This window comes from Ancylomarina sp. YFZ004 (assembly GCF_054254355.1).
Genome location: NZ_JBTCHQ010000001.1, coordinates 461,370 through 519,040, shown reverse-complemented (window position 1 = coordinate 519,040; position 57,671 = coordinate 461,370). Strand labels below are relative to the sequence as shown.

The window sequence follows — 57,671 nt, the reverse complement described above, 5'->3', positions numbered from 1 at the left end:
AAGAAATAAGGTTACAACACTTGAGTACGGAATATCTCTTGTATTTTATGTGTTTTTTTGCCAAAAGTCATATTGTGAATATTGGTTTTAATAAAGAAATGATATGGCTTTCGTTCTTATTTGAACATTTGGGGATGAACCTGACTTAAAAAATAATAACTGGATTTAATAGGCTGTTTGATTCTGAAGTGTTTAAGATAATTATAAATGTGAATTTTATAGTATCCGAATATGCTTATTGTATGTTATTTGATGATTAAAAGGATATTAAGGTATTGTAATAGCTATAAATAAAGGAATATTTCTCTATTAGTTGAAATGGTTGTCATTTTGCTTTTCATATTAAGCGTTTTATTATGTTGTATTTATTCACAACATATTAAATTATAGATAAATAATTATAGTCAGCAGGCTTCTTAATTGGTTGAGTGGTAAGGTTTTGTAAGGTAATAAATATTTTTAAAGTTTGAATTTATTAGTTAAATTATATCTTCATTGAGCACATGTTTATATTAACTAAAAAATCATTTTATGAAAAAACTGACCTTAGTTGTTTGTGTTTTCATGTTAACATTTCAAATTGTTAATGCACAAACAAAGCCCATCACTGGTACGATTACCAGTGCAGATGATGGGTTGGGAATGCCTGGAGTATCTGTTGTTGTTAAAGGTACTACAGTGGGTGCCAGTAGCGATATTAATGGAAAGTATGTTTTGGAAGCTAAAGCATCAGACATCTTGGTGTTTAGCTTTGTAGGTATGGTTTCGCAGGAAATTGCTGTTGGCGATAAAGCTGTAATTAATGTTGTACTCGAAATTGAATCATTTGGTATGGATGAAGTTATTGTAACTGCACTCGGTATTAAAAGATCTAAGAAAGCTCTTGGATACTCTGTTCAAGAGGTAAAATCGGAAGAGTTGATGAAGACAGGTTCGCCTGATCTTGCGAAAGCTCTTCAAGGTAAAGTTTCTGGTATTGATATTAAGCTTTCTAGTGGTATGCCAGGGGCTTCTTCTCAAATAGTTATTAGAGGATCACGTTCATTTACTGGTAATAATACACCTCTGTATGTTGTTGATGGAATGCCAATTGCAAGTACAGCTGCATATGATACCGAAGAGAGTGTTACGGGGGCGGATATCTCCAATAGAGCATTAGATTTAAATCCTAATGATATTGAAAGCATCAATGTTCTGAAGGGACAGGCCGCTGCCGCCTTATATGGGCTTCGCGCTTCAAATGGTGTTGTTATTATTACAACTAAAAGTGGTAAAGGTGGGGCTATAGGGGTACCTGTTGTTTCGTTAAATCAAACGACTAGTTTTGATTGGGTTTCAAGAACCCCTGATTATCAGAAAATTTGGGCTCAAGGTAATTCTGGTGTTTATGGACCAACGACATCATTATCCTGGGGATCTAAAATTTCTGAATTACCAAACGATCCTACTAATGGTGGCAATGCCAATGACCATCCTGGAATGTATAGAGTTCCTCAATTGGAAGATGGTGGTTTTGATCCATGGGTAAGTCCTAAAGTTTATAATAACTGGGATGATTATTTTGAAACGGGATCCACTTCTACTACCGGAATCAATGTTAGTCAAGCTACTGAGAAAGGACATTTTTCAATTGGAATTGGTTATACAGAGCAAGAAGGTATAGCTTTAAATAGTGGCATGGAGCGTTGGAATGGAAAAGCTATGGCTGAAAGTAAGCTGAATGAAAATTTCACTATTGGATTTTCAGCTAACTATGCAAAAACAGAAGTTGATAAACTATCCGGAGGTAACGATGCTTCATTGGCAGGTGTCTTGTCGGCTCCAAGTAGTTATAATTTAAAAGGATACCCAACTCATGTAGTTGGAGATCCATATGATCAGACTTATTATCGATCTCTTACTTTTGATAACCCCTATTGGTTACAGAACAATAATACTTTTAATGAGAAAACAGATCGCTTTTTTGGTAACGCCTATGTGACCTATGAAAAAGCACTAGGAACCGGCCTTGATTTAAGAGTTAAATATCAGCTGGGAATTGATTCTTATACGACCCATTATCAAGACATTTTCGGTTTTGGTAGTAAAGGGGGAGCAGGCTCTATTAATAATTATGGTGTCACTGATCAAACATATAACTCTTTAGTAACAGCCAATCTAGACTGGAAGATAAATGATGATCTTCAGTTTAATATCATTTTGGGTAATGAGTTAAATCATAACGAGATTAAAACCTATGATCAATTTGGTCAGGAGTTTAATTTTGGTGGATGGAATCACGTTGATAATGCAAACATTGTCACAGCTACTGAGGAACAGTTTAAAGATAGAACACTTGGTTTATTTGCAAGTATGTCTTTATCATGGAAGAGTATGTTATTCTTAAATATGACAGGACGTAATGATATAGCTTCCTCGATGCCACGAGATAATCGTTCCTTCTTTTATCCATCTGTATCCTTAGGCTTTGTTGCTTCCGAATTGCAGTTTGTTAAAGATGTAACATGGATCACCTTTGCTAAGATCAGAGGATCTTATGCTGAGGTAGGCCAGGCAGGTGAATTTCTTCAGAACTATTATACAAAGCCAATCTACGAAGGTGGTTTCTGGACAGATGAACCCATAACTTATCCATTGGATGGTGTTAATTCATATATTCCCTTTGATGAATTGTATGATCCTAATTTAAAGCCTCAGAATACAAAGTCGTATGAGATAGGTATAAATTTAAAATTCAAAAATAATCGATTTGGGATTGATTATACTTATTCCAGGCAGAATGTTGAGAATCAAATATTCGAGATTCCTTTGGCAGGTTCAACAGGAGCAGAAAGTCTGACTGCTAATGGTGGTGAAGTTCATACAGATGGACACGAAGTTGTCTTGTACCTAACTCCAATTTCGCTAAAAGATTTTACCTGGGATATGAGTTTCAATTATTCGAGGATTGAAAATGTTGTTGATAAACTGGCACCTGGAGTTGAGAGTATTTTCTTAGGTGGTTTTACAACTCCTCAAGTAAGAGCAGGTATAGGTGCAACTTATCCTGTAATTTATGGTTCTCAATACAGTAAAAATGATTTAGGACAGATCTTAGTTAATGAAGATCCTAACGCTGCTGATTATGGTATGCCAATGTCAGGTGAACCAGGTGTGATTGGATCTGTATCTCCTGATTTCATAGTGGGTGGATCAACTAATTTTATTTATAAAAATTGGTCACTAAGTGCCACTTTTGAATGGAAAGATGGTGGACAGATGTATTCAGGATCTAATGGTTTATTAGATTTATATGGTATGTCTGAACGAACAGAGGATCGTGAATCGACCTTTATTTTTGATGGTTATAAAGCTGATGGATCTAAAAATGATATAGCAAGAGGAGGCGCTGGTGATTCGAATGCTACTCAAACCTTATTTTCAGATGTATTGTCAAATATTGATGAATATTATATTCATGGGAACTCCTTTATTAAACTTAGAGAATTATCATTAAAGTATAATCTACCTAAAACAATGATTCCTAAAGTAGACGTTACTGTTACAACTTTTGTTCGGAATATTTTACTATGGACTGAGTTGGATAATTTTGATCCAGAGTCTTCTCAAGGTAATAACAATATGGCTGGTGGTTTCGAGCGTTTTTCACTACCTCAAACGACAAGTTTTGGATTTAGTGTCGATGTTAAATTCTAATCATTAATTTATGAACAGTATGAAAAAATATATTTATAGTATTGTGATTGCTTTAATTGCAATTACATTTAGTTCTTGTTCTGAAGATCTGATGGATGATATCAACAAGAACGTTAATGATCCTGCAAATGTGGCTTCAAATCTGATCATTACTGATGTGATGACAAGTTCTGCATTTAGCGTAACAGGTAGTGATCTATCTTTTTATTCTTCGTGTTATATTGAGCATAATGTTGGTTCGTTTAATCAAATGTACAATGCCGAGATTAGAAACAATGAGCCTACTAGCAGTACATCCTATAATAATTCTTGGATCTCGATGTATACAAATCTATTGAATCTTAGGGATATCATTAATAAATGTTCTGAAGGAGGAAGTGAGGAAGGAAATTTCTACAATTTGGGTATTGCCCAAATATTATCAGCCTATAATCTAGCTATTCTTACGGATTTGATGGGTGATGTGCCATGGACAGAGGCTCTCCAGCCTGGCGTTATTTTTACTCCGGTAGTGGATTCTCAAGAATCTATATATGCGGCTATCTTTAAGTTTTTGGATGATGCGATTGTAAATTTGGGAAAAGAATCAACCTTCCCTTTTTTAGGAGGTCAGGACTTTATTTATGATGGCGATGAGGATAGTATTGATAGTTGGATCAAATTTGGCTATGGATTAAAAGCAAGATATACGATGAGATTATCTTTACGATCTCCAAATTATGACAATGTTATCTCCTTTGCTGACAATTCCTTTAGCAACGCGTCTGAACAAAGTCAATTTAATTACAATGGAACTTCATCTAAAAGTCCATTTCAGCAATTCTTTTTGGATAGAGACTATTTTGGTGCAAGTACAAGTTTGCATAACAAATTGGTAGCGCGAAATGATCCGAGGGATGCTGTTTTCTTCAAGCCATACGATGAAGGGGGAACCCTGGAGTTTGCACCGAATGGAACGCCTAGTCAGGAGCAGGGTAAATATGGAATTTCAGCGATTAGTTCTCTCACTGCTCCAACTTATTTCTTAAGTTATCATGAGATTGAATTCCTTAAAGCTGAAGCATATGCTAGAAAAAATGATCTACCAAATGCTAAAATAGCTTTAAAAGCTGCAATTACAGCTGCATTCGCCAAATCCAATATCGATCTTTCTGCTGCAGAAGCCGATACCTATTACGCTGATAATGTTGAGCCAATTCTTCTTGATCAAGCTTCTACCCTGAAAGAAATTATGGTTCAGAAATACCTAGCCTTCTTCGAGGAAGAATCTGTTGAAGCGTATAACGATATCCGCAGATTAAAAGCAATGGGTGAAGATTTTATTCAATTGGACAATCCATTGAATAACTCTAGGTTTCCATTGCGTTTTACATATGGATCTGATGATGTTACTACAAATGTTAATGTTCGTGACGTTTATGGTGATGGAAGTTATGTGTATACCGAAAATGTATGGTGGGCAGGTGGTTCACGATAGTTTGAATTTATAATGAAAAATAAAATCAATGAAACGAACTATGTGTCATACTTCTTTAAACAAGAATATGATTATTTGGCGACTTCCATATGACAAATCCATAAAATTTGAATCTCATGAAAATATATAAAATTATAAGACTAATCGTCGTGTTTGGTCTGTTCTTTGGGGCTTGCGATGATATAAATGATAACTTAGTTGTTCAAAGAGGGGTTGCTGTCAGCCCAATAATTGAGTCTATAACATCTTCTTTCTTTGAGTTGTCTGATTTGGATAATGCTTTTGTGGAATTTAAGGTTACGGCTGAATTTCCAACGGAAGTGAGTAAGATTTTTGTTAAAGTTGGTTATAATGACAATACGGCTATTCTCCCCCCTTATACCAGCATTCCTGTAACTGTAAAATTAACTGTTTCAGAGGTAGCTGCTGTTTTGGGTGTTAATATTAATGATCTTGTGTTGGGTGATGTTTTTAGTTTTCAACTAATAGTTGAAAATATGGACGGTATTACAACTTTCTCTAATAAAATTCTAAATGCAACTGTTGCGTGTGCTTCTAGTCTCGATGGAGCATATACTTGCGTGGCAAATGGTACTTCCACTGATCCTGGACCAAGTCCTGAAGAGAATCCAGCTGTTGATTTCACTACCACCGTTACTTTTGCAGCTACAGCTGTAAATGGTGAATATATTATATCTGATTTTTCAGGCGGCTTGGATACTTATTGGTATGATATGTATGGGTTAAGTGGAGATCAGCCGGGTATGATAAAAGATGTTTGTGGAGATTTATCTTACATAAATACTAGTGGACCTTATGGTTCACCTATTTCTGGAACTGGTTCTGTAGATGAAGTTACTGGTGTTATTACACTTCACGGAGTGGCCGATGCTTGGGGTGATGAATGGGATCTTGTGTTAACTCCTCAATAGTCTTGACAGTTATATAATTATACGAAATAAATAATCATTAGTATTTCTTCGTATTAATAAGTTATTAAGAGGGTGTCCCCAAAATGGGCACTCTCTTTTTTGTGTTCTGGTTTAGGCCAATATCCATACGGAGCAAGCCCGTAGGTGGATGTAGTTATTAATCATTAACTCAAACTAATGCCGTTCATTGTGTGAAGAATGCCAGAAAGGCTTGATAGCGTTAATATGAAGGAAGCTGGTGGCAAATTTAATATCTGTCAACATGTCCTGAGATGAAAAAAGACGAAACGGAAATACATCCAGTTTCGTCTTTATTAATTCGTTTAGAGTTTGTTGTTAAAACCCATTCAACTCCATGGTAACTGTAGGAATTAAAAGTAGGAATCCTAAAAGAATAAGGACTATCATAAATTTCCCAAGCCACTTTACCCACTTGTCGTAAGGGATTTTAGCAACACCAAGTACACCGATAAGAACACCTGAAGTTGGGGTAATCATATTCGTGAAACCATCACCAAACTGGAAAGCCATTACTGTAGCCTGACGTGATACACCAATTAGATCGGAGAATTGTGACATCATTGGCATGGTTAAAGCTGCTTTTGCAGATCCTGATGGAATAATAACATTGATGATATTTTGAATAATGTACATCATACCAACAGAAGCTATCTTACCAAAATCATTCATCGATTGAGAGATATAGTAAAGAATGGAATCAATAATTTGTCCTTCTTCCAATACGATTAGAATACCTCCAGCCAAACCAACAATCATTGCAGCTGAAAGAATATCACTAACACCCTCAAGGAACAATTTGGTGATATCGTTAGCCGAACTACTATAAGCGATACCTGAGAAAATACCCATGGCAAAAAATAGAGTAGAGATCTCCATGATATACCAACCGTACCCCATAACACCAACAATTAGGTAAATGATGGTGAATAGTAGAAGGTTGAGGATAAAGAAATGAACAGATTTACGTAAAGACATAAACCCAAATAGAGCAAATAAGGCAGTAACGAAAGGAAGGACGTAAGTAGTCGTTTCCGAGTTACCAATTTTTAAGGTGCTTTGTGGGTAATAGAATGAGAAAGTTAGCATTGTAACTAAAAGAATAATATAGGTTACCCAAGCAGAAAGAGGCGTATGGTATTCAATATTTTCAACATCTGAAGCATGATGCTTTCTCCAATAGTGATCATCTGTATAAACCAATGAACTTTCAGGATTCTTACGAACTTTAGCTGCGTAACGCAAGATAAATGTGAAGCCAATGATATTAATCACAAACCAACAGAATAGTCGATACTCAATACCTGAGAACAAAGGAAGATTTGATAAGCCTTGTGCAATACCAATGGTAAACGGATTCAATAGTGCTCCAGCAAAACCTAAACCAGCAGCAACAAAACAAATAGCAACACCCACAATTGAATCGTATCCCATTTTAATAGCCATGGGTACAAAAATGATGGTAAAGGCAATGGTTTCTTCACTCATACCGAAGGTGGCTCCAAAGACGGAGAATATGAGCATAATTAAGGTCAGTATAATGTTGTTGACGCCTATTTTCCGAATGAACTTGTTCTTTTCGAGCTTTTTAGTAAACTCCAAAAAGGAATAGATCCCCACATCGATTGATTTACTGGCATTCATAATCCAAAAGGCACCACCAATTATCAGAATAAACATGATGATATCGGCTTTATCGACAAAGCCTTTGAAAAATGAAGAGAATACTTCCCAGCTTTGTCCACTATTATCCACTTGATGGTAGGAATCTTGAACAATGACTGAGCGATCGGTGCCGTTAACATTTACGACTGTTCTATCGTATTCACCTCCTGGAATAATCCAAGTTAAGATGGCTGATAGAATCACAATAGCAAACACTATGACATAAGTGTGAGGTACTTTTTTAAACATATTCTATAAAGATTTGAGATTAGAGATGTGAAAAGTGAGCTTGATTAAGCCCGTTGATAATTCCACATTTCAGGTCTAATAAATTTGAGCTGTAAAAATAGAAACATTCCATGGAATACCGCCAATATTGACTAGATAATCAGTACGCTTTTGTATGTTATCGAAAAGGTTTGCATTCTCATGATTTTTAGTTCTATTAGGGGGGTGATATTGTTTCATTTTTCCTAATTTTGCAAAGCAATTTACAATTAACAATTGTCGATTTGTAACTTATCGTTGCCAGTCGTTAATCACTAATTAATAATTGAATACTATTAGAATGAAACTACTTATTAAGAATATAAAACAACTGGTTCAGGTTGAAGAAGAACCAAGAAAGTGGGTAGCTGGAGCTGATATGGCTAAGCTAAACTGTATTGACAATGCCTTTTTATTAATTAACGAAGGTAAGATTGAAGACTTCGGTGCTATGTCTACTTTGCCAAATTTTGATGAGGTAGAAGGTGCTGATGTGATGCAAGAAATCGATGCGACAGGTCGTATGGTCTTCCCATCTTTCTGTGATTCACATACGCATTTGGTTTATGCCGGATCTCGTGAGATTGAGTACACCGATAAGATCAAAGGTTTATCATACGAGGAGATTGCTAAACGTGGTGGAGGAATTTTGAATTCCGCTAAGCGTATGCACGAGGCTACTGAAGAGGAGCTTTACGAATCTGCAATGGAGCGTCTTCACGAGATTATCGGAATGGGAACAGGAGCTGTAGAGATTAAATCTGGATACGGTTTAACTGTAGAGGATGAATTGAAAATGCTTCGTGTCATCAAGCGATTAAAGGAAACAACGCCGCTTATAATTAAATCAAGCTTCTTGGGTGCTCACGCCGTTCCTGCTGATTACAAAGGCCGTCAGGCTGAGTATGTCGATATGGTGATCAGTGAAATGATTCCTATGGTAGCAGCTGAAGATTTGGCTGATTATATCGATGTATTCTGCGATAAAGGATTCTTTACAGTTGAAGAGACTGATCGTATTTTGAATGCAGGTATGAAACACGGTATGCGTGCAAAAATTCATGCAAATGAATTGGATTATTCAGGCGGTATTCAAGTGGGAGTGAAGTATAATGCGCTTTCAGTTGATCACCTTGAGTTTGTAGGCGATGCTGAAATTGAAGCTTTAAAAGGATCGGAGACTATGCCAACGGTATTGCCAGGTGCAGCTTTCTTCCTAAATATGGTGTGTTCACCAGTTCGTAAAATGATGGATGCAGGTCTACCAGTTGCTTTGGCTTCTGACTTTAACCCAGGATCATCTCCATCAGGAAACATGAAATTCGTTTTGTCATTGGCTTGTATTAATTACAAAATGTTGCCACAGGAAGCGATTAATGCGACTACTATTAACTCGGCTTACGCAATGGGTGTAGAAGATGAGGTAGGAAGTATTGCTCGTGGTAAAATTGCCAACGTATTTATCACAAAGGAAATTCCTTCAATCGAATTTATGCCATATGCATATGGTAGCAACTTGGTCGATACGGTTATCCTTAATGGACAAGTACTTTAAGAATTATAGAATATTTAAATACAATATACAATGAAACAATTAATCGAATGTGTTCCTAATTTCTCTGAAGGGAACGACATGACTATCATTAAGCAGATTACTGACGAAATTGAATCTGTAGAAGGTGTAAGCCTTGTTGATGTTGATCCAGGTAAAGCGACTAACCGTACAGTTGTAACTATGGTTGGAACACCTAATGAGGTTTTGGAAGCAGCTTGTCGTGCTATCAAAAAGGCATCTGAGTTAATCGATATGAGTAAGCATTCTGGTGCTCACCCACGTTTCGGTGCAACTGACGTTTGTCCATTGGTTCCTGTTGCGAACATCACAATGGAAGAAACAGTTAAGTATGCACACAAATTGGCTGAGCGTATCGGTACTGAGTTGAACATTCCTGTATATTGCTACGAGAATGCTGCACGTATCGAAGAGCGTAAGAATTTAGCTGTATGTCGTGCCGGTGAGTACGAAGCAGTAAAAGATCGTATTGGAACTGAGCGTTGGAAACCAGATTTCGGACCAGCTGAGTTTACTGAAGCTGTTGCTAAATCAGGAGTTACTGCAGTAAGTGCTCGTAACTTCTTAGTAGCTTATAACTTCAACCTAAATACAACTTCTACACGTCGTGCCAATGCAATTGCATTCGACGTTCGCGAAAGAGGTCGTACTGTGCGTGAAGGAAATCCATCAACAGGTAAAATCGTAAAAGATGAGAACGGTAAGCCAGTAATGGAGCCAGGAACATTAAAAGCGACTAAAGCAATTGGTTGGTTCATCGAGGAGTTTGGCGTAGCTCAAATTTCTATGAATATGACTGATATATCTATCACTTCTATTCACAAAGCATTCGACGAAGTTTGTGCTAAGGCTCAAGCTCGTGGTATCCGTGTTACGGGTTCTGAATTAGTAGGTGTTGTGCCATTGCAAGCTATGTTAGATGCTGGTAAGCATTACTTACGTATGCAAGGCCGTTCTACTGGTATTGCTGATCGTGAAATCATCAAAATCGCCGTTAAATCTTTAGGATTAGACGAGCTTTACCCATTCGAGGCTGACAAGAAAATCATCGAGTATATTCTTGAGAACGAAGCTGCGAAAGGTGCTAAGAAATTAGTTGACATGAGCCTAACTGCTTTTGTTGAAGAAACTGCTTCAGAATCTATGGCTCCAGGTGGAGGATCTATCTCTGCTTATATGGGTGCTATGGGTGCTGCTCTTGGTTCAATGGTTGCTAACCTTTCGGCTCACAAGCCAGGATGGGACGATCGTTGGGAAGAGTTTTCTGATTGGGCTGAGAAAGGTAAATTCTACCATACTAAGCTAAATTGGTTAGTTGACGAAGATACCAATGCCTTCAACAAAATTATGGATGCTATCCGTTTACCTAAAGCTACCGATGCTGAAAAAGCGGCACGTACTGAGGCAATGGAAGAAGCAACGAAATTTGCGACTATGGTTCCTTTCCAAACTATGGAATTGTGTTTGGGTTGCATGGACGTATGTAAAGCTATGGCTGAAGTCGGAAACCCGAATTCAATTACAGATGCTGGCGTAGGTGCATTAGCTGCTCGTTCGGGCGTATTAGGTGCTTTCATGAATGTGAAGATTAACGCCGCCGATCTAGCTGATAAAGCTTGGGCTGCTGACACCCTTGCAAAAGGACAAGCTATTGTTGACAAGGCTGTAGCTCTTGAAAACGAGATTGTTGCTATGGTAAACGCTAAGATCTAAAGCAAACCACACTATATTTTATTAGCCCCGATAGGTTCAAGCCTATCGGGGCTTTTTGTTTTGTCAAGCATGTAGTTAATAATTTCTCCTCTTGGTCCCAGAGCGGAGTCGAAGGGTAGGAGAAGTACCCAAGCGGGTGAGGGTGAGGTGGTTTTAATATTTATTTGGGCGTTATTACGCTCCTTGAGCGGAGTCTAAAGGCAGGCTTTCCGCTCATAGTCCTCGCAAATAAATTGCTGTGGGCTAACCGCTGCAATCCTTAACGCAAGCCTCGCATCAGACTTAACACGTCATGCTCTGAATCTAAACAAGCCGTGCATCTCAGGGTATGACTAATATTACTATTTATTGGTCCCGAGTATTCGGGATCACAAAAAGAGTGAGACCCTCAATCTCCTGCTCTTGTAGATATCTTATCTGCAGGTTTCGAGTTAGGGATTTATAATCCCCTTTTCAGCTTAGGCGATTGAAAATCGCCAACTCCTTAACTCCAGATTGAAAATCTGGAGCAGCAGCGGTTTAAATAAATTTTCACCCGTCATGTTCTGCCTCTAAGCAAGACCAGCTCCTGTAGATATCTTATCTGCAGGTTTCAGTTGGGGATCTATGATCCCCCCTTTTGCAATTTAGGCGATTACAAATCGCCAATTCCTCAATACCAGATTACAAGTCTGGGGCAGCTGTTGTTATATTACAATTTCATCTTGTCATATTTCGATAACTATAAGCCATGCATGTAAAGATATGATTAAGCGTGAAAAGCTATTGATCCCAAATGATCGGGAACAATAAAAGGGGGATATTTAAGGGGGTTGGTTATTGTTCAATTGTTTATGAGCTAATCAAGAGTATTCGTGATCTGTACATGTAGAGATAACGGCTTGCTGTTTTGTTTACATATAATACGCGTTTTGTTTATTAAAGTCATTATATTAGAAGACCCTAATTTAATAATTCTAAAAAATCATTAAATGAAACTAAATCTAAGCCTAAAAGCAGTTGTATTAATCATCTTTGGAATTTTAACTGTTCAGTCCTCTTTTAGTCAAGAGAATTATTTACCTGGTCATATCATTACACTCAATGGAGATACGATCCAAGGCTTTATTGATTATCGTAATTGGGAGAAAAATCCGAAACATATAGGTTTTAAAGAAAGTATGAATAGAGAGAAGATGATTCATACCGCTACCAATATTAATTCATTCAGCGTAAATAAAGAGATTTATGTTGGTGCAGTAGTTAAAACAGAGATTAGTCCATATCAAGCAAATGCTTTAGAATATGATACAAAACTTAAATTCTCTACTGATACATGCTTTCTACAAACTATGATTCAGGGAGAGAAAAGTTTGTATTTTTATAAAAATAAAGCTGGAAGAGAGTATTTCTATATTAAAGAAGCTTCTGATTTCAATTTATTAGTTCAGAAAAAGTATCTGAAAATGGATAAGCTGAAGGGAAAAAGAATTGTATATGAGAATAAGAAATACATTGGACAATTGTCTATTTACTTTAAAGACTGTACATCGATTCAATCAAAACTAAAGCATACTGAATATTCAAAGAAGAGTTTGGAAAATTTATTTGTTGATTACTATACATCTACTAATCATTCTTTCAATTTTGAGCATAAGTCAGAAAAAATAACAACTCAAATTGGCATTTTATTGGGAGTATCATCTAGCACTTTAGATTTTGGAGGTACAGGGGTGCCTTATTTAGTAAAAACGAAGTATGATAAATCCACAACTCCTTCAGTAGCTTTTTTCTTTGATTTTATATTGCCAAGGAATAAAGGTAAATTTTCGATCTATAACGAGTTAATGTTGTCTTCTTATAAAGTAAATGGAACTTATAGTGATTTTGAAAGTGATAATAGATATACAATTTACAATAGCGAAATTGGAGCTACTTATTTTAAACTGAATAATATGTTTCGATACAAGCATCCAGTAGGTGATGCATTCATTTATGCTAATGCAGGAGTTTCAAATGGATTTGCCTTAAATGAAACTAATAAACTGAAGAAAAAAACGATTCTTTCAACGTTTGAAAATATTGATTATAAGAAAGCTTTACCTAAAACAAAAAAACATGAAATAGGATTCATTGCAGGTTTAGGAATCATATATAAAAAATATTCTTTTGAGGTTAGATTTGAAAACGCTAATGGAATGTCAGATTTCATGACTTTGAGCTCTACAACAAAACGGTTTAGTTTTTTATTAGGATATCGTTTCTAGAATATTTTATTGAGTTTCTCAAAAAACGGAAATTTATCTTAGCTCTGATGCCGCACGATTGTATCGTGTGGCTTTATTTTAGGCTAAATAAATTTGCTTAATCCCTTATACTTCGACTATAGATGAGTTATTCATTTCAGGGTAACACTATAAGGTACAATTGTATAATCTATTGAGAGCATCACAAAAGAGTGAGACCCTCAATATAATATTTACACCATTTCTGTAGTTTCAAACTATCGCAACGTTTAAGGATAATTAAAAAGAAAGGCCAGGACCTCAATTGAGTTCTGGCCTTATGTTTTGACTTAGGAAAATGAAAATTTATTGAATGGGTTTAAAGCCATTACCATAAACGTCATTTGTATTAAGAGTTGCTACAAAAGCATTGGTGTCAATACTTTTTACGAAGGTTTCTAGTAAACCAAGTTCTTTCCTGTTTAGTGCAGTGAAAATGATTTTTTTCTGATTCTTATAGAAAAGGCCTTCACCTTTTAGATATGTTCCTCCGCGATCCATCTCTAGAATCTTATCTCGAATTTCTTCGTGTTTATCAGAAATGATTAGAGCTGCTTTCTTAGCGTCCATCCCCATTAATACAGCATCAACCGTTTTTGATATACTCAAAATGGCAATAATACAGTAAGGAGCTAGTTCTATATCGTTAAAAACGATAATACTCGTTAGAACAATTAAGCCATCAATAATGATGAACATCTGACCTAATGAAACTTTTAACCACTTCGAAAGTATACGAGCGATAATATCAGTACCACCAGTTGTGGCTCCGCTGTAGATTACAAGTCCAATACCAAGACCAATAATGGCACCACCAAACATAGAAGACACTAAAAGGTCTTTGGTTAATATTGGGTTACCACATAGGTAAGTTAATCCATCGATAAAGACAGAGCATAGCACCATGGACAGGATGGTTTTGACCCCAAATTTACCCCCAAGTACTTTAATTCCCCAAGCAAGTAATGGTATGTTAATACATAAAGCGATCGTTCCAACTGGAAAGTCGATGAGTTGATTTAAGATGATACTAAAGCCAAAAACGCCACCAGGAACAAGTTTGTGTGGCATAATGAAAAAGGTGTAACCAAGGGCTACAAGTAAGGATCCAAAAATAATCAGTGAATAGTTACGGAACCAAAGTGCTGAGAATAGCTCTTCCTGTGGGAATGACTTCTTTTTAAATTGAGGCATGATTGTAGGATTTTAGCACCAAAGGATTAGGTGATGAATTATAAGTTCGCGTACACAATTAGTTTTAGGTAAATACATACCTAACTCGTGTAACAATTATTATTATTAAAATGAAAAGTAATTGGTTACAGACACAGGGACGTGCCTAGTCAGGAATGTTTAAGCTTACATTCCTTTCAAGTATTCAGGGGTAGCGTTTTCTTAATTCTCTCTTGAATCGCATTGTAAATGATGATCTTATATTCGGCGCGAATGTATAGAATATTTATGGATTTGAGTTAATTATCTATTTTAAATTCTTTTATTATATAATAAGGGAACCAGTTTTATATAATATGAGTGCATTGTTAATTAGGAATAATTATCTTGCACTACTTTGAATTAGTAATAACATCTCTATTTATCACTGAATGAAAACCTTATTATCTTTTATATTGTTAGTTTGTATCCTATTAGGAGCAGAAATTGATGCTTTTTCTCAAAATTCTGATGTTGAGATTACTTATCAGAAAAATAGTGATAATAGCGTTGACTTTAATTTTCGGAAAAATGTTCCAGGACGTTTTTGGGTAAATATTAAATTTGATAGACTTGAGAATACAAGTCAACGTTCATATAGGGGATGTGTTGAGGGATCTTCAGGTAAGGTGTTTACATTAAAACCAAAAGATCCCAATAGAGGAATTGGTTTTTCCTATTCATGTCGTTATCACAGAGGTAAGGCTTTGAATAGGTTGAAGAATGATATTATATATTTATTACCCTTTAAGAATCAGACTAAGGTGAGCGTTCAAAAGCTGGGGTACATGGCAAAGCAAATAGGTAAAGGAGCACCAGACTCCTGGACTGCTTTTCAATTCAGTTCAGAGAATGAGGAACTTGTTTTGGCAGCTAGAAAAGGACTTGTTGTTGAAGTCACTGATGAATACTCTGCAGACACAATTCAAAACTTCTCTTTTATTAGTTCTGTAAATGAAGTGTTGGTAGAGCATAGCGATGGGACTTTAGCACGATATTCAGGTTTTAAAAGAGGAAGTATTAAAGTTAAACCAGGTCAGAATGTATACCCTCAAGAAGAATTGGGTTTATTAGGAAGATACGACTCAGATACAGATCATAAGTTACATTTTTGTCTGTATTATTTAAATACTCCTCATATTGATAATTTTAATACAGAGGAAAAGAAAATGAATAGATTTACCTACGTTAATCCACGCTTTCATTGGAAAGGTGGAGAGTCTATCATATTACCTCGGAATGATTACGTTGCAGAATCCACTGAAAAGTTGATCATGCAGGAATTTAGTCGAAGGGAAAAGAAGAAATATCTCAAAGGTGAATTGAACTAACAGACAAGGCCAGAATCTCAAATGAGTTCTGGCCTTTTATCTTGATACATATATTTTTAGATTCCTAAGAGTAGGCTATCAGGATCTTGTCCCATTGTGATCATGCGATGAGGGTTTTCTATCAGTTCCTTAATCTTCACAAGGAAACCAACGGAGTCTTTTCCGTCAATCACACGGTGATCGTAAGATAAAGCGATATACATCATTGGACGAATTTCAACCTTCCCATTAAGGGCAATTGGTCGCTCAACAATATTGTGCATACCCAGAATTCCCGATTGTGGAGGATTGATGATAGGTGTGCTTAAAAGTGATCCGAAAACCCCGCCATTGGTAATGGTAAAGGTACCGCCAGTCATTTCATCCAAACTGATTTTTCCAGAACGAGCTTTATTGGCAAGTCGCATCAATTCTCTTTCAATATCAGCTAGGCTTAGGTTTTGCGTATCTCTAATAACAGGAACCATCAAACCTTTAGGCGTTTGTACAGCCATGGCCACATCCATATAGTTTGGTGTAACAATTTCATCACCATCCATCATAGAGTTAACTGAAGGATGTGCTTTTAAAGCAATACTTACCGCTTTAGTGAAGAATGACATGAATCCTAATTTGATATCATGAGTCTCTACAAATTGCTTTTGATATTTCTTTCTCAATTGCATAACAGCTGACATATCAACTTCGTTGAATGTTGTTAGCATAGCTGTTTCATTCTTAACCGAAACCAAACGAGCACTTAACTTCTTACGAAGATTACTCATTTTCTTACGGTCGATATTGCGTTCAACAGGCTCTGGCTGCGCCATGGGTGCTGGAGCATGTCCTTTGTTTTCAATAACTTGCTCAATATCTTTCTTCGACAATCTTTGAAGACCAGCAATCACATCATCAACTGATAGCTGGTTTTCTTCCATCAGCTTTTTAGCAACAGGAGAAATCTTAACATCCTTAAATTCATCAGAAGTTTTGACAGGAGCAACCTCAGAAGGCTTTACGTCTTCTTTTGGAGTTTCCTCTTTAGCTTCTGCCTTAGGACTTGAAGATGGAGCTTCACCAGCAAAACTTGTATCAATGGTACAAGCTACAGAACCTACAGCTACCGTATCACCTTCGTTTGCCTTGATAGATATTTTACCACCTTCATCAGCAACAAGTGTTAGGGTTGCTTTGTCAGATTCGATCTCAGCAATTTCTTGTTCCTTTTCAACAATAGCACCATCGGCAACAAACCAATTAGCAATTTCAACTTCGGATATGGATTCTCCCGGGCTGGGAATCTTTATTTCAAGCATGTTTTGATATAATTAGTTGTTGGTGTTTTTTTGTTTTTAGTCAACCTTTTGATTCTTCAAACTACATCAGTAGTTTACTTTTTTTGTCTTGGAAATACTCATGTTGTCTGTGGATATCTTCTTTTGAACTTCCTGCCACACATTGCAAACCGCAATATTTTAATTTACGATCACAATCACATCTTCTAAAGACCTTATTGATGATTTCGTTTTGACCAATATTGTGAATTTTTGAAAGTCCAGTAGCAGTACTGCCACTAGGCATACGAGCAATAGGTGTCAATTCAATATTTTTAATATTGTAATTTATGAATTGCCATGCACCCATATTCTCAGGCTCTTCTTGTACCCAAAGGTGAAGAATTGCATTAGGGTATTTCTCTAAAATACAGTCAACTTGTTTTTGAGGGAATGGGTAAATTTGCTCGATACGAATTAAAGCTACATCCTGAGCGTTCAATTCATTTTTCTTAGCTAGTAAATCGTAATAGATTTTTCCAGAACAGAATACGATTCGACTAACTTCTTTGGCATTTACATTTGTATCATCAATCACTTCCTGGAATCTACCTTCAGCCAATTCATCCATTGTAGACACACAGCTAGCATGTCTAAGTAAACTCTTAGGCGTAAAGCAGATTAATGGAATTCTAATATCTCGCTTAACCTGACGACGTAGTGCATGGTAATGATTTGCAGGAGTCGTTGGGTTAATAACTTGCATGTTGTTATTCGCACAAAGCGTTAAGAAACGCTCCATTCTTGCACTTGAATGCTCAGCTCCTTGTCCTTCGTAACCATGAGGTAAGAACAGAACCAGTCCATTTTTAACACCCCATTTATCTTCACCAGAACTGATGTACTGGTCGATAACGGCTTGTGCTACATTATGGAAATCACCAAACTGAGCTTCCCAAATGGTCAAGCCAGATGGATGTGCCAAAGCGTATCCATATTCGAAAGCAAGAACAGCATATTCACTCAAATGAGAGTTGTAAATATGGCAAGGTGCTTGTGTTTCACTAATGTTTTTTAAAGGGAAATACTTACGTGCTGAATCGCTAACTGTCAATGAAGCGTGTCGGTGAGAGAATGTCCCACGTTCAGAATCCTGACCACTAATTCTAACAGCATGTCCTTCGTCTAATAAGCTTGCATAAGCCAAAAGCTCACCCATAGCCCAATCCAAACGATCTTCGGAAATCATCTTCTTACGATCAGCCATTAGCTTACCGATTTTCTTGAAAAAATGAATGTCCTCAGGTAAACTTGTAATCTTATCAGCTATAGCTAGCAGTTGCTTTTTATCTTTTTTGAAAACTGGAGTAATATCAAAATCGGCCTCAGTAGAATAACGAATATCATCATAGTACTCCCCAAGGAAAGGTTGGATGTATAGTTTCTTTATATTCTTTGAAACCTCAAACTTATCGTTTAGGAAGTTGTTATATTCTGTAATGAGTTCCTTTAAATTATCTTGTTTGTATACACCTTTGCTTATCAGGTAATCACCATAAATATCTCTGGGATTTTTGTGCTTAGCAATCTCGTTATACAGTAAAGGCTGAGTGAAACGAGGCTCGTCACCTTCGTTATGTCCATACTTTCTGTACGATAGAATATCAATAAATACGTCTGTCTTAAATTCTTGACGGTACTCCATTGCTAAACCGATGGTGTAAATCAAAGCCTCAACATCGTCACCATTAATATGGAAAACAGGACATCGAGTCACCTTAGCAACGTCAGTACAATAAGTACTCGATCGTGCATCAAGGTAATTGGTCGTAAAACCAATTTGATTGTTGATAACCAAGTGTATTGTTCCACCGGTTCTGTAAGCTTGAAGTTCAGCCATCTGAACGGTTTCGTAAACAATTCCTTGAGCTGCAATTGCAGCATCGCCATGAATGATAATAGGGACTAGCTTGTTTTCGTCACCTTTATAATCGTTGTCAATTTTAGAACGAGAGATACCTTCAACTACAGCTCCTACAGTTTCTAAGTGCGATGGGTTTGGTGTTAAATGAAGCTTCACTTCATTCCCATCATCAGTTTTAACTGTATTTCCGTATCCTAAATGGTATTTCACATCACCAAGGGCAATATCATCTTCAAATTCTTCACCAACAAATTCTTTGAATATATTCTCGTAAGGCTTTTCTATAATATTAGCTAAAACATTAAGACGACCTCGGTGAGCCATGCCAAATACAAATTCCTCAACGCCCAATTGTGCCCCTTTTTCAATTAGAGCATCAAGAGCAGGAATTAGAGTCTCCGTTCCTTCAAGAGAGAAACGCTTTTGTCCAACAAATTTTTTGTGGATAAAGTTCTCAAAACCAACAGCTAGTTTTAAATGGTAGTAAATGTGCTTACGATGTTCATCAGTAAAATTTGGTTTATTTTTACTGGTTTCCATTTTCTTTTGAAGCCATTTCACCTTATCAGGCGTACGTAGGTAGAGATACTCAACTCCTACTGAATGACAATATGTTTCCTGAAGATGATCAAGGATCTCTTTAAGTTTTGATGGCCCGATTCCCAATTCGTTACCAGCTTGGAAAACGGTTTCCATATCGGCTTGAGATAGATCGAAGTTTTCAATATCTAGAGTAGGGAAGTACTTACGTCGAACACGAACAGGATTCGTTTTAGTGAATAAGTGTCCTCTTTGACGAAAAGCTTGAATCAAGTTAATCACATTGAATTCTTTACTCATCGATTCAGCAGGAAGAGTGCTTAAGTTTTGTGTTTGAGGTTTGCTTGGGAATTTTTCAGAAGCAAAGTCAAAGCCCTGGAAAAATTTTTGCCACGATTCTTCAACCGAGTTAGGGTCTTTTTTATAGGATTGGTATAAGTTATCGATGAATTCGATTTCACTATTACCTAAAAAACTGAATTTATCCATAACAGTATTAAGTTGTTGGGTCAAGTTTTGTTTTTGTTCTGATTCAATCTACAGGCTGTCATGACTTCAATACCACTTAGAGGATGGTTTTAAACTTGTATCCTCTAGATATTTAAAGCTCTATATCTGTGTATAAACACAAGTATTAAATTATAAAAAATAATTAAGAAAGCCTGTACACTAACAAATGTATTAAAATTGAGTTTTATCCGAATGTTTATAAAGGAATAAAAGATAAAAAAATCATCTTTTTTTTTTAATCAGCTCATAGACGTTTCCTATCAGTTGATAAGCGCTTCCATTTTCAAGTTTATAGGATAGTTTATCCTTCATTATTTGATGGCTAATTCTAATTGATTAATTTTGATTGAGCTTGATTAAAAAGCTATTCGTTTCTAAGCATAACTATCCTATGACATCCAGCACAATACCAAAGTTTTTTATACTGATTTTTTCAATTTCACTTTTAGCCTGTGGGTGCCATAATTCTCATAAAGGCTTCGAATTGCAAGCAGGGGACTTACTTTTCCAGGATTTGGATGGAAGTTCATTATCTGATGCGATAGAAGAAGTGACAGCAGAAGAGAAGGCATTGAGTTTTTCACATGTTGGAATCATGGTGTCAAGCGAGAAAGAGGGCTTAGTGGTTTTAGAAGCCATAGGTGAAGCGGTTCAATATACTTCTTTGGATAGCTTTTTAACAAGAAGCCTGAATATAGACCGAATGCCAAAGATTCTTGTTGGACGCTTAAAAAAGCAACATCAATCTCGAATTGAAAAAGCCATATTATATGGGAAAAGCTTAGTTGGTTTGCCCTATGATCCTATTTACCTGATGTCTGACTCGACCTATTATTGTTCTGAACTGATTTATGAAATGTTCAAACACTCTGGTGATGGATCAGAGATATTCAAGTTAAACCCCATGACTTTTAAGGATGCTAAAACCGGAAGATTTCATCCTGTATGGGCCGATTATTATAAAAAATTGGGTGTGGGAATTCCAGAAGGAGAGCCTGGTTGTAACCCCAACGGTATGTCTGAATCCAAAGAGATAGATTGGGTTTTCGACTACAGTAAGTAAGCTTCTCAATTAGGAATTACAAGTTATGAATATTCTGCCTATTGAGCTTAGTCGAAATGGAGAAGTAGATAATTACGAATTACGACTTATTAAGATATTGTAAATTTATATTCTTAATGACCAGTGACTAATGACAATCGATAATCAAATAAAGCTAAAATATACACACACATTCTCAAGATATATGTCCTCATTTTTAAAAGAAGTTACCAACGAATTATTTACACGATATGGCAATCAATTATCCAATTGTTTGCTGGTTTTTCCAAACCGTCGTGCTGGACTATTCTTTTCAAAATACTTGAATGAACTCGTTTCTGAACCTATTTTTGTACCTCAGGTTCTGACCATTAATGATCTTATTAAAGAATGGTCACCTTTAAAGGTTGTGGATAACCTTGATTTGTTGTGTCGTTTGTATAAAATCTACTGTTCTGTTACACAATCCAAAGAGACATTCGATGAGTTTTATCATTGGGGTGAGATGATCTTAGGTGATTTCGATGATTTGGATAAGTATCGTGTTGATGCGAAACACTTGTTTCAAAATTTGGCTGATGAAAAGGAAATTGAAAATATTTTCGATTATCTGGATGAAGAGCAGATCGAAGCCATTCGTTCCTTTTGGAGCACCTTCAATCCAGAGAAATTGTCAGAACACCAGCATCAGTTTGTATCTGTTTGGGAATCTCTGTTTACTATATACTCCAACTTAAAAGAAGAGCTGGAAAGCGAAGGCCTGGCTTATGAGGGAATGGCAAGTCGATTGGTGGTCGATCGATTGGAAAATAAAGAAATTGATATTAAATATGAGAAGGTTATTTTTGCAGGTTTTAATGCCTTGAATAGATGTGAGAAGGATATTTTTTCTTGTTTGAAAGAAAGAGAGCAAGCAGAATTCTACTGGGATTACGATGAATCGTATGTAAAGAATCCTTATCATGAGGCTGGCTTGTTTATGCGTGATAACTTAAGAAATTATCCATCGCCAAAGAGTCAAATATCATTTAAGAATATTGTTGCTGAAAGAACAGCCATTGAGTTTATTTCTCTATCCTCAGAAGTTGGACAAGCTAAATTTGCCCATAAGTATTTGAAGGAATATGCTGAGAACAAAGATATACCTCTAGAGGAAACAGCCGTTGTGTTGGCCGATGAGGAGTTACTCTTGCCAGTCTTGAATTCCATTCCGAAAAATGTGGAACATGTGAATGTGACCATGGGTTATCCTGCAAAGAATACACCAGTAGCCAGTTTACTGGGCTTGATTATCGATTTGCAAAAAGGAGGGCGTAAACAGGGAGCAGGATTCGTTTTTCATCACAAGCAGGTTTTATCGCTTCTGAATCATCAATACTTAAATGCGATTAATCCTGACTTGGCTGATAGTCTGGCTCAGCAAATTATAAAGAGTAATTGGGTGCATGTTAACCGTGAGATGCTTGTTGGCGACCCGGTAATTGAAAAGTTATTCATTCCCTTAAAATCAGTCGAACAAGTTTCTTCATATTTACTCGATTTATTACAGGCCATCTATAAAAATTTGGATCTGAATAAAGAAGATGAGGGACGTTTGGATAAGATTGAGCGTGAATACATTTACCATCTGTTTTTAGCCATAAAACGATTGACTGGTTTATTGGACCAACACAAGATTGAGATTAAGCTGGATACTTTTTATCGTTTGCTGGATAAGATGATTCAGTCATTGAGTATTCCTTTTGAGGGTGAACCCTTGGCAGGCTTGCAGGTTATGGGTATACTTGAAACGCGTTTGCTCGATTTTAAACGAATTATTGTACTCTCGATGAACGAGGGGAAACTGCCTAAAACAGGAACGTCGAATTCATTTGTGCCTTATCATTTGCGTCAAGGTTTTGGTATGCCAACCATCGATCATCAGGATGCCATTTTTGCCTATTATTTCTACCGATTAATTCAGAGACCTGAAGAAATTAAGTTATTCTATAGCACTCAAAGTGATGGTATTCGCACAGGTGAAATGAGTCGATTCCTTTACCAACTAAAATACGAATCGGTTTTTAAAATTGAAGAAACAAACCCTTCACAGGATATTGTCATTACCAATGCTAAGCCTATAAGTATTGTGAAAAATGAAAGGATACTTAAACAGCTTAATGAATACTGTGTAAGTGATAAGAGAAGCTTTTCACCATCTGCGCTAAACTCGTATATGGGTTGTAGTTTGAGGTTTTATTACCGCTACTTAGCTGGAATGAAAGAGCCCGATACCATTTTAGAAGAGATTGATCCTCCTATGTTTGGAAACCTTTTTCATCAGGCCATGGAGAAATTATATGAGCCTTATGTTGGCAAGACAATAAGTAAGGCTGATATTGAAGGTTTAAGAAAAAATAAAAAGGTGCAAACCAAAATTCTGGAAGATGCCTTTAAAGAACTTTATTTCAACTTAGATAAAGAGAAATCTGTTGAAGTTACTGGTCGAAATCGTCTGATATTCGATATTATTTTGAAATTTATCGATAGGTTATTGAAAGTTGATTCTGAATTTGCTCCATTTAAAATGATAGCAGTCGAAGGTCGTTATAACATACAAATCCCTTTAAAATCGGATGGTAGAAAGGTGAATATTGCCGGAATTATTGATAGGGTCGATCAGGTGGAGAATACGGTTCGTGTAATTGATTATAAAACAGGTGCGGCAGAGCTGATATTTAAAGATGTTGAATCCTTATTTGACTCTGAGAATAAAAAGAGAAACAAAGCAGCTTTTCAAACCCTATTGTATTGCCTTTTCTACGACATGAAACATGGCGATGGTTTGGCCATATCACCTAATGTTTATGGCTTGAAGTCGATTTTTAATCCGAAGTTTGCTTGTGTTCTTGAGCAAAAGGAGGGAAGAGCTAAAGGCGTTCCTGTTGGGAGTTATTTAGCCTATAAGCAGGAGTTTATGGATGGCTTTTCCGATCTTTTGGAAGAAATTTTTAATCCTGAGATTCCATTTATGCAAGTTGAGGATGTTGATGTTTGTCGAACTTGTCCTTATATTGAGGTTTGTCACAGATAAATATTGTTTTAGATTTTAAAACACCAGATAATGCAACGCATCATTTTAATTTTCCTTCTTTTGAGTCTCAGTTTTGGGCTTTCTGCACAGAAGAAATACTCGACTGAAGATAAAAAAGCCATTAAATATTATAAGAAAGCTCAGGAATCAATCAGGCTGAGACAGTCTGAAGAGGCCTTATCTTTTCTAGAGAAAGCGCTAGAACGTGATAGTCATTTTATTGAGGCCCTTCTATTTTCGGCAGATCTTTATAGTGATAAGGGGGACGATACGAAGATGATTGCTATGTATGAACAGGCCATTGTTATAGATCTCTACTTTTTCCCCAATGCGCTATTCAATCTTGCTAATGCCTATTTAAAGGATGGCAGATATGAGAAGGCTTCAGGTACTTATCGTGCTTTTTTGAATATTGAAAAAATATCTGCTAGAAATCGAAATAACAGTCTGCACAAAATAAAATGTTGTGAGTTTGCCATTGAGGCTTTAAAAAATCCAAAGGATTTAAATGCGCAAAGCATCAGCGATTCAATAAACACAAAGGCTGATGAATATTGGCCAAGCCTAACAGCAGATGAGCAGACTCTTATTTTTACGCGTCTTCTTCCGACCGGGAAAATAGGTAGAAACCATAAAGAAGTATTTCAGGAAGATTTGTGTTACTCTGAGAATGAGGGTGACTTATGGACGAATGCCAAAGCCTTATCAGACTTAATCAATACAAAAGGGAATGAAGGTGCCCAGAGTATTACAGCAGATGGTAGGTTCATGTATTTTACTGCCAGCGGCAGAGCGGACGGTAAAGGTCGATGTGATATTTATTATTCGAAAAAAGAAGGCGATTCCTGGTCGGAGCCCATAAATTGTGGTGCGAATGTCAATACCAAGTCATGGGAAGCTCAGCCTAGCATTTCTTCTGATGGTCGAAGCCTTTATTTTGTGAGTAATCGCAAATCAGGAAAAGGAAAAATGGACATTTGGAAATCCAATTTGATAGAGATTTTGGATGATGGAAGGCAGCGATGGTCTATAGCTGAGAATCTGAAAATCAATACATCTGAAAACGAGATGTCCCCTTTTATTCATGCGAGTAATGATTATTTGGTATTTGCTTCGGATGGCTTAGTTGGTATGGGAGCTTATGACTTGTACCAAATCGATCGATCTTCAGCAGGACAGTGGTCCGAGCCTAAAAATCTATCCTACCCAATTAATACACACAATGATGAAATTGGTTTAATCATCAATGCAAAAGGCGATAAGGCTTATTTCTCATCAGATAGAGTCGCTGCTAATGGTCGTGATATCTACGAATTTGAATTGCCCCTCGACTTACATCCACCTAAGGTTAGCTATCTTAAAGGACACGTTTTTGATGAAGAAACGAAGAAGCCATTATCTGCCTCATTAATTCTTTTGGATATTGACTCTCGTGATACGATTGCATTTGTGAAATCAGATAGAAAAGATGGTGAGTATCTTGTTTGTTTGCCTCAGGGGAAAGATTATTTATTTCATGCTGAGGCTGATGCTTATTTGTTCTACTCTGACCATTTTCAAATGAGAACGGGAATGGATGACCAGCCTCAGAAAAAAGATATTGCTTTGCAGCGAATTCAAATTGGAAAAGAAGTCGTTTTGAAAAATATTTTCTTCGAAACAGATTCCTGGGAAATCAAGTCAGAGTCAAATAGTGAGTTAAACAGCCTTCATGAGTTCCTGGTTTTGAATCATAGTATCAGTGTTGAAATCTCTGGTCATACAGATCATACAGGATCTGAGTCTAGAAATATAATCCTATCTGAGAATAGAGCCAAGGCCGTTTATACTGCCTTAATTGAGAGAGGTATCCAAGAAAGTCGTTTGACCTATAAAGGCTATGCTTCGAGCAAACCTATTGGAAATAATCAATCTGAAGACGGAAAGGCGATGAACCGTCGAACCGAACTCAAAGTCATAAAGAAATAGAAAACTTAGAATACATTTTAAAATAGAAGCCATGCAACCGATATATTTAGATTATAATGCCACGACACCTATTGCAAAAGAAGTGGCTGATGAGATGAGGCCTTATTTGTATGATTATTTTGGGAACCCCTCCAGTTCTCACACCTACGGTAGGGCATGTAAAAAAGCTGTGGAAAAGGGACGTAAACAATTGGCAGCTTTGCTCAATTGCGAAGCTTCGGAATTGATATTCACCAGTGGTGGAACGGAGTCTAATAATTATGCCCTAAAAGGTTATGCTTTTGCAAATAGAAGTAAGGGAAATCATATTATCACCTCTTCCATAGAGCATCCTGCTGTTAGCGAAGTCTGTAAATATCTGGAAACAGAAGGTTTTGAAGTGACTTATTTACCAGTTGATAATACGGGGCGCGTTCAGCTTTCAGATCTTGAAGCGGCTATTCGTCCGGAAACCATCTTAATTTCAGTCATGTATGCCAATAATGAGGTTGGAACACTTCAGCCTATTTCTGAGATAAGCGCATTGGCAAAAAAACATGGTATTGCTGTTCATACCGATTGTGCTCAGGCCGTTGGAAAAGTTCTTGTTGATATTCAAACATTAGGTGTTGATTTATTAACTGTTGCAGGTCATAAATTTTATGGACCTAAAGGGATTGGAGCTTTGTATATAGGCAAGGGCATTGAATTGCAAAAGTTGATGCATGGAGCCGATCATGAAAATAATTTACGAGCTGGAACAGAGAATGTTCTGGAAATTGTAGGTTTGGGTAGGGCAGCCAAATTAGCCAAAGCCAATTTGCAAACGAGTTTCGTTCATGATAAATCCTTAGTTAATCGCTTTAAAGAAGCTTTATCGGTTCTTGAGGATATCCAGTTTAATGGAAATACGGATTTCTGTTTGCCTAACACCTTGAGTGTTTCATTCAAAAATATCGAAGCCAATACGCTTCTATCTAACTTACCTCAGGTTGCAGCATCAGCTGGTGCTGCTTGTCATACTGATTCAATTTCGGTGTCAGCAACACTGGCGGCTATGAATTTAGAGCAAGCCTATGCTATGGGAACGGTTCGTTTCTCAGTAGGGAAATATAGTACTGAAGATGAAATTGATCAGGCAGCAAAAGCTATTATTGAAGCTGTTCAAAATTTAAGAAAGTAAGATGAAGAAAGCTGCAAGTGAGATGTGGGACGAACGCTATGCAAATGAAAACTTTGTTTATGGCATTGATCCGAATATGTTTTTAAAAGAAGAACTCCTGAAATTAAATGTTGGTCGGCTGCTTCTTCCTGCTGAGGGAGAAGGGCGAAATGCCGTTTTTGCAGCAAGTCAGTCATGGCAGGTTTCGGCCTTCGATCTAAGTAAAGAGGGACGCTTGAAAGCACTCGATTTAGCTAGAAAGAATCAGGTCAATATTGATTATGAGGTAGCAGGTTTTGAAGATTTCACCTTTGAAAAAGAGAGCTTCGATTGTATTGCTCTAATCTATGCACATGTGCCAGAAGACAAGAGACAGGATTACCATCAGCTGATAGCGAAATATTTGAAGCCTGGAGGTATTATAATTCTTGAAGGTTTTTCAAAAGAGCAGTTGGGCAAGAAATCCGGAGGGCCAGGACAAATAGGTATGCTTTTCTCAAAAGAGATTTTATTGAATGATTTTTCAGAATTGGAAACAATAAAGCTACAAGAATTGGATGTAGAACTTTCTGAAGGCGAGTTTCATCAAGGTATAGCTTCCGTCATTAGATATATCGGAAAGAAAGTTTAATTTCACGCAAAGTGCGCAAAGGAAAATCATACTAACGCAGAGTATTATAATAAGCTCTTATTTCTTTGCGAATTTGGCGGTCCAGATTTAGCGGAAATCTTAGCGCTCTTTGCGAGATATTTTATTTAAAAAACGAGAGTATAAGTTCCTCTGCAAATTGTGTTGAGTTCTTCATTAGGTTTTGATTGAGTGTTCTCATCTTACCAGATTTCTTATAAAGTTTTTTGTGAGTAAACCAGTCAGAGCAATAGGTGTGAATAGCTGGAGTACCTTGTTTTCCATACTCAGGAATCGATTTGTAATGAATATCCTTCATGACATAGTGAGTTCCTCCATTTTTTTTAGAAATATGGAGAGTGAATAAGATATCAGTTTGAAAAGTTGAAGGTTTTTGACTCAAATAGATACGAGATTTTCCCGTATAAATAAATTCCTTTGAATTGATTCTGGTGATTTCACCTGATATATAGTGATTTGTAGATTGTGTCCAATTATGAAATGTCTCCAGTTGGAATGGCTGATTTTCTATCTGAAGCTCAAATTGTAAGTCCCCATTTGTTTTCAATAGGGATTTAATATCAACTCTATTCTGTGCTATAATAGAGAATTGACACAGAATTAAAACGGAAATAATCATGATTATTCTCATAGGATACTAATTTCAGTAAGAATTTTGATTTTTTTTCGAGACTCTTAAATGTAGCTTTTATTTACGATAATTCCAAGCTGTTTTTCTCATAAAGAGTCTGTAAGGCTAGGTATATATATGTTTGTGTTTGGAGTGTTCGAAAACGAATGATGTGAACTTATGTTCAGAATGGTAAACTTGACAGACTTGACACTTGCATATGATGTCCTTATCGAATACTTTTACAAGAGTAGAGTTTAAAAGAGGTGTAGTTTCCACTTTTGCTCGAACATCTTTTAGATGTTAAAATACATATTAGTGCTTGTATCATTCGATCGAGTTTTAAATATGGTTTAGTTGTAAGTAATAAAAAAGGGGTCGTCAGCCCCTTTTTTTATTTTTCCCTTCTCTGTTATTATTATTATTGTCTTTTCCTACTTTTTTGAAACTCAAAAGTGCAGCTTTTCATTTATGATAATTTCAAACTGATTTTATATGAAGAGTCTGTAAGGCTTGCTGTATATATACTCATATTTCGAATGTTCGAAAATGAAGAGGGTGTTTATATGTTAAATGTCATAAACTTGACAAACTTGACACTTGCATATGATGTCCTTATCGAATACTTTTACAAGAGTAGAGTTCAGAAGAGGTGTAGTTTCCACTTTTGGCTTGAACATCTTTAAGATGTTAAAATACATATTAGTGCTTGTATCATTCGATCGAGTTTTAAATATGGTTTAGTTGTAAGTAATAAAAAAGGGGTCGTCAGCCCCTTTTTTTATTTTCCCCTTCTCTGACATTATTCTTGGCTTTTCCTACTTTATTCTAATTGGGATTTCTATTTTTGTTAGATACTTCTACAATTAGAAATATCAAGTCTAATTAAATCCATTTTTTGAATATGATTTTAAAGATTCCAAACTTAAAACATTTAGTCCTAGTCACTTTCTGTTTTATGAGTTTGTCAAGTATCGCACAATCTGACTTTGTGAGTTCACAGCCTCTGGGTTCAATTTATGAAACGGATGCTGCTTGGGCTGACTCTATCATGTCGGGAATGAACCAGGAACAGCGGATTGCCCAGCTATTTATGGTGGCGGCCTATTCCAATAAAACCTCTGCAGAGGAAAAAAAAATATTGAAACTGGTTGAGAAATACCAAATTGGAGGCTTGATCTTTTTTCAAGGCACACCTCAGGAACAAGCTCGACTGACTAACTTATATCAAAGCAAATCGGTTTTGCCTTTGTGGATTGGTATGGATGCTGAGTACGGTTTGGGTGCTCGATTGAAGCAAACACTTAAATACCCACAGCAGATAACGATGGGAGCTGTTCAGGATACCAACTTACTTTTCATGTTAGGTAAGGAGATGGCTGTTGAATGTCGTCGAATGGGTATTCATGTGAATTTTGCACCCGTTTTAGATATCAATAGTAATCCGAAGAATCCTGTTATCAATTCACGTTCTTATGGGGAAGGAAAAGTGAATGTGGCAGAAAAAGGAATTGCTTTTGCCAGAGGTATGCAATCTGGAGGCGTTGTAGCCGTAGGAAAACATTTTCCGGGCCATGGCGATACGGATAAAGATTCCCACCACGATTTACCGGTTGTCGATCGCTCAATAGAAGAGCTCGATGATTTGGAATTATACCCATTCAGAGAATCGATTAAAGCTGGTATTGGGGGCATAATGGTTGCTCACCTTAACGTTCCCGCTCTTGACAAAGAAGCAAAAGCTGCGACTCTCTCTCGACCTATCGTAACTGATTTGTTGAAAAATGAATTGGGTTTTAAAGGCTTGGTTTTTACCGATGCTTTGAATATGCAAGGTGTTCGTAAATTTTATAAACCAGGTGAGGTTGATGCCAAGGCTGCTGTTGCAGGTAATGATGTGCTTTTGTTTTCAGAAGATGTGCCTAAGGCCATCAAAGAAATCAAGGCAGCCATTGCAAGAGGTGCATTATCTCAGGAGAATATCAACCAGTCTTGTATAAAGATCCTTAAGACGAAATACTGGTTGGGATTAAACCAATATAAGCCTGTTTCATCAGATCGTTTGTGGTCAGGATTGAATACGCAGCAAGGGATGATTCTACGAAGCATGCTGATTGAAAATGCCATGACGGTGGTGAGCAATAAGAATGACTTATTGCCTTTACAGAGATTGGATACTTTGCGAATTGCTTCTATAGCGATGGGAGCCAAAAAGCGTAACCATTTTCAAGAGTACTTAGGACGTTATACTGATATCGATTTTTATCAGATTGACAAGAATGCTTCTCAAAAGCAATACAACACGCTTCTGAAAAATTTGGAATCTTACAATTTGATTATTGTCAGCAAGCATGATAGTGACCGAAGAGCTTCAAAAAGATTTGGAGTAACGGACCAAACCATTTCATTTGTGAGTAACCTTTCGAAAAGAAAGAAGGTTGTTTTTGATTTGTTTGCAAGTCCTTATGCACTTGATTTCTATAAAAAACTGGACAGACTAGAAGCAACTCTTGTATCTTATGAAGATAATGCTGAGACTCAAAAGGCTTCAGCTCAAATTATTTTTGGTGGAATAGGAGCTAAAGGGCGCTTACCCGTATCAGTAAACAAGGATATTCCTGAAGGAACAGGAATGGATACAAAAAAAAACAGATTGGGATACGCTTTGCCAGGCCAGACGGGATTTGATCGTTCACAACTTAAGAAGATTGATTCTATAGTTTATGATGCCATAGATCAAGAGGCGACACCAGGCTGCCAGATTCTGGTTGCTCACAAGGGACGAATCATTCACAATAAGGCCTATGGATATCATACCTATAATAAAAATGTGAATGTGAAAACCTCCGATATCTATGATTTGGCATCGGTAACCAAGGTGGCTGCTTCTTTGCCCATCTTAATGAAGTTGGTTGATGAAGGTAAGATAGATATTGATGGTCAATTGGGCGATTATCTGACAGCTGCTAAGGGGACCAATAAGGATACTTTGGTGCTCAGAAAGATATTGGCCCACGAAGCTCGACTTCTCCCTTGGAAACCTTTCCACCGAGAGGCTGTAGATACAGCTCGTTTACGTCGTGATTTGTATAGTCATGACTCATCAAGAGTTTATAGAGTAAAGCTTGGGAAGCATCTTTTTGCCAATAAAAATTATCGATTCCGAAAGGGATTTTTTAATAAGACTGCTTCAAAAGAGTTTCCTATTCAGATTGCCAAGAATTTGTATATGAAAAAGGGATTTAGTGATACCATCTACAAGCAGATTTTGGCTACTGATTATCGTGAAACCAATGGTTATAAATACAGCGATCTGGGTTTTATCCTACTAAAGAGAATGTTTGAAGAGCATTTGCCTAGTAGTATGGAAAACTATGTGAAGATGAATATCTATCGCAAGCTTGGTGCAGGAACTTTAGGCTATCACCCTTGTCAGCGTTTTAGTATGTCCCGAATTGCACCCACTCAGAATGATAAGTTTTTCAGAAAGCAGTTGTTAAAAGGCTTTGTACAAGATCCGACAGCAGCTATGTTGGGTGGTGTGGCTGGTCATGCGGGTGTTTTTGGTAATGCATCTGATTTAGCAAAATTGATGCAAATGTATTTGCAGAAAGGGAGCTATGGTGGCGTGAGCTTCTTTCAGCCTGAAACAGTTGAGAAATTTACATCGAGAGCTTATCCTAATGGTATGAATCGTAGAGGTATCGGGTTTGATAAGCCTTTTTTAGATAGAACCAATACCAATGGACCGACCACAACAAAAGCATCGCCTAACAGTTTCGGACATACAGGTTTTACGGGGACTATGGTTTGGGTTGATCCAGACTATGATTTGGTCTATGTTTTCTTATCGAATCGTGTTTTTCCTGACGATTGGAATACCAAGCTGATGAAAATGGATGTTAGAACCAAAATTCAAGAGTGTCTTTACGATGCTATAAACCCACCTGTCGTAGAAGATACCACGCAAAATATTGTTGGTGTTAATCTACCATAAGCTAATCGGCTGATTGATCAGATTGACGTTTAAGTAGCGTTTATCCTGAGTCACTTCCAATCCCAACCATTCTGGTTTTTCAAATTCCTGATTTTCCGATTCCAATTCAATTTCAGCTACGATTAAGCCTTTGTTTTCTCCCTCGAATACATCAACCTCCCAATTCATTCCTGCAATCTCAATTATGAATCTGGTTTTTTCAATTTTCTTATCACACTGATCTAATAGTTCCTCTGCGTCAGTCAATGTAATCTCATATTCATACTCCAATCTCGATAAAGGGTTTGTTCCCGTTTTGATGGTTAAAAAGCCTTTGCCTTTAGTAATTCGAATGCGCATACTTTTCCCTTTCTCACTCCAAAGGTAGCCTTGCACAATTCGATTCCCCTTAGCAGGTAAAGTCAGAAGATCTTCTTTTATCAGGTATTTACGTTCTATTTCTGTTGCCATGTTTTTAAAGTATAAAAGGTCTAAAGGTCTAAAGGTCTAAAAGTACAAAGGTCAAAAAGTCAAAGGTAAACTGTAGAGACTGCGATTTATCGCGTCTAAAGTTTCGAAGTGCGTTCATTATCCAGTTTTATACGAAAACCATTTGTGTAAATTTGCGATAATTTGTGGAAGATTATTTTTTTATCATCACATTTCGACTCCGCTCAATGCTCGCATTATCTTATTATCACATCATCTCATCCACACATCAATTCATCATCTAATTCACTCGATTCTTCGATTTTCCATTTTCCCAATGATCCAATATATTTTGCGCGGCTTCCTCAGCCATTTCAATTCGGGTTTCGATGCAAGCCGTTCCAATATGCGGCACGAGCACTACATCATTGCGTGTCATTAGTTGCTCTGTGATGTGGGGTTCATCCTCGAATACATCCAAAGCTGCGCCAGTAATCAGTTTTTTTTCTAATCCCTCAGCTAAAGCTTGTTCATCAACAACAGGTCCACGAGCTGTGTTAATCAGATAAGCCGAAGTCTTCATCATCTTAAGTTCCTTTTCACTTATCAGATGATGAGTCGATTCATTCAAAGGACAATGTAAAGAAACAAAATCAGCTGTTTTCAGAAGATCTTCAAAGCCTAAATAGTCAATATTCAGACCTGCTTCCTCACTGGCAGATAATTGGCTGCGATTGTTGTAAACCACCTTCATACCAAAGGCTTGAGCTTTTTGAGCCACAGATTTGCCAATTTTACCCATACCAATAATGCCTAGCGTTTTTCCTCTTAGGGTTTGACCCAAGTTGAGCATGACGCCCCATTTGAAATCAACTTCGGTTCTAAGGCGATGGTTGCATTCAGCTACACGTCTAGTAAGTGATAGCATTAGCGATAAGCAAAGCTCTGCAGTTGGCTCGCAAACAGCCTCAGGTGTATTGCAAATCGCTATACCACGATTTGTAGCGGCATCAACATCAATATTATTATAACCCACACCGTAGTTTGAGATAATTTCAAGCTTTTGACCTGCCTCAATCAGTTCTGCATTCACTGGCTGATTAAAGATAGACAGCAAGGCTTCACACTTGGGAATGTGCTTAAGCATTTCTTTTTGTGTGAAACAGTCTTTATCAGGATAAATGAGATTAAAAGATTGACTCAGTGCTTTGAGTCCTTCTTTGGGAATGGCATATTGAATAAGGATAGTCTTCTTCACTTTCGGATACATTGATTTGAATCCGAAAATTAGGGAATAAATGAAGAATGACCATGAATTAGAGAGAAATTTATCTGTCTATTTCATGGTCATTATATTATTAAGCTTGATGTGTTCTGTTTATGGAATGCGCATAAACTTGTGCGCCTGCAAGGAAATATTCCACTTTGGGTTATTCTTCACATACTCCACAATAGGTTTCACGTTGTGAACGTACTGACTCCATTCCGATTGAAGGTAAAGTAGACAATCATCACCAACCAATTTGGCGTGCTCTTCAGCTAAAGCAAAATCTTTCTCCAAATCGAAAATGATAAATTTCAGTTCGTGTGCTTTTTTGTATGAGCTTTCAACGGGTGCTTTATTCGCTTTTGGCGATAAACAGATCCAATCCCACTCACCAGTGATCTCGTAAGCCCCTGATGTTTCAAGGAAATTCTCGATATTGTGTTTCTTTAACTCAGAACACAAAGGCTCCAAATTGTATAGCGATGGCTCACCACCTGTCACCACAACCGATTTGGCTGGTGACTCAACAGCTTTTCGAACAACCTCTTCAACCGAGATTAAACGATGCTCCTTAGGGTTCCACGAAATTTTAGAGTCGCACCAACGGCAACCTATGTCACAACCGCCAATACGTATGAAGTAAGCTGGCTTACCTGTGTGGTAACCTTCTCCTTGTATGGTATAGAAGTCCTCAACCAAGGGTAAATCGGTTCCGGCTTCGAATATGTCTTTGTATTTATCTCTCATCATGATATTTTGCTTACGGACTAAATAAATTGCTTCAGTCTTTGCGGAGATGGTATGTTTCGCGATAGGGAATACCCATACCACTCAAAATAATGCTTATAAAAATGGATCACAAAAATAATCGCTTTATTAAGATTAAAAAAGGAATGGGGAAGTCTTTTTTAAGAATAGGGCTTCCTTATTGTAATTACTTGGATACTTTGTCTTCAATTTGTTGATAAACACCTAAGATAACTTGAAGAATCAGAGAAATTATCAATAGCCTAAATGACCAAGTAGAATATTTTGCAACAGCACGTAATTTTATAGACATTTTGTCATTTATTAAGTCACGATTTTTATGAATCTTAATTTCTAGTTCTTCTGGTTTGCTATTCTAATAAGAATAAAATGGAGGCCGTGAGCTGTGTAGTATGAGTTTTGTGAATTCATAAGTCTCTAATAATACACTTTTAAAGTGTTAACAATTATTGCAATAATACCTACCTTAGAGTTAATTAAAAATTAACTTATATGATAACAGGTAAAGATGAGTTAGTAGAATATTTGAATGAATCGTTGGGTGATATGCATTGTTGCGCTTTTGACTTCCGAAATGATGATAGGATGAAGTTGTCAAAGATTATTTCCGATATAGCAAATACTCTCAATGAGTGTACAGAATTGGATAGCCTTGATGACTATTATAAATCAGATATCCAATTGATGTATGGTAATATTCAAAGTGTACAAAACGAAGAATTAGCTGAGTTAATGAAATTGAAAATTAAGAGTCCAGAAAGTAAGAAGAATAATAAGATGAATGCTATCAAAAATCAAATGGAAAGATATATCAACCAACTTACTTAAATTAAAAAAACAGCTTATTACAAGCTGGCTTTTTTGTGTGATATATTTTTTGAAGTATAGTCCCTTGTAACTGGATGCTACTAGATGCAGAATTCCCAAATCTGGGCGAGAATAATATCTTATTGTAAATGAGAAATTTTAAAAAACTTGCACTAATCTTACACTGTAAATGCAATGGTTGTCTATATTTGCCAGTAAACTAATACGTTGTAATGGGTAGCCTAATTACCTGTGTGGAAACCCTCGCCTTGTTTGGTATATAAGTCATCAACCAATTGTAATTCGAGTATATCTTACTTTCCGACTTTAAATAACTTCTCCCAATCCACCTTATAAAAGGCCTGTGGTAATTTCGTTTCCTCGCTGCTGATGTAGGCTCATTTTGCAAGTTATCTGATGAATTTTATAGAAGCCGATAAATCATCAGATAATTACGCACGTTGTTCCCATTCCATCTTATAAAAACCTGTGAATACTATAATTAATGCTAGATAACGCGTATAAATACATCAATAAACCTAAAACAATCCTTTTATTGAATTAATTTCACAGCATAAAGGATTAATAATAAAAGCGAAAATGAGAAAAGTAATACTGATACTAGCAATACTAGTAGGTACAATTGTTGCAAAGGGGCAAAGTTTAAAGGGATACGAACTAGGAATCGTTGTAAAAGTTGTAGTAGATTGGACTACAGTAGGAGGTGTAAGAGGTCAGATAACGGGTAATACTTCACAAGAAACTAATGACAAGGATATTTTATATTATGTGAGTTTCGAAGGGTTTTATTCGGGAAGCGATAAGGCTGTAGGTTTTGCTAATGGTATAATAAAGCACTACAAACTAGATGTAAAAACGGAAGGAAATAAAGGATTTAGATATAAAAAAGCTAATGTCATATATGAAGTAGCTATTAAAGAACGTGATCTGCCAGATTGTTATGATGTTAGTTTTAGTATGCTTGATTTAGAAGCCCAAGTAGAAAATACGAAACAGAAGGAAAATCGCTATCAGGAGTCCTTAGAAAACGCTTATTAAATAGCTTATATACCTATTCAGCTAAAGAGTCTCTATTTTAAATAGGGGCTTTGTTGTTTTAAGGGATAGACTTATGTGCTACAAACATGCAATCCCTTTGAGATTAAAAAATATATCGATTATGTACAGGCTAAATATAGTTTAGCTGTCAAGTTCCCGCTCATCAAGATATGATGTCGCTATCCCTGATTTGTAATCAGGGTTTGTGGAGTTATAGGATTTGTAATCCTAAATGGGGTAAATACGTTTGGCAACTATGGGTTTAATAAGGCATTGAGTTTTCTCTCAGTTGATGTAGGTTTATCTTGCAAGTTATCTGATGATTTATCATGTTTAAGAAAATTCATCAGATAACTAAGCTTGGCAATACGCACTTTTCGAACAAAGTATCTCAAAACGCTTAAGTCTCCCCTAAAATTTGTATTTTAAGACTCATTGTATCACCCTTACAATCGTCTGCTTATGAAAAGCCCATTCACGACTGAAAATGCGAGTCTAAAAAAGTTTGAGAACTTAATAGAAAAGAAATACTTAGTTTATAATAGCCTTTTTCTTAATCTGCCTTATCATGAGGATGTGGATGTTGGTCAACTTCTGCCTTTGCTTTCTGCTTATTGTGAGGAAAGCTTAAGTGAATCTAAAAGTCCCATTGAAATCATAGATTCTTTTTTTGATACGCACACAAATCTTAAAAATGAAGATGATAGGAATGACTTCTTATTTCGTGTGATCTCTTACGTTGAACGGCAGGTTGTTTTGTTTGATAGTATCGAGGATGCTGCTTTGCCCGAAATTCGCGAAGATGTAGACGATTTAAGGCTAAGTGATTTGATGAGTCAAACCAAAAAAGGAGGCAATTGGGATGAGGTTTTTCAAAAGCTAGACGACTTCAAAGTTCGAATCGTTCTAACGGCACATCCTACACAGTTTTATCAGCCAGCGGTACTCGATATTATGAGTGAGCTAAGAGGTCAAGTTCTACAGAATGACGTGAATGAGATTGATTTATTATTGAATCAATTGGGACTTACATCACTGATCAACACAGCAAGTCCAACGCCTTTGGAAGAAGCCAAGAATATTATTTATTTCTGCAAAAATGTCTACTACAATGCTATTGGGGAACTCTACAGCCAAATGAAGTGTAAAGTCACCAATTTGGATAACCCTGAGATTGTTTCATTAGGTTTTTGGCCGGGTGGCGATAGAGATGGGAACCCTTACGTGACAAGTGAGATAACCAAGGAAGTGGCCAATGAGTTAAGAATGACTTTAATGAAATGTTATTACACAGACGTTAAGCGACTTTGTAGTAAAATCACCTTTAAACATGTTGATGAGAAAATTGAAGCGCTTAGAGATAAGTTATACTCAGCTATGTTCAATCAGGATTATTGTCTGCCATACCGATCCATATTAGATCCCTTGCTAGAGATTAAAAAGATTATCAAGGAAAAATATAATGCTTTGTATTTAAACGATCTTCAAAATACGATTGACAAAGTAACTATTTTCAAAACGCATTTTGCCAGTCTCGATATCCGTCAGGATCATTCAGTCCATAAGAAAGTGATCACTTATATCCTGAGGAAAGAGGGTTTAATAGATGAGACTATTGAAGAACTATCAACAGAGGAACTCATAAATATTCTTCTGACGCAGGAAATTGATTTGTTTAATTTTCATGCGGATGATCCACTTATTGCCGACACGATAGCCAATATCATTCAACTCCCTTCCATTCAAGCTTCGAATGGAGAGCAAGGCTGTCACAGATATATTATCAGCAATTCTGAGGATATCTTTTCCATACTTTTCGTCTTTGCTCTATTCAGATGGACGACTAATGATATCAGTTATATCAATTTTGATATTGTCCCCTTATTTGAAACCATGAAAGGCATGTGCGATGCAGGTCAGATTATGGAAGACATATTTAATACTGATCTGTATGCTAAACATCTGAAGCGAAGAAATAAGAAGCAGACCATGATGTTAGGTTTTTCAGACGGCACCAAAGATGGCGGTTATTTAAAAGCGAATTGGTCGATATATAAAACGAAAGAAACATTGACCGCACTGTGTGAGAAGTATCAGATCAAATCCATTTTCTTCGATGGCAGGGGTGGGCCGCCTGCTCGTGGAGGAGGAAAGACGCATCGATTTTATGCTTCGCAGGGTGCCAAAATATCAAATGAAGAGATTCAATTAACCATACAAGGGCAAACCATTACGAGTACTTACGGTACCAAAGAACAATTCCAATACAGCTGTGAGCAATTGATATCAGCAGGTCTATATAATTTCTCATATCACGATGAGGCCACTATTTCAGAAGCCTCCAGACGCCTATTGGAAGACTTAAGTGAATTAAGTTTTAAGAAATATGATGCGCTAAAGCAGCATGAAATGTTCATCCCTTATTTGGAGAATGTCAGTCCTTTAAAATATTACTCAAAAGCTAAGATTGGAAGCCGCCCCGTAAAACGTGGGCAAAAGAAGCAACTCGAATTAACCGACTTAAGAGCGATTTCCTTTGTGGGTTCCTGGAGTTTATTGAAACAAAATATACCGGGCTACTTTGGTATTGGTACGGCTCTAAAAAATCTAAAAGATCAAAATAGATTGGAAGATTTGAAACGTCTATATAAAGAGGTTCCCTATTTCAAAGCTTTAATTTCAAATAGTATGATGTCCTTGTCGAAATGCTACTTTGAACTCACCGCTTATATGGAGCAAAACGAGGCATATCGCGATTTTTGGCGCATCTTGTTTGATGAATACAAGCTATCCAAAAAGATGATACTTGAAATCACGGAATACGATGAATTGATGGCCGATGAGCCAATATCAAAACGATCAATAGAAAACCGAGAAGCTATCGTATTACCCTTATTGGTGATTCAGCAATATGCTTTGCAAAAACTGGGTAAGGATACGGTAAATCGAAACACTTTCGAAAAAATGGTGGTTCGATCCGTTTATGGAAATATCAATGCCAGTAGAAATTCAGTTTAAGTCTATTTTTTTATTTGCCACTCCCCATTAACCTTTTTTAATAAGACAAATTGAGGATTGTACTCATATGGTTTTTGATAAACAACGGCTTCATTTAAATCTTTTGTTAATGTTATATTTCGTATTGGATCAATAGTTCCAAGTTCACCTTCTGTGCGCGAATAATTTAGGCATTTTCTTGAAATGAGTTCTTGCATATGTCTGTTAAAAGGCGCATTCCAATGGTAACCTCCATACCAATCTTTACCTCCATTTTCAAGTCGAGAGTTTTCTGCATGACCTAAAGCATTGGAATTATCATCTCTAATACCCTTTACAATTTTATCATAGCTTGCTCTATTCTTATTGTCGATATATAATATTTTCCCTTTTAGCTCAGGTTTAAATATGATTTCTTTATAATATGTATAGGAGTGTTGATTTATAGAATCTACCATATATATTTTTAACCGACTGTCATAAAATATAAACTTTAGTGTGTCAGCAATTTTTCTTACAGGTTTGCTAAGGGTATTACATTCTTCAATAATTTGCTGATAGGTTAATTCAATACCATTTTTATCCATTTTAGTCCAGATCACTTCAACGTCTGTACAATGGTTTCTATTTTTATATGGGTAGGGCTGTATGATATCGATTATCTCTTTAAGTGCAATAAGAGTATCGTTAGATAGTGGTGTACATTTACTTTTCTTATGCCATTCTTCAAAGAAACTTTTCGGAAAATCTTTTCGATAATCGATATGTTCCTTTGATTCATTTTGTGCTAATAAGCCGAATACGCAAAAGACTAAACAGCCAATCAATGATATCTTTTTCTTCATCAACAAACATGTTATTTACTAGTGGAATAAATTTTCTAATAAAATAGAAGCTTTACTATTAAATTTTTCACTAATATAATCATAATTAATTCTATACGTATTATTTAGAATTGACCAATGACTATCTTCTTCCAGTCAACCTTATAAAAGGCCTGTGGATGTTTTGTTTCCTCTGTATTGATGTATAGTTCATTTTTATCTGTGAAAACAAGGCCTTCGGTTTGGCTGCCGCCTAAAGATTCAAGGTCTAAGCGTAGAGCGTTTGCTGCAAAGAAATTTTCACCTTCGATGTTTGTAAATAGCATCATATAGCTACGGTAGTTTTTATAGCCAACTAAAGCAACGGTTTTGCCATCAGCTGTAATGTCAGCTCCCGTCACCATAAAATCCACATCGAACTCAGCTATTGGTTTTAGCTGATAGTCACCAGGTAGTTTTGACATGCTGTATAGGCGTGTCTTTTTGTTGGCCCAGTTTTTTGTGAAAAAGTAAAGAGAATCCCCATAAGCAAAAAAGGCCTCACAATCGAAATCGTGTTTCATGTTGCGCTTGGTGAAGTTTTGCTGATCTGCCCAGGCAAATGTGATGGAATCAACGCTTAGTTCTGTTTGCTTGTCCATGTCTGATTTCAAAACCCGAAGCACTCGCAAGTCTTTTCTGGCACCTCTATTATTGCCAAAATCTCCAATATAAATATACGTGTCGTCCTCAGCTAAATCTTCCCAATCCTTATTGCTGGTATTGTTAATATCGATGATCTTTTTCAGTTCGCCTTTCATATTGTAAGCCAGCAATTCAGGCATGCAATCACTATCGTTAATCACCCAAAACAAATCCTTATGCCACACCATTCCTGACTGTTCATTTACCTTTGGAGAAAGTTGATCGCTGATCAACTCAGGTGAATAGATAACAGTTTTAAGAGCATTGGCTTGTTCGCAACATGTTTTTTGAGCCATTCCCATTGTTGAAATCAGGAGGGCTAGTAGTGTATAGCTGAAGTATCGCATATGTATGAGTATTTTTAGGGCACGTAAATTACAAAAAAAGCTTGATGTTCTATTTTTTAAACAAAATAGCACCTACAGAGCTAACATGATTGGGAACTTGTCCGGCCTTAGCCCACTCAAGTTTATGTTGGAATAAGTCTTCCATTATCTTTGTCACATTAAAACCAAAGGCGACTAAATTGTAGCGTATTAAGTGAGGCAGGTGACAGGCATCAGCTTGTGCTGCCTTACAGATGGTGCAGATCTCACATGAGTTGGGGCCAATAAAACGTTCGGCTTCAGTTTCAGCATTTCTCAAATTCTTTTGCAATAAATCTTTTGCAAAATTATAAGCTGTTAATGCTCTTTCTTCTGATTCTATAAAGGCGAATTGATCACAATGCGTTAGGTATAAAATCAATTTAATATGCGTGTGATCAGCTGCATATTCCATAAAGGGAGGGCAATGTGGTGGACAGGTCCATTTCTTGGAAAAGTTCTCACAGCCCGTTTGACAATAGGCATTAAATTCTCCTGGATTCCAATAGGGGAGAATGGCTTCAAGTGGCAATTCAATTTCCTTGGTTTGAATTTGAATGTCCTTGTCTTGAAACTTACTTTGTATATGAGGTATGTCTACGGCTTGCATCATCGTTGTTTTAGGGCAGCAAATTTACATTTAATCTCTTAAATCCCCTATTATAATTGAGTCCTCTTGACTCTGATCTTTGCGAACTTTCCGTCCCTTTACTTAGTTGCTCTTTGCGTGAAAAAACATGAATGTAGGAGAATGTTTATGAAGTTTACTTATCGTCAGAGAATGAATTGATTAAGTATCTGCTCAAGTTTTATGACTAATACAATGTCTTAATTATATTGATCTTAAATAAGCATAAGAATAGGGTATTGCACCTTAGAATTTTCGTATATTCGTATTTTAAAATACCTGTGTAGAGCTGTTAGATTGGCTTTAGTACCTAATTCGTTCATTTGAAGCTTTTAAGAAGCACTATTATAAATTCTACCATATGCTCAGTTTTGATGCCATTGTTGTATCAATTGTTTTAATTTTTATTGTTCTGTCCTTTTACAAGGAATGGATCGGTCCTGCTTTCACTTTTTTGATTGGAGTAGTGGCTTTAGGAATATTTGGAGTCTTGACACCTTCTGAAATAATGGCTGGTTTTGCCAACGATCAGGTTATGGTCATTTTAATGCTGCTCTTAATTGGCGATATCATTCGAGATTTGGGTATTGTTGAGAATCTATTCGATAAGGTGTTTCAACGGGCAAAAACCTACCGACAATTTATGGCAAGAATGATGCTTTTAGTTGGCGGATTCTCTGCGATTTTGAATAATACACCCTTGGTTGCTGTCATGATGCCCTATGTGCACTCTTGGAGTAAACGAAATAATATTTCACCCTCAAAACTGTTGATTCCCCTTTCATATTCAGCCATTTTAGGTGGTTGTATCACACTAATTGGAACATCGACCAACCTGATTGTAAATGGTATGGTTGTGGATCAGAATATTATTCCAGGCTTGGAATCCTTGGATATGTTTGACTTTGCCTATGTGGGTATTCCTATGATGTTTATTGGGTCAGCTTACATTTTACTTGTGGGGAAGAAATTATTACCCGATAATGCTGATACACTAGATAAATTTTCAGAAAATTCACGTCAGTATATTGTTGAGGCTCATGTGCGTCCAGGTTCTGATTTGAATGGAAAAACAATTGGTGAGGCTAATCTTCGTAACCTCCAGGGCTTATATTTGTTTCAGATCAAGAGGAATAACATTAAGGTCGCAGCTGTTTCTTCCGAATTTATCCTGGAAGAAGGGGATTGTTTATTCTTTGCAGGAGAAACAGAAACCATTGCTGATTTGATTCTCGCAAACAAGGGATTGACTTTACCAACCGTTGGTATGTTGAGTCATAAGAAACAACTCGAGGTGGTTGAGATTGTGGTTTCTCACAACTCGACCTTGATATCTAAAACGGTAAAAGAAGCCAATTTTAGAGGCAAATACGATGCGGCAGTCATTGCCATTCACCGAAACGGGGAGCGTATGTCTGGGAAAATTGGTGATGTAAAAGTTCGTGCCGGTGATGTCCTTCTTCTTTTGGGAGGAGACGATTTTACTGCAAGAACACAACGTGTTCAGGATTTCTACTTTATCTCTAAGGTGAAGGAATATCGTAAGCAAGAGAATTATAAGATCGGTTTGTTATTGGGGGGTACTATTCTAGCTGTGATTTTATCGGCTCTGAAAATTGTGCCTTTGTTTATGACATTAATTGTGATGATTATTGTGATTTTAGCTCTTAAAATAACAAATCCAAAGGATATTGCAGCCAGTATAGATTTCAATCTGGCGATGATTATTGCCCTCTCGCTGGCTTTTGGTACAGCTATGATCAAATCGGGTTTAGCCGAGTTGATTGCCGATCTCCTCATATCCGTATTTATGCCATTGGGGCGAGTTGGGATACTCTTTGGAATCTATCTTATTACAACAGTTTTAGCTGCTTATGTGACCAATAAGGCTGCCGTTGCCATTATTTTCCCAATCTCATTGAGCATGGCACTGCATCTGCATCTCAATCCAGAACCTTTTGTATTGATCGTAGCTTTTGCTGCAGCAGCTAACTTCATGACACCTATCGGTTATCAAACTAACTTGATGGTTTATGGCCCAGGAGCCTATAAGTTTGGCGATTTCTTTAAGATTGGATTTCCATTAACTATCATCTATATGGTGGTTTGCGTGTCGATACTTTCTTATATTTACTTCTACTAGAAAGCTTCTTATAAAACATTATTTTTGTTAAATATTTTATTTAGTTTCGTTCAGGATTTTTCACATAATAATACTTGAACAAGGATGAGGTCATTTTTACTTTTTATCATTTTCACTTTTCTATTCCAATTAGGTTATTCTCAAAATGATACCATAATCTACTATAAAGCCAATCATAAGCCTGCACTTGGAAAGGAAGATGCGATTCGATATATTACAATAAAAGAAAAGAAAGAAAATAGATTTAAAATATCGACATATAGGAAAACGGAAGATAAGTGGATAAAATCCTTTAATGATAAAGTGGCTAGTTTTGAAAATGACTCAGTAATTATCATTAAATCTCAGTTTAAGGGCTTGTCAACCAATAGATTTATTTATAGGGTGTTTAAGAGTTTGGGATCTGGATTTCATATCAAAGATTACGATAAGAAAGGAAATCTGTTGACAGAAGGCTTATCCAGAAAGCTTATAGTTCCCCATTGGGAAGGACAGGTTACAAATTATTATAAATCGGGAAAATTGAAATCGATAAGTCGATATAAAAATAACCAGGTTACATCAAATGAAGTGTGGATGAATTGGGGTAAACTACACCTTAGGAATGTATTTGGAACTGTAGATGTTATGCCTCAATTTAAAACAGGCGACGAGGATGTACAAAGATATGTCGGATCATCAGTTCAATACCCAAGAATGGCACAAGAAAATGGAATAACAGGACGTGTTATTGTCAATTTTATTGTTGATGAAAATGGTGATGTTGTTTATGAGCATATTCGAAAGAGTGATGATCAATGTCTTGACGAGGCGGCTTTGACAGTTATTAGAAATATGCCTAAATGGACACCTGGCTTACTTGATGGAAAGGCAGTAAAGGTATGTTATACTATACCTATTAATTTTAGATTACAATAGAGATGAATATAGAATATAGAAAAGAACTTTTATCAGCAGCCATAGAGGCATGTATAAAAGCGGGGAAAGAGATATTGGATGTCTATCAGTCAGATGATTTTAATATACAGTTGAAATCGGATGATAGTCCATTGACCATTGCTGACCAAAGAGCACATAATGCTATTGTTTCGGTTTTGGATCAATTTGAAATTCCAGTTTTGAGTGAAGAGGGAACTCACTTGCCTTACGAGGAACGTAAAGAATGGAAAGAATGTTGGATCGTTGATCCTTTGGATGGTACGAAGGAATTTATCAAGCGGAACGATGAGTTTACCGTTAATGTTGCTTTAGTAATAGATGGCAAAGCACTTGCAGGTGTCATTTATGTGCCTGTATACAAGCAGCTTTATTTTGCCGATGAACTTTTAGGTGCCTTCCGCTGTGATGATATTACTGAAAATACCCAACTTGAGGATTTGATGACTGCATCTAAGCAATTACCTCTTGAGCAGGAGAGAAGAGGTCTTCGCGTTGTGGGATCACGATCGCATATGAATGAAGAAACGCGCTTATTCATAGAATCCTTACGAGATAATGGGGATGAGGTTGAAATGGTTTCAAAGGGAAGTTCTTTGAAGCTGTGTTTAATTGCTGAGGGATCGGCAGATGTGTATCCACGCTATGCTCCAACTATGGAGTGGGATATCGCTGCTGGACATGCTATCGTCTCTGCGTCGGGTGCGGTAATTAAACAATTGGGTACTGGAGAAGACTTAGCCTACAATAAGGCTGATTTATTGAATCCTTACTTTATCTGTAAACGATAAGGAAGGTGTTTTAGCTGATAATTTAAACCATCATGCTTTTGGTCATACCTAACAGCTAGCCAAGATTTGTAATCTGGGATTAAGAAATTAGCGGTTTGCAATCGCCAAAGCTGTATAAGGGGATTAAAAATCCCCAACTCAAAATCTGCAGATAACATATCTGCAGAAGCCTAAGGGATAATTCGTGGCGGGAGTAAATTAATTTCCCGTAATGGCTTAATCTTCAGATTTAAAGAGCTTGTGAATTATGAAAATTTTGTAATTCTGTGAATTGTTTTTTACGATTTATATTTATTTTAGATAATAATTCAAACCGTCATATTCATAGTATGACTGTAATAATAAAAAGAGGATACCGCAGCTTTTGTGGATATCCTCTTTTCTTATTTTGAAGAACTCAAGATTATTTCTTTTCGTTCATAATCTGAGTTTGATGAGCAATAGATTCCTCGTGAATAGCTTTGAAAAGCTTACTGATGAATCGCTCGCTAAGTTTAGTGTCTTTAGATTTAGCTAAATGCTTCTCTAAAATACTTTCCCAACGTCCAGACTGAAGAATGGTCATATTATTGGCTTTTTTATATTGACCAATGCTATTTGAAGCTTCCATTCTCTTTTGAAGAATAGCCATAACCTCATTATCGTATTGGTCAATTTTGAATCGCAAATCTTCAAGCGTATCCAGAGAGATACCATCCGGATTTTCTACACGTAACTCCAAATTCGTAAGAAGATGAGTCAATTGTTTAGGTGTAATCTGCTGTTTGGCATCACTCCAGGCTTCATCTGGAGTAGGGTGCGTTTCAATCATCAAGCCATCGAAATTAAGGTCCATGGCTTTTTGAGAAACAGATTGCAATAATTCGCGATTACCACAAATATGGCTAGGATCACAAATTATTGGCATATCCGGCATACGTCTTTTTAGCTCAATAGGAATCTGCCATTGTGGAATGTTTCTGTAGATGCTATGTTCGTAGCTAGAGAAGCCACGGTGAATAGCGCCAAGTTGTTTGATACCTGCTTTTTCTAATCTTTCTAATGCACCCATCCAAAGTTCAACATCTGGATTTACAGGATTTTTAACCAAGACAGGAATGTCAACACCCTCAAGAGCATTGGCAATTTCTTGCATGGCAAAAGGATTGGCTGAAGTACGCGCTCCAATCCATAAGATATCGACACCATATTTTAGAGCCTCGAAAACGTGATTAACGTTAGCAACCTCAGTCGCTGTTTGTAAACCTGTTTCCTTCTGAACCGTCTTCAACCACTCAAGACCTTCACGTCCTACACCCTCAAAACAATTTGGTCGGGTACGAGGCTTCCAGATACCTGCACGGAAGATTCCGATACCTTCTTCTTTTAAAAGACGAGCTGAGTTTAGAACCTGCTCTTCGGTTTCGGCGCTACATGGGCCAGCTATAATTAGGGGTCTTTCAATCTTATTTAAATCTAACTTACTTTTCATTTCTTCTGTAATTTGGCTGATAGTTAGCAATTTTTCATCACTAATTAAAATATGAACTAATAATTTACTTGTGGTTTTAATTTTTCAAGGCCCTTTTTATTCGATTTGCCTTCGAAATCATCTTGACTAAATCATCTCGATCTCTATTTTCGATAGCCGTTTTAAATTTGTTTAAACTTTCGATATAAGTGTTCAGAACCGTTAAAACATTGTCAGCGTTATGGTTGAATATAGGTGCCCACATTTCGGCATCACTCTTAGCTAATCGTACAGTAGAGTCGAAACCTCCACTGGCTAGGTCAAAAATATTTTTTTCATTTTTTTCCTTTTCTAAAACGGTTAGAGCTAAAGCAAAGGAGCTGATATGTGAAATGTGAGAGATATAGGCTGCATGCACATCATGATTGGACCCACTCATATAAAGTACTCGCATATTAAGATACTCATACATTTTGTGAACCGTCTGAAGTACTTTTTCATCACTATCTTCAGCATCGCAAAAAATTGTTGCCTTTCCATCGAACAATCCAGATTTTGCAGCCCAAGGTCCCGAATGTTCAGTTCCTGACATAGGGTGAGTCGCTACAAATTGCTTTCGATTCTGATGGTATTTGACTCTTTCACAAATCTGACTTTTTATAGAGGCTACATCGCAAACAACCTGTGTGCTGACCTTATCCAACACTTTGGGTAAAAGTTTAAGTGTAGCATCTGCTGGTATAGCCAATACAATCAACTCACTTTCATCAATTAACTCATCCATTGAGCTAACTGAATCTATCAAGCCAAATTTCAGGGCTGTTTCAGCGTGAAGCTTACTCGCATCGTGACCTAATATTTTGGAAGCAAAACCACGCTTTCGCAAATCAGTGGCTATTGAACCACCTATTAAACCGAGACCTATTATTCCTACTTTCATTTTTTATTCTTTTACAGTTTTAGCATCTATCGATGGCTTCTGAAATGGTTTCCTCTGTGGCACAGAGTGAAAATCGAATGTATTTTTTTCCTTCTTGTCCGAATACGATACCAGGTGTAGCGAACACATTTTTATTGTAGAGTAGATGATCAGAAAAAGCTTCTCCTGAATCAAACTGATCTGGGATTCTAGCCCAAACAAACATCCCTACACTATTCTTTTTGTAATGACAGTTAAGCTTATCGGCCAGCTTCCAAACTAAATCTCTGCGCTTTTTGTAGCTTATATTTAGCTCTTTATACCAGCTTGAATCCAATGCTAAAGCTTTACTTGCTGCCAGTTGTATGGGTTTATACATACCCGAATCGAAATTGCTTTTCACTTTTAAGACGTGATTGATGTTTTTTTCCGATCCGCAAAGCATGCCTACTCTAAAGCCAGCCATATTATGAGATTTACTCAAGGAATTCATTTCCAAAACATATTCACTGGCGCCTTCAACCTGTAGCAAACTCTCTGGTTTGTCATTTAATATCAAACTGTATGGGTTATCATTAACGACAAGAATATTCTTCTTTTTAGCCAGATCAACCAGTTGTTTGAAGATTTCCATATTCCCATTTGCACCTGTTGGCATATGAGGGTAGTTGGTCCAGATCAAACGACAAGATTCATCACATAGTGATTCAATCTCTTCCATATCGGGTAACCAATTGTTTTCTTCTTTTAGGTTATAAAACTTGAGGTTTATATTTAAAAGTTTGGCTGCCGATAAATAAGCAGGGTAACACGGATTCGGAACAAGAACTGTCTCTCCAGGATTGCAAAAAGCCATTGAAACGTGCATAATTCCTTCTTTTGAACCCATTAGTGGCAAAATCTGATTAGTAGGATTTAAATTCACATCATATATCGACTTGTACCAGTTTGCAATTTCCTGACGAAATGACTCTAGTCCTCTGTACGATTGATAATGGTTGCTTCCCGTTTGGTCACAAGCATGTACCAGTTCTTTTTTCACATCTGGGTGAGGTGGCATATCAGGACTACCAATACCTAAATTGATAATGTCGGCTCCATCTTCTTTGAGTTGAGCAACTTCAGCCAATTTTTTGGAGAAGTAATATTCTTCAACTTGCGATAATCTATTGGCTGTTCTAATTGTCATGGTGATGTATTTTTGAGTAAGATTGATTGCCATTGGTGTATTCCCCAAGGATTTCAAGTCTATCTAGTTTTTCACTAATCTCAGCTAACATGTTTTTATACTGTGCTTTATCCTTGAACAGAATGTCCAGATAAAACTGATAATGCCAGGGTTCACCTAATAAAGGGACTGATTCAATTTTGCTTAAATCGATTTGATGTGATGCAATAATTGAAAGTATCTCAGCCAAACTTCCTTGGTGATTATCAAGAACCAAAGCCATAGATGCTTTATTGCTAGCTTGTTTTTTCCACTTCTCATTGTTTCTTAATATCAAGAAGCGAGTGTAATTTTTTCGATTGGTTTCAATGCTTTCAGCTAATACCTCTAAATCGTAATATTCTGCTGCCAAAAGGCTACCAATTGCTCCGATATTAGTTGAATTATTTTCCTTTATCTCCCTCATGCTTAGAGCTGTGTCAACTGATTCCATCAGCTGTACATTTGGGTATTGCTTAAAAAACTTTCGTGACTGATTAATTGCCATATAATGAGAGCGAACTTCCTTTAGATCTTCAATCTTACTGCCTTTTTTTGCAACTAAGTTTTGTCTGATTCTGAGATATTCTTCACCACAAACCACTAGCTTGTGCTCACGAATTAAGTTAAGGTTAGCATGAATAGTTCCCGAAATGGTGTTTTCAACGGCCATAATACCATAATCGCACTCCCCATTTTTTACTGACTCTGCCAAGTCTGAAAAATGAAGTTTTGGCAATATGTCAATATCAATTCCGAAATAATTTCGAGCTGCCACTTCGTGGAATGCACCTTTTACACCTTGTATTGCTATTTGCATTGAGAATAGATTCTGATGGTTGTTTTTTTAATTTTGGCTAATAAAAAAAGCGTCTCGAGGATATCCCCGAGACGCTTGTACATTTTTCTGTTATTTTTCAGTTCAGATAATGCCATACAGTCTCGGGATGCTTCTATAATAGAAGAACCAGAAATAAAAGAAACAGTTATATGACATTGTTATATTCATCGTGTTGTATTGAAAATTTGAGCTAAAAAAAAGGCTTCGCATTTTGCGAAGCCTTGAAAATATTTTGTTTTAATATTTACATATCAGGTTCCGCTCTATCATTTGATAAAGTAAAAATAGAACCAGAAATATGAATTTAATACAGTCATGTTGTCTTATTTGTTGGACGCAATGTAGGAGGGTTTTTTTTATCATCCAAGAAAATAATGGAATTAATTTATGAAAACGTTTGCAGTTGTAAGCGGAATAAAACTGCAGACAGGTTTGATAGCTTACTTATATTTAGGTGTTTATGTATTCATTTGAATTTCATAAAGCATATGGTCGGGATATCTCTTTAAAATTATATAAATTAGAGCTCTTACAAAAGAAAGACTTGCTGTCCCTAAAAATTACGAATGAACGAATCAGTTTTAAATGCTTTAATGAAATTGTTTGCCATCATTGTTGATGAGCAAAAAAGTGGTTTTGAATTGGCTGCACGCGATGTGGTTTTTCAATATCTTGAAAATCGATTCACAAAAGAGTGGCAAGAGCGCTATTTAAATGATTTTGATACCTATTTAAAAGACTCCTATTACGATAACGGAAGTCAAGATTACATACAAACCAAACACAAACAGTTAGATGAAGTTTGTGTTAAGCTATTGGAAGAAGTTGATCAGGAACAAAAAGTTTGGATCATGCTTCAATTGCTTGAATTCATTGATGATTCCGAGTTTTCAGGCGAAGAGGTATTAGAGTTTGTTCATACTGTAGCTATCTCCTTTAAAATTTCAGATGAAGAGTTTGAATATTCACAAAAATTTATTCTGGGAGACGAGTATTCTATTCCTTTCAATGAGCACTTACTTTTGATCGATTCGAATGAGGATTTTGTAGATGATCAAGTCAGACATATCTATGAACCTAAATTACGTGGTCGGGTTTTTGTCCTTCGTATAGAGAGTACTAAAACCTATTTAATCAAATACTTCGGTGAGTATAATCTCTTCTTGAATGGGCATAATATCAAGGTTGATAGAAGCTATTTGATCACTTTTGGTTCGGTTATTCGTTCGCCTCGTATCGATCCTATCTATTATTCTCAAATTGTTGCTGAGTTTATTGAATTTAAAAATCGTTCACAGATTAATCTTGTTGCTAAGGATATTGAGTTCAAGTTTAAGGGGACTGATAATGGTGTTCACCCATTTAGTTTTAAAGGAGAATCTGGTCAGTTGATCGGGATCATGGGGGGAAGTGGTACAGGAAAATCAACTCTTCTGAATGTTCTCAATGGTAATTTACCTTTGAATACCGGGAATATCTGGATCAATGGATACGATATACATACTCAGAAAGAAAAGCTAGCTGGTGTGATTGGTTATGTGCCTCAGGATGATTTATTGCTTGAGGAATTAACTGTTGTTGAGAATTTATATTATAATGCCAAACTCTGTTTCGATAAGTTTTCTGAAGAGGATATTCTTGATGTTATTGAGGATACACTTGAGAAATTCGATTTAATTGAGGCCAGAGATTTAAAGGTAGGCGATCCTATCAATAAAATATTGAGTGGTGGTCAGCGTAAGCGTTTGAATATCGCTCTGGAAATGATGCGACGCCCATCCATATTATTTGTTGATGAGCCAACTTCAGGCCTGTCGAGTATGGACTCGGAGAAAGTGATGCTTTTGCTGAAGCGTCAGACTCTTAAAGGCCGTTTGGTCATGTGTAACATTCATCAACCTTCTTCAGATATTTTCAAGTTGCTTGATGTTCTGATTATTATGGATCAGGGAGGGCGCGTGATTTATTCGGGTAATCCTATTGAAGCCATCGTTTATTTCAAGACTCTAAGCCACTACGTAAATGCGGAAGAGAGCGAGTGTGTTACTTGTGGTAATGTGGGTTCTGAGCAAATTCTTAGAATCATCGAGACGAAGATGATGAACGAATATGGAAAACAGATTCGTAAGCGAAAAAGAGGAGCTGAAGAATGGTATGCTTATTATAAAGAGAAAATTGAGAGTAAGAAATCAATTGAGACGCCTAAAAAGGAAACGGCACTTCCAGAGAATTATTTTCAGATTCCTCAACGCTATCAGCAGTTGAGAATTTATTTGTCGCGAGATATCAATGCCAAATTGAGTAATATTCAATATATGATGATTACACTTTTTGAGGCACCTATATTGGCCTTGATATTGGGCTATTTTACCAAATATATTAGTGGATCTTTAACTGATCCGAATGCCTATTTATTCGCAAAGAATGAGAATCTACCCTCTTATATTTTTATGGCTGTGGTCGTTGCCCTATTTTTAGGTTTGATCATTTCTGCTGAGGAAATATTGCACGATAGGCGGATTATAAAACGTGAATCATTCTTGAACTTGAGCCGATGGAGTTATATCAATTCCAAAGTGTTAGTTATGCTGGGTATTTCAGCCATTCAAAGCTTGTTCTTTGTTTTAATAGCCAATTCTATCTTAGAGATAAAAGGCCTGAATTTAGAATATTGGCTGATGTTGTACACGGTTTCAGCTTGTGCAAATCTTATTGGTTTAAATTTATCTGCTTCATTAAATTCGGTGGTGGCTGTATATGTTTCAATACCATTTATTCTTGTTCCTCAGTTGCTATTTTCAGGGGTAATTGTGAATTATAACAAATTGCATCCGAGTATCACGACACAACAATATGTGCCTATTTGTGGAGATATGATGACATCCAGATGGGCTTATGAGGCTTTGATGGTTGAGCAATTTAGCAAGAATGATTTTCAGGAACAGTTCTTTGATCTTGAGAAGCAGATGAGTGATGCTTCTTATAAGGCTTCATTTTTGATTCCAGAATTATCTCAACGTTATCAGGAATTGGTTCGTCATGGAAAAATGAATGTTGGAGTGGGGATAAATCTTCTTCAATCCGAATTTTTGAAACTTTCTGAAATAGAAATGCAACCCAAAGATATTTCGATTGCCAATGCTGATTCTGTGAACCAATGGCTCGATGATTTACAACAAATTTTCTGGAGTCGATATTCTCGAGCATCCACTGAGCGAGATAATGCTTACAATGATTTGCTTAAGGTCTATGGTAGTTCAGATGAGCTCTTTGCTTTTAAACAGCGTTACCATAACGAGGCTATCGAGCAGGTTGTGCTTAATAAAAGAGACTTGAATAAGTTTACTGAGTATAAGGGGAAATTGGTTCAGTTAAAAGATCCAATATTTAAATCACCGGAACATAAAGTGGGACGAGCACATTTTTATGCAGCTGAAAAGCGTTTAGGGAATTATTTGATTGAAACTTTTTGGTTCAATTTGGGCTTTATTTGGCTGACAACTGCTTTCTTTTACATGACCTTATATTTTGATTTTTTCAGAAGATTCTTTGTTCATGCAGAGCGATTGTGGCTGAAAGTTATGCCACATGGTGACTTTGTAATTCGATTGAAGAGACTTTAATTTTTGATTTATATGATATAAAAAAAGCACTGCTTTCTCTTATTTGAGTAGCAGTGCTTTTCTGTTTTGTATCTCAGATTTTATTTGAGTTTCTCTATAAAGTCCTTTGCCTCATTTTTTTCTAGAGCTTTAATAAAAGCGGTACCTACAATGGCGCCATTACCGTAATGAGAGGCATATTCGAAACTCTCTTTGTTATTTATTCCAAAGCCAATAAGGCTAGGAGTTTCAATTTCTTTGATTCGATTGAAATAGGCCTTTTGTTCTTCGTCAAGTTTCATGCTTCCGCCTGTAGTTGCTGATGATGAAACCAAATAAAGAAAACCTTGTGTGGCAGCAATTAGTTTTTGAAGACGATTTTCATTCGTTTCAGGACAAGCCAGTAGGACATTATAGATACCATATGCTTCAAAATCGGACTTGTAATGAGACTCGAATTCTTCTAAAGGTAGATCTGGAACGATTAAGCCATCTATGCCAACCTTTTTACAATCTTTTAGGAATTGATCAACACCGTAACGATATATTGTATTCCAGTAACCCATAAGGATTAGAGGCATACTTACTGTCTGACGCACATCTTTAAGTTGTTCAAAAAGTAAACGCAGATTCATGCCATTGTCAAGTGCTCTTTTGGCTGCAGCTTGAATAGCTGGCCCATCTGCTAAAGGATCAGAAAAAGGAATGCCAATTTCGACCATGTTTACGCCAGCGGTTTGTAGCAATTCCAAATTTGGAACCGTATCGTTTAAGTTGGGATATCCAGCAGGAAAATAGATGGATAGGATATCTTGTTTTTTATTTTGGAATAAGTTGTCTATTCTATTCATGGGGTGATGTGTTGATCTGTTAATGAGATGATGTGTTAGATTTATAAAATCAAAATTCATAAATTGTTCATATAGGTTTCCATATCCTTATCACCACGACCTGATACAATGACAACTACAATGTCGTCCTTTTTAAATTGTATTTTGTCGAGAGCAGCAAGCGCATGAGCTGATTCCAGGGCTGGGATAATACCTTCGTTCAGAGCCAAAACCTTCGCTGCATTAAGAGCGTCATCATCAGTAGCACTGATGTAATTAACACGACCTATTTCAGCCAAGTGAGCATGAATAGGCCCCACACCTGGATAGTCCAAACCTGCTGAAATAGAATAAGGTTCAATAATTTGTCCATCATCATCTTGCATTAATAGGGTTTTACTTCCATGTATAAATCCTGTGGTTCCAATGCTTATCGTTGCAGCAGTTTCATCGGTATAAATTCCTTTTCCTGATGCTTCTACGGCGATCAAATTGACTGCTTCTTTATCGAGGTAATGATAAAATGCACCAGCGGCATTACTACCACCTCCCACACAGGCAACCACATAGTCTGGATTTGGATTTCCTTGCTCTTTTATCAGCTGTTCTTTAATTTCCTCCGAAATAATCGATTGTAAACGACTCACCATATCAGGATAAGGATGAGGACCAACTACAGATCCGATCAGGTAGAAGGAGTGAGGATTGGCAATCCAATCACGAATAGCTTCATTGGTCGCATCTTTTAGGGTTTGATTACCTGAGGTAGAAGGAATAACTGTGGCACCCAACATTTTCATACGAGCTACATTTGGAGCTTGTCTTTCCACATCAAGTGCACCCATATGAACCACACATTCTAGCCCGAAAAGAGCACAAACAGTTGCTGTAGCAACCCCATGTTGTCCTGCTCCTGTTTCAGCAATTATTCTTTTCTTTCCCAGGCGTTTTGCCACAAGAATCTGTCCAATTGTGTTATTGATTTTATGTGCACCTGTATGGTTCAAATCCTCACGTTTCAAATAAATTTGAGTTTGATATTGTGCTGATAAGTTAGTGGCGTACGTCAGTGGCGTTGGTCGACCCACATAGTTGTCGAGTAAGCGTGCATACTCTGTTTTGAAATCTTCCGATTCCAATATATCTAAATAGGTGTTTTCGAGTTCATCGATATTTCTACGCAAAAGCTCGGGGATGTATGCTCCTCCAAATTTGCCGTAAAAGCCTTTATTGTCTGCTTGATAATTCATGATATGTTGATTTGTCGGTTGCTGAGCGTAGCCGAAGTATGATGTGTTGATTGAGTGGATGTGATGATGTGTTGATTGAAAATTATCCCGAAGGGATTAAATTGATCTTCAGACAAACACCTTACTCGGTAGTAATCTTTTTTAGCTTTTTGCTGAATGTTTCGATTAAGTCGATATTCTTTAAACCAGGTTCATCTTCAAAACCTGAATTGATGTCGATGGCAAAAAATTGAGGGTGATTAAAGTTTTGTAATCGGTTGACATCCTCTGGTTTTATGCCTCCACTTAAAAAGAAGGGTTTATTACCCTGATATTTATCAAGCAGAGTCCAATCGAACTTTTGACCGCTTCCCCCATAATTTTTTGAAGATGTATCGAATAAAAAGTAATCTACGACGGACTCATAAGCTTTCAATTGACTGAAATCGAATTCTTCATCCATTTGAAAGGCTTTGATGATTCCAAAGCCCATCTTTTTCAAGTCCTGACAAAAATCTGGTGTTTCATCACCATGACATTGAATGTAGTCGAAGTCTGAGTCGTAATCTTTCAAAGTCCATAAGATATCTTCAGATCGGGCATTCACAAATACGGCTATCTTTTTGATATGATTTGGGATGGCCTTAATTATCTCTTTGCTTAGTGTACCAGCAACGTATCGTTTGGATCGTTCAAAGAAGATAAAGCCCATAAAATCGATATCAATTTTAGCAATACGCTCTATATTTTCCGGAGTTTTAAGTCCGCATACTTTTAGTTTCATCTTGATTGTTATTAGAAGCTTAGATTTTGAATTAATTCAGAACAGCCTTTGCCGGGATCTTCCTGTTTCATAAAATGTTCGCCAATGAGAAAGGCTTGAAATCCATTCGATTTTAGATAATTGATATCATCAATTCCTTTGATTCCACTTTCAGCAACTTTTACGAAGTGGCTAGGGATTTGTTCTGATAACTTGATTGAATGCTTAAGATCTACAGAGAAATCTTTCAAATTCCGATTATTAATTCCAACCAAATCGACAAAGGGATTGATGTGCT

The 57,671-nt window shown here is 36.7% G+C and carries 40 protein-coding genes (1 of these 40 only partly in view); 20 read left to right on the top strand and 20 right to left on the bottom strand.

All coding sequences use genetic code 11. The features are described from left to right. The first annotated feature begins 531 nt into the window (after window positions 1–531). The 3 genes from ACXR6G_RS02075 (at window position 532) to ACXR6G_RS02065 (ending at window position 6,105) form a co-directional block, all read left to right on the top strand. Window positions 532–3,696, top strand: coding sequence for a SusC/RagA family TonB-linked outer membrane protein (locus ACXR6G_RS02075; protein ID WP_458359741.1), 3,165 nt, complete (start codon window positions 532–534; stop codon window positions 3,694–3,696). Window positions 3,697–3,715: 19 nt separating this feature from the next. After that, entirely contained in the window at window positions 3,716–5,173 is a 1,458-nt protein-coding gene (locus tag ACXR6G_RS02070; RefSeq protein WP_458359740.1) for a SusD/RagB family nutrient-binding outer membrane lipoprotein, read from the top strand. Between the two features lie 116 nt (window positions 5,174–5,289). Next, entirely contained in the window at window positions 5,290–6,105 is an 816-nt protein-coding gene (locus ACXR6G_RS02065) for a hypothetical protein (RefSeq protein ID WP_458359739.1), read from the top strand. Window positions 6,106–6,441: 336 nt separating this feature from the next. Here the strand turns inward: ACXR6G_RS02065 and ACXR6G_RS02060 are convergent, their stop codons facing one another. Further along, a complete protein-coding gene (locus ACXR6G_RS02060) occupies window positions 6,442–8,037 on the bottom strand; it encodes a YfcC family protein (RefSeq protein WP_458359738.1) in 1,596 nt (531 codons plus the stop codon). 75 nt (window positions 8,038–8,112) lie between these two features. Then, a complete protein-coding gene (locus ACXR6G_RS02055) occupies window positions 8,113–8,256 on the bottom strand; it encodes a hypothetical protein (protein ID WP_458359737.1) in 144 nt (47 codons plus the stop codon). A 100-nt stretch (window positions 8,257–8,356) separates the two neighbouring features. Here ACXR6G_RS02055 and hutI point away from each other — a divergent pair, with 100 nt between their 5' ends. From hutI to ACXR6G_RS02040, 3 genes are all read left to right on the top strand, one after another. Beyond that, window positions 8,357–9,610, top strand: coding sequence for an imidazolonepropionase (hutI, locus tag ACXR6G_RS02050; RefSeq protein WP_458359736.1), 1,254 nt, complete (start codon window positions 8,357–8,359; stop codon window positions 9,608–9,610). A 30-nt stretch (window positions 9,611–9,640) separates the two neighbouring features. Further along, entirely contained in the window at window positions 9,641–11,341 is a 1,701-nt protein-coding gene (gene ftcD, locus ACXR6G_RS02045) for a glutamate formimidoyltransferase (protein ID WP_458359735.1), read from the top strand. 971 nt (window positions 11,342–12,312) lie between these two features. Further along, window positions 12,313–13,587, top strand: a complete 1,275-nt coding sequence (locus ACXR6G_RS02040) for a hypothetical protein (protein ID WP_458359734.1) — start codon at window positions 12,313–12,315, stop codon at window positions 13,585–13,587. A gap of 324 nt (window positions 13,588–13,911) precedes the next feature. Here ACXR6G_RS02040 and ACXR6G_RS02035 read toward each other — a convergent pair whose 3' ends face one another. After that, window positions 13,912–14,799: a YitT family protein gene (locus ACXR6G_RS02035; protein WP_458359733.1), complete on the bottom strand. Its 888-nt coding sequence runs from the start codon at window positions 14,797–14,799 to the stop codon at window positions 13,912–13,914. Window positions 14,800–15,209: 410 nt separating this feature from the next. Between ACXR6G_RS02035 and ACXR6G_RS02030 the strand changes: the two genes are divergently transcribed. Continuing rightward, entirely contained in the window at window positions 15,210–16,148 is a 939-nt protein-coding gene (locus ACXR6G_RS02030) for a M23 family metallopeptidase (RefSeq protein WP_458359732.1), read from the top strand. 56 nt (window positions 16,149–16,204) lie between these two features. On the opposite strand, the gene odhB is transcribed toward ACXR6G_RS02030, so the two are convergent. Both odhB and ACXR6G_RS02020 read right to left on the bottom strand, forming a co-directional pair. Next, window positions 16,205–17,443, bottom strand: coding sequence for a 2-oxoglutarate dehydrogenase complex dihydrolipoyllysine-residue succinyltransferase (gene odhB / locus ACXR6G_RS02025; protein WP_458359731.1), 1,239 nt, complete (start codon window positions 17,441–17,443; stop codon window positions 16,205–16,207). Window positions 17,444–17,504: 61 nt separating this feature from the next. Beyond that, window positions 17,505–20,354, bottom strand: coding sequence for a 2-oxoglutarate dehydrogenase E1 component (locus tag ACXR6G_RS02020; RefSeq protein WP_458359730.1), 2,850 nt, complete (start codon window positions 20,352–20,354; stop codon window positions 17,505–17,507). 412 nt (window positions 20,355–20,766) lie between these two features. Here ACXR6G_RS02020 and ACXR6G_RS02015 point away from each other — a divergent pair, with 412 nt between their 5' ends. The 5 genes from ACXR6G_RS02015 (at window position 20,767) to ACXR6G_RS01995 (ending at window position 28,230) form a co-directional block, all read left to right on the top strand. Continuing rightward, window positions 20,767–21,438: a YiiX/YebB-like N1pC/P60 family cysteine hydrolase gene (locus ACXR6G_RS02015; RefSeq protein ID WP_458359729.1), complete on the top strand. Its 672-nt coding sequence runs from the start codon at window positions 20,767–20,769 to the stop codon at window positions 21,436–21,438. Window positions 21,439–21,622: 184 nt separating this feature from the next. Then, the gene (locus ACXR6G_RS02010) at window positions 21,623–24,490 is read left to right on the top strand and encodes a PD-(D/E)XK nuclease family protein (protein WP_458359728.1); all 2,868 of its coding nucleotides are present in this window, start codon (window positions 21,623–21,625) and stop codon (window positions 24,488–24,490) included. Between the two features lie 30 nt (window positions 24,491–24,520). Then, on the top strand, window positions 24,521–26,458 hold the full coding sequence (locus ACXR6G_RS02005) for an OmpA family protein (protein WP_458359727.1): 1,938 nt from the start codon (window positions 24,521–24,523) through the stop codon (window positions 26,456–26,458). A 31-nt stretch (window positions 26,459–26,489) separates the two neighbouring features. After that, window positions 26,490–27,620 carry a cysteine desulfurase family protein gene (locus ACXR6G_RS02000; protein ID WP_458359726.1) on the top strand — a complete coding sequence of 377 codons (1,131 nt, stop codon included), beginning with the start codon at window positions 26,490–26,492 and terminating at the stop codon, window positions 27,618–27,620. A 1-nt stretch (window position 27,621) separates the two neighbouring features. Beyond that, the gene (locus ACXR6G_RS01995; protein ID WP_458359725.1) at window positions 27,622–28,230 is read left to right on the top strand and encodes a class I SAM-dependent methyltransferase; all 609 of its coding nucleotides are present in this window, start codon (window positions 27,622–27,624) and stop codon (window positions 28,228–28,230) included. A 121-nt stretch (window positions 28,231–28,351) separates the two neighbouring features. On the opposite strand, the gene ACXR6G_RS01990 is transcribed toward ACXR6G_RS01995, so the two are convergent. Next, window positions 28,352–28,879 (bottom strand): hypothetical protein, encoded by a 528-nt coding sequence (locus ACXR6G_RS01990; protein WP_458359724.1) that lies wholly within the window; start codon window positions 28,877–28,879, stop codon window positions 28,352–28,354. 883 nt (window positions 28,880–29,762) lie between these two features. Here ACXR6G_RS01990 and ACXR6G_RS01985 point away from each other — a divergent pair. Beyond that, window positions 29,763–32,855, top strand: coding sequence for a glycoside hydrolase family 3 N-terminal domain-containing protein (locus tag ACXR6G_RS01985; protein ID WP_458359723.1), 3,093 nt, complete (start codon window positions 29,763–29,765; stop codon window positions 32,853–32,855). Here the strand turns inward: ACXR6G_RS01985 and ACXR6G_RS01980 are convergent. The 3 genes from ACXR6G_RS01980 to ACXR6G_RS01970 form a co-directional block, all read right to left on the bottom strand. After that, entirely contained in the window at window positions 32,847–33,305 is a 459-nt protein-coding gene (locus ACXR6G_RS01980; protein WP_458359722.1) for a CYTH domain-containing protein, read from the bottom strand. The two genes, ACXR6G_RS01985 and ACXR6G_RS01980, sit on opposite strands and share 9 nt — an antisense overlap. Before the next feature lie 259 nt (window positions 33,306–33,564). Continuing rightward, window positions 33,565–34,521, bottom strand: coding sequence for an NAD(P)-dependent oxidoreductase (locus ACXR6G_RS01975; RefSeq protein WP_458359721.1), 957 nt, complete (start codon window positions 34,519–34,521; stop codon window positions 33,565–33,567). A gap of 120 nt (window positions 34,522–34,641) precedes the next feature. Then, window positions 34,642–35,280, bottom strand: coding sequence for a 7-carboxy-7-deazaguanine synthase QueE (locus tag ACXR6G_RS01970; RefSeq protein WP_458359720.1), 639 nt, complete (start codon window positions 35,278–35,280; stop codon window positions 34,642–34,644). 510 nt (window positions 35,281–35,790) lie between these two features. On the opposite strand from ACXR6G_RS01970, the gene ACXR6G_RS01965 reads away from it, so the two are divergent. The 3 genes from ACXR6G_RS01965 to ACXR6G_RS01955 all read left to right on the top strand — a co-directional run bounded on the left by ACXR6G_RS01965 (window position 35,791) and on the right by ACXR6G_RS01955 (window position 40,182). Continuing rightward, window positions 35,791–36,126, top strand: coding sequence for a hypothetical protein (locus ACXR6G_RS01965; RefSeq protein ID WP_458359719.1), 336 nt, complete (start codon window positions 35,791–35,793; stop codon window positions 36,124–36,126). A 579-nt stretch (window positions 36,127–36,705) separates the two neighbouring features. After that, complete coding sequence (locus ACXR6G_RS01960) at window positions 36,706–37,164, top strand: hypothetical protein (protein ID WP_458359718.1); 459 nt, start codon at window positions 36,706–36,708, stop codon at window positions 37,162–37,164. Window positions 37,165–37,626: 462 nt separating this feature from the next. Then, window positions 37,627–40,182, top strand: coding sequence for a phosphoenolpyruvate carboxylase (locus ACXR6G_RS01955; protein ID WP_458359717.1), 2,556 nt, complete (start codon window positions 37,627–37,629; stop codon window positions 40,180–40,182). 2 nt (window positions 40,183–40,184) lie between these two features. Here the strand turns inward: ACXR6G_RS01955 and ACXR6G_RS01950 are convergent, their stop codons facing one another. The 3 genes from ACXR6G_RS01950 to ACXR6G_RS01940 form a co-directional block, all read right to left on the bottom strand. Then, window positions 40,185–41,006, bottom strand: a complete 822-nt coding sequence (locus ACXR6G_RS01950; RefSeq protein WP_458359716.1) for a hypothetical protein — start codon at window positions 41,004–41,006, stop codon at window positions 40,185–40,187. Between the two features lie 104 nt (window positions 41,007–41,110). Further along, complete coding sequence (locus ACXR6G_RS01945; protein WP_458359715.1) at window positions 41,111–42,016, bottom strand: hypothetical protein; 906 nt, start codon at window positions 42,014–42,016, stop codon at window positions 41,111–41,113. Window positions 42,017–42,065: 49 nt separating this feature from the next. Next, window positions 42,066–42,644: a DUF2284 domain-containing protein gene (locus ACXR6G_RS01940; RefSeq protein WP_458359714.1), complete on the bottom strand. Its 579-nt coding sequence runs from the start codon at window positions 42,642–42,644 to the stop codon at window positions 42,066–42,068. A 379-nt stretch (window positions 42,645–43,023) separates the two neighbouring features. On the opposite strand from ACXR6G_RS01940, the gene ACXR6G_RS01935 reads away from it, so the two are divergent. The 3 genes from ACXR6G_RS01935 to cysQ all read left to right on the top strand — a co-directional run bounded on the left by ACXR6G_RS01935 (window position 43,024) and on the right by cysQ (window position 46,532). After that, on the top strand, window positions 43,024–44,805 hold the full coding sequence (locus tag ACXR6G_RS01935; RefSeq protein WP_458359713.1) for an SLC13 family permease: 1,782 nt from the start codon (window positions 43,024–43,026) through the stop codon (window positions 44,803–44,805). Window positions 44,806–44,889: 84 nt separating this feature from the next. Beyond that, window positions 44,890–45,723, top strand: coding sequence for an energy transducer TonB (locus ACXR6G_RS01930; protein ID WP_458359712.1), 834 nt, complete (start codon window positions 44,890–44,892; stop codon window positions 45,721–45,723). Between the two features lie 2 nt (window positions 45,724–45,725). After that, window positions 45,726–46,532, top strand: coding sequence for a 3'(2'),5'-bisphosphate nucleotidase CysQ (cysQ, locus tag ACXR6G_RS01925; RefSeq protein WP_458359711.1), 807 nt, complete (start codon window positions 45,726–45,728; stop codon window positions 46,530–46,532). A gap of 403 nt (window positions 46,533–46,935) precedes the next feature. Here the strand turns inward: cysQ and ACXR6G_RS01920 are convergent, their stop codons facing one another. From ACXR6G_RS01920 to ACXR6G_RS01905, 4 genes are all read right to left on the bottom strand, one after another. Beyond that, the gene (locus ACXR6G_RS01920) at window positions 46,936–48,003 is read right to left on the bottom strand and encodes a chorismate mutase (protein ID WP_458359710.1); all 1,068 of its coding nucleotides are present in this window, start codon (window positions 48,001–48,003) and stop codon (window positions 46,936–46,938) included. A gap of 76 nt (window positions 48,004–48,079) precedes the next feature. Further along, window positions 48,080–48,922, bottom strand: coding sequence for a prephenate dehydrogenase (locus tag ACXR6G_RS01915; protein WP_458359709.1), 843 nt, complete (start codon window positions 48,920–48,922; stop codon window positions 48,080–48,082). 19 nt (window positions 48,923–48,941) lie between these two features. After that, window positions 48,942–50,090 (bottom strand): pyridoxal phosphate-dependent aminotransferase, encoded by a 1,149-nt coding sequence (locus ACXR6G_RS01910; protein ID WP_458359708.1) that lies wholly within the window; start codon window positions 50,088–50,090, stop codon window positions 48,942–48,944. Next, complete coding sequence (locus ACXR6G_RS01905; protein WP_458359707.1) at window positions 50,080–50,928, bottom strand: prephenate dehydratase; 849 nt, start codon at window positions 50,926–50,928, stop codon at window positions 50,080–50,082. Before ACXR6G_RS01905 ends, ACXR6G_RS01910 begins: the two co-directional genes overlap by 11 nt. A gap of 587 nt (window positions 50,929–51,515) precedes the next feature. On the opposite strand from ACXR6G_RS01905, the gene ACXR6G_RS01900 reads away from it, so the two are divergent. Further along, a complete protein-coding gene (locus ACXR6G_RS01900; protein ID WP_458359706.1) occupies window positions 51,516–54,572 on the top strand; it encodes an ATP-binding cassette domain-containing protein in 3,057 nt (1,018 codons plus the stop codon). A gap of 80 nt (window positions 54,573–54,652) precedes the next feature. Here ACXR6G_RS01900 and trpA read toward each other — a convergent pair whose 3' ends face one another. The 4 genes from trpA to trpC form a co-directional block, all read right to left on the bottom strand. Further along, window positions 54,653–55,402 (bottom strand): tryptophan synthase subunit alpha, encoded by a 750-nt coding sequence (trpA, locus tag ACXR6G_RS01895; RefSeq protein ID WP_458359705.1) that lies wholly within the window; start codon window positions 55,400–55,402, stop codon window positions 54,653–54,655. Window positions 55,403–55,458: 56 nt separating this feature from the next. Beyond that, window positions 55,459–56,631 (bottom strand): tryptophan synthase subunit beta, encoded by a 1,173-nt coding sequence (gene trpB, locus ACXR6G_RS01890; protein ID WP_458359704.1) that lies wholly within the window; start codon window positions 56,629–56,631, stop codon window positions 55,459–55,461. A gap of 121 nt (window positions 56,632–56,752) precedes the next feature. Continuing rightward, window positions 56,753–57,394: a phosphoribosylanthranilate isomerase gene (locus ACXR6G_RS01885; protein WP_458359703.1), complete on the bottom strand. Its 642-nt coding sequence runs from the start codon at window positions 57,392–57,394 to the stop codon at window positions 56,753–56,755. Between the two features lie 11 nt (window positions 57,395–57,405). Next, a protein-coding gene (gene trpC / locus ACXR6G_RS01880; protein ID WP_458359702.1) for an indole-3-glycerol phosphate synthase TrpC crosses the window boundary here: on the bottom strand, window positions 57,406–57,671 show its 3' end. It continues 523 nt past the right edge of the window; 266 of the gene's 789 nt are visible here — the last part of the coding sequence; its start codon lies off the right edge, out of view — the gene reads right to left on this strand; its stop codon occupies window positions 57,406–57,408.

What these genes read in the sequence shown, in the direction of transcription:
- ACXR6G_RS02075 (WP_458359741.1), top strand. Translation starts at nt 532, where the DNA reads ATGAAAAAACTGACCTTAGTTGTTTGTGTTTTCATGTTAACATTTCAA.
- ACXR6G_RS02070 (WP_458359740.1), top strand. Translation starts at nt 3,716, where the DNA reads ATGAAAAAATATATTTATAGTATTGTGATTGCTTTAATTGCAATTACA.
- ACXR6G_RS02065 (WP_458359739.1), top strand. Translation starts at nt 5,290, where the DNA reads ATGAAAATATATAAAATTATAAGACTAATCGTCGTGTTTGGTCTGTTC.
- ACXR6G_RS02060 (WP_458359738.1), bottom strand. Translation starts at nt 8,037, where the DNA reads ATGTTTAAAAAAGTACCTCACACTTATGTCATAGTGTTTGCTATTGTG.
- ACXR6G_RS02055 (WP_458359737.1), bottom strand. Translation starts at nt 8,256, where the DNA reads ATGAAACAATATCACCCCCCTAATAGAACTAAAAATCATGAGAATGCA.
- hutI (WP_458359736.1), top strand. Translation starts at nt 8,357, where the DNA reads ATGAAACTACTTATTAAGAATATAAAACAACTGGTTCAGGTTGAAGAA.
- ftcD (WP_458359735.1), top strand. Translation starts at nt 9,641, where the DNA reads ATGAAACAATTAATCGAATGTGTTCCTAATTTCTCTGAAGGGAACGAC.
- ACXR6G_RS02040 (WP_458359734.1), top strand. Translation starts at nt 12,313, where the DNA reads ATGAAACTAAATCTAAGCCTAAAAGCAGTTGTATTAATCATCTTTGGA.
- ACXR6G_RS02035 (WP_458359733.1), bottom strand. Translation starts at nt 14,799, where the DNA reads ATGCCTCAATTTAAAAAGAAGTCATTCCCACAGGAAGAGCTATTCTCA.
- ACXR6G_RS02030 (WP_458359732.1), top strand. Translation starts at nt 15,210, where the DNA reads ATGAAAACCTTATTATCTTTTATATTGTTAGTTTGTATCCTATTAGGA.
- odhB (WP_458359731.1), bottom strand. Translation starts at nt 17,443, where the DNA reads ATGCTTGAAATAAAGATTCCCAGCCCGGGAGAATCCATATCCGAAGTT.
- ACXR6G_RS02020 (WP_458359730.1), bottom strand. Translation starts at nt 20,354, where the DNA reads ATGGATAAATTCAGTTTTTTAGGTAATAGTGAAATCGAATTCATCGAT.
- ACXR6G_RS02015 (WP_458359729.1), top strand. Translation starts at nt 20,767, where the DNA reads ATGACATCCAGCACAATACCAAAGTTTTTTATACTGATTTTTTCAATT.
- ACXR6G_RS02010 (WP_458359728.1), top strand. Translation starts at nt 21,623, where the DNA reads ATGTCCTCATTTTTAAAAGAAGTTACCAACGAATTATTTACACGATAT.
- ACXR6G_RS02005 (WP_458359727.1), top strand. Translation starts at nt 24,521, where the DNA reads ATGCAACGCATCATTTTAATTTTCCTTCTTTTGAGTCTCAGTTTTGGG.
- ACXR6G_RS02000 (WP_458359726.1), top strand. Translation starts at nt 26,490, where the DNA reads ATGCAACCGATATATTTAGATTATAATGCCACGACACCTATTGCAAAA.
- ACXR6G_RS01995 (WP_458359725.1), top strand. Translation starts at nt 27,622, where the DNA reads ATGAAGAAAGCTGCAAGTGAGATGTGGGACGAACGCTATGCAAATGAA.
- ACXR6G_RS01990 (WP_458359724.1), bottom strand. Translation starts at nt 28,879, where the DNA reads ATGAGAATAATCATGATTATTTCCGTTTTAATTCTGTGTCAATTCTCT.
- ACXR6G_RS01985 (WP_458359723.1), top strand. Translation starts at nt 29,763, where the DNA reads ATGATTTTAAAGATTCCAAACTTAAAACATTTAGTCCTAGTCACTTTC.
- ACXR6G_RS01980 (WP_458359722.1), bottom strand. Translation starts at nt 33,305, where the DNA reads ATGGCAACAGAAATAGAACGTAAATACCTGATAAAAGAAGATCTTCTG.
- ACXR6G_RS01970 (WP_458359720.1), bottom strand. Translation starts at nt 35,280, where the DNA reads ATGATGAGAGATAAATACAAAGACATATTCGAAGCCGGAACCGATTTA.
- ACXR6G_RS01965 (WP_458359719.1), top strand. Translation starts at nt 35,791, where the DNA reads ATGATAACAGGTAAAGATGAGTTAGTAGAATATTTGAATGAATCGTTG.
- ACXR6G_RS01960 (WP_458359718.1), top strand. Translation starts at nt 36,706, where the DNA reads ATGAGAAAAGTAATACTGATACTAGCAATACTAGTAGGTACAATTGTT.
- ACXR6G_RS01955 (WP_458359717.1), top strand. Translation starts at nt 37,627, where the DNA reads ATGAAAAGCCCATTCACGACTGAAAATGCGAGTCTAAAAAAGTTTGAG.
- ACXR6G_RS01950 (WP_458359716.1), bottom strand. Translation starts at nt 41,006, where the DNA reads ATGAAGAAAAAGATATCATTGATTGGCTGTTTAGTCTTTTGCGTATTC.
- ACXR6G_RS01945 (WP_458359715.1), bottom strand. Translation starts at nt 42,016, where the DNA reads ATGCGATACTTCAGCTATACACTACTAGCCCTCCTGATTTCAACAATG.
- ACXR6G_RS01940 (WP_458359714.1), bottom strand. Translation starts at nt 42,644, where the DNA reads ATGCAAGCCGTAGACATACCTCATATACAAAGTAAGTTTCAAGACAAG.
- ACXR6G_RS01935 (WP_458359713.1), top strand. Translation starts at nt 43,024, where the DNA reads ATGCTCAGTTTTGATGCCATTGTTGTATCAATTGTTTTAATTTTTATT.
- ACXR6G_RS01930 (WP_458359712.1), top strand. Translation starts at nt 44,890, where the DNA reads ATGAGGTCATTTTTACTTTTTATCATTTTCACTTTTCTATTCCAATTA.
- cysQ (WP_458359711.1), top strand. Translation starts at nt 45,726, where the DNA reads ATGAATATAGAATATAGAAAAGAACTTTTATCAGCAGCCATAGAGGCA.
- ACXR6G_RS01920 (WP_458359710.1), bottom strand. Translation starts at nt 48,003, where the DNA reads ATGAAAAGTAAGTTAGATTTAAATAAGATTGAAAGACCCCTAATTATA.
- ACXR6G_RS01915 (WP_458359709.1), bottom strand. Translation starts at nt 48,922, where the DNA reads ATGAAAGTAGGAATAATAGGTCTCGGTTTAATAGGTGGTTCAATAGCC.
- ACXR6G_RS01910 (WP_458359708.1), bottom strand. Translation starts at nt 50,090, where the DNA reads ATGACAATTAGAACAGCCAATAGATTATCGCAAGTTGAAGAATATTAC.
- ACXR6G_RS01905 (WP_458359707.1), bottom strand. Translation starts at nt 50,928, where the DNA reads ATGCAAATAGCAATACAAGGTGTAAAAGGTGCATTCCACGAAGTGGCA.
- ACXR6G_RS01900 (WP_458359706.1), top strand. Translation starts at nt 51,516, where the DNA reads ATGAACGAATCAGTTTTAAATGCTTTAATGAAATTGTTTGCCATCATT.
- trpA (WP_458359705.1), bottom strand. Translation starts at nt 55,402, where the DNA reads ATGAATAGAATAGACAACTTATTCCAAAATAAAAAACAAGATATCCTA.
- trpB (WP_458359704.1), bottom strand. Translation starts at nt 56,631, where the DNA reads ATGAATTATCAAGCAGACAATAAAGGCTTTTACGGCAAATTTGGAGGA.
- ACXR6G_RS01885 (WP_458359703.1), bottom strand. Translation starts at nt 57,394, where the DNA reads ATGAAACTAAAAGTATGCGGACTTAAAACTCCGGAAAATATAGAGCGT.